Raw genomic sequence first — 54,670 nt, forward strand, 5'->3', positions numbered from 1 at the left:
GTGGCGACGTCCTATCTGCCGAACTATCTGGGCTGGTTCCGCGCCTTGGAGCGGAACGCCCAAACCGGCGCAGGAGCCGCATCATTGCTCAGGTTGGCCATGGCGTGACCGAATCAACCACAATCAACGCGAACAGCGCCATGCCGAAACCGGTGCTCGCGAGGTAGGGCCGTTTCGACAGCGCCATTTCCATCACCCCGAGGGCATCGCGCGATTTCTCGCGCAGGCGCGGGAGGTCGGCGCGGCGCGGATGGTCGGCGGGCAGGAACTTCGCGATGAAGCGGGCCACGGCGACATAGGGCTCGTGGCTGTACTGCTCGAAGAACAGCCATTGCAGCACCTCGGCCCGCTCGAAGCGGCCCTGCGGCAGCAGCGGCGAGCCTTCCGCGAGGTAGCAGAGGATGGCGTTCGACTCGGGCAGTACGCGGCCGTCGTCAAGCTCGAGCAGCGGCACCTTGCCGTTCGGGTTCTTAGCGAGGAAGTCCGCCGTGCGGGTCTCGCCCTTGAACAGGTCGGTCTCGACCCACTCGAGCTCGATGCCCAGCATCGAGGCCGCCAGCAGCGGCTTGTAGCAGTTGCCGCTGGCGCGCATGCCATACAGCTTCATGCGCCCTCCCCGGCCTGCGCGCGCTTCGCCGCCATCCATTCGGCGCGGGTCTGCCCCCAGATCTCGATCGGCACCTCTTCGAAGGGCGGCGGCAGTTTCCCCGGGCCGAGCTTCCGCGAGCCGAGCCGCTGGGCGACCTTCTGCGACGGCACGTTGCCGGGATCGATGCAGTGGATGGCGTCGTCCCAGCCGAGCGTCTCGAAGGCCCAGTCGCGGGCGGCGAGGCCGGCTTCCACGGCGAAACCCTGCCCCCAGGCATCGGGATGGAAGGCGTATCCGATCTCGTTGCCGGGCCAGCCGTCGGGGCGCCACGGCCCCATCTGGCCCAGCCAGCGGCCGCTGGACTTCTCGACCACGCTGAACATCGCGAAGCCTTGCAGCAGCCACGCACCGGGCATCTGCAGGAATTTCCGCCACGCCGGCGCGCGCAACAGCGTGCCGCCGATGTAGCGCGCGGCGTCCTCGCTGGCCAGCATCTCGGCGTAGCGGTCGAAATCCGCCAGCACCGGCACGCGCAGCAGCAGCCGCTCGGTTTCCAGCGTCGGGCCCAGAACGGCCATCGTCATTCCCCAGATTGCGATCGGGCCCGTTGCCGGGCCCGAGGGATCAGAACGCGTTGATGCCGGTCAGCTCGCGTCCAACCACCAACTGGTGCACCGTCTCGGTGCCCTCGTAGGTGATGACCGACTCGAGGTTCAGCGCGTGGCGGATCGGGCAGTACTCGGTGGTGATGCCCGAGCCGCCGAGCAGATCGCGCGCCTCGCGAGCGATGTCGATCGCCATGCGGACGTTGTTCCACTTGGCCAGCGACACCTGCGTGGGCTGCATGGTGCCGGCGTCCTTCAGGCGGCCGAGCTGCAGCGAGAGCAACTGCGCCAGCGTGATGCGGCGGGCCATGTCGGCCATCTTGACCTGCGCGCTCTGGTTGGCCGACACCGGACGGCCGAACAGGATGCGCTCCTTGGTGTAGTTCACGACTTCCGTCAGGCAGGCCTGCGCGGCGCCGATCGGCCCCCAGGTGATGCCGTAGCGGGCCTGCGTGAGGCAGCCGAGCGGGCCCTTCAGGCCCTTCACGTTCGGCAGGCGCTGGCTGTCCGGGATGCGCACGTTGTCGAAGAACAGCGCGCTGGTGACCGAGGCGCGCAGGCTCATCTTCCGGTGGATCTCCTGGGCGGTGAAACCCTTCGTATCGGTCGGCACGATGAAGCCCTGGATGCCGTCGTCGGTCTGCGCCCAGACGATGGCGATGTGCGCCAGGTTGCCGTTGGTGATCCACATCTTCGCGCCGTTGATCACCCAATCACCGCCGTCCTTCTTGGCGGTGGTCTTCATGTTGGCCGGGTCGGAGCCGCCGTGCGGTTCGGTCAGGCCGAAGCAGCCGATGATCTCGGCCTTCGCCATGCCCGGCAGGTAGCGCTGGCGCTGCTCTTCGCTGCCGTAGGCGTAGATCGGGTACATGCACAGGGAGCTCTGCACCGAGACGAAGCTGCGGATGCCGGAATCGCCGCGCTCGAGCTCCTGGCAGATCAGGCCGTAGCTGACGGCGTTGAGGCCGGCGCAGCCGTACTGCTCCGGCAACGACGAGCCGAGCAGGCCCATCGACGCGATCTCGGGCACCAGCTCCTTCGGGAAGCGGCCCTGGTCGAAGGCGTCGCCGATGATCGGGATCACCTTCTCGTCGGTGAAGCGGGCGACGGCGTCCTGGACGGCGCGCTCTTCCTCGGTGAGCAGCGAACGGATGTCGAACAGATCGGTCGGATTCAGGGGCATGGCGGGGGCTCGCTCGGAATGGGAAGAGGCCGGAAAACCGGCCTCTTCGGGACCCGCGGATTGTAGCCCAGCCAGCCGGGGACCTGCCGCCCCCGGAGTGACGGCGGCGTGCGCTCAGCCCTGGGAATCGGCCATCGGGGCCGGGTTGGCGACGATGATCACGCCGTCCTTGATCGGCAGGCGCTCGCCCGGCTTGTCGATGGTGCGGACGGTGCCGCCCTGGCCCTCATAGGTCCAGCGCACGTCGTAGCCGATGACCTTGTCACGCTCGCCGAGCTGGATCGTGTCACCGGGCTTCTCGTCGAGGCGGAGGCTCTTCACCTCACCCTCCAGCGCGTACTGCACCTCGTAGCCCACGACCTCTTCACGCGGCTCGCTGACCGTGCGGCAGTCCTGCACGGTCTCGTTGTAGCGGCGGCCGCCAGTGTGGTTGCGGTCGATCTCACGCCCGGCATAGCCGCCCGCCACGGCGCCGGCCACCGTCGCGACGTCGCGCCCCCGGCCACCGCCCACCTGGTTGCCGAGCAGGCCGCCCACCAAGGCGCCCACGACCATGCCGTCCTTGTCTCCGAAGCGCTCCTGCGCCCGACGTTCGACGACGCGGTCCTCGCAGACCCGGCGCGTGCCGGTGACCATTTCCTTGATCGGGGTCGCGGCCAGCACGTTGGCGAGGATCGGTTCCTTCACGGTGATGGGCTCGGCCGAGACCACGTCGGCGTAGGTCGGGCCGAAGACGTTGTAGGCGCCGACAGCCGCGCCGGCCGCGAAAACGACGCCAATGGCGATGAGAGTCTTGGTGTTCATGGCATTCCCCGTCGTGGACAGCGCGATCGCGCGCTGGGCCAGACCTTGCCGCGCCGAAACTGAACATGCGCCGAAACTGTCAATCCATGTGTCCAGCCCCGGTGTATCGTCCGGCCATCGCCCAAGGAGGTCCCCCATGCGCGCCTTGCTCGTCCCCGCCATCACGAAGTTCCTCGGCGACCTGCGCTTCCGCAACCTGTTCCTGATCACGGCCACGCTGTTCGCAGTCAACCTCGTCGTTCCGGACTTCATTCCCTTCGCCGACGAGCTGCTGCTGGGCCTCGCGACGCTGGTGCTCGCCCGCTGGAAGGATCGCAAGGCGCCGCAGGCCGAAGCGGCCCCCACGGCGCAGACGGCGCCGCGCGACGTCATCGACCTGCCGCGCGACCAGGTGCGCCGCGAGGGCTGAGTGCAGCTCTACGACAGCCACAGCCACCTCGACGCTCCCGAGTTCGAGGCCGACCGCGAGGCCGTGATCGGCCGCGCCGAGGCGGCTGGCGTCATGCAGCAACTGGTGCCCGCCGTCGCCTTCCAGGCGTGGCCGGCGCTGAAAGCGACCTGCGCCCTGCGACCGGGCCTGAAGGCCGCCTACGGCCTGCATCCGATGTACCTGGATGAGCATCGGCCGGCGCATCTCGACGCCCTGCCCGACTGGATCGAACGCGAGCAGCCCGCCGCCGTTGGGGAATGCGGGCTGGATTTCTTCATCGAGGGGCTGGATCCGGAATCCCAGCGGCGCTACTTCGTCCGCCAACTGGAGATCGCCCGCGATTTCGGCCTGCCTGTGGTGCTGCATGCCCGGCGCGCGGTGGACGAGGTGATCGCCACGATCCGCCGCGTCGGCGGGCTGCGCGGCGTCGTGCACAGCTGGTCCGGCAGCGAGGAACAGGCCGCGCAGCTCTACCGACTCGGCTTCTCGCTGGGCATCGGCGGTCCGGTCACCTTCGAACGCGCGCAGCGTTTGCGGCGCACGGTGGCGATCATGCCGATCGAGCACCTGCTGCTCGAAACCGACAGCCCCGACCAGCCCGACGCCGGGAGGCGTGGCCAGCGCAATGAGCCCGCCTTCCTCGTCGACGTGCTTCGCGAGGTGGCCCGCCTGCGCGGCGAGGACGAATCGGTGGTCGCCGAGGCGACGCGTCGCAACGCGGAAGCGCTGTTCGGCACCTGAACCGGACGGCGCTTCGCGAGCGCCAAACGCGTGGCCCTTCAGTCCGCCTTCTTCAACAGCATCTCGATGGCCTTGCCGGCCGCGACGAAGGCGAAGGTGCCGGTGAGGTGCGTCGCCGCCCCGAGGCCGGTGCCGCAGTCCAGCTTCAGGGCCGCATCGGGATCGAGCGAGGGCCGCAAGCCGCACACCGAGCCGTCGGCTTGCGGGTAGCGGACGTTCTCGAGCGAGTAGACCGCCGGCACGCCGAAGTAGCGGTCCTTGTTCTTCGGGAAGTTGAATTCGCCGCGCAGCTTCTTGCGGACGAGCGCCAGCAGCGCGTCATGCTCGGTGCGCGAGAGGTCGCGAACGCGGACCAGGGTCGGGTCGATGCGGCCGCCAGCCGAGCCGACCACCACGATCGGCTGCTTGCGGCGCCGGCAGAAGGCGATGGTCTCGACCTTGGCCCGGAAGCTGTCGAAGGCATCGAGCACGAGGTCGAAGCCGCCATCCAGCCGCTCCGCGAGGTTGGCCGGGGTGACGAAATCCGCGACCGCGCGAACGTCCAGCGCGGGATTGATGCGACGGAAGCGCTCGGCCAGCACCTCGACCTTCGACCGGCCGTACTCGCCCTGCAGCGCATGCAACTGGCGGTTGGTGTTCGAGACGCAGAGGTCGTCGGCGTCGATCATCGTGAGCCGGCCGACGCCGCTGCGCACCAGCGCTTCGGCGGCCCAGGAGCCGACGCCGCCGAGGCCGACGACCGCCACGTGCTTGCCAGCGAGGCGGGCGACGGTGCCGGCGCCGTAGAGGCGGTCGATGCCGGCGAAACGGGGATCGGGCGGCGTGGTGCGCTCGGGCGCGACGGCCGGAAGGTCTGAGGGGCGGGACATCATCGCCACAGTGTAAGCCGCGTCATCATGCGACCCGAAGCGACGGCTTGCGTTCAGTTCGCACGGACTAGCGTTCGGGCACCACGGCCCCCGGGAGATCCGCCATGACGACGCCCCGCTCCATCCCGCGCCCCGCGCTCGCCCTCGGGCTCATCGCCACGGCCGTCCTCTCGGCCTGCAGCACCCAGCCGACCACACGGCGCTATGCCCAGCACGAGCCGGCGCCCTACCAGGAGCCGCAGCGCTGCTATGACTGCGGCACGGTCGAAACCATCGTCCGCGTCTACGGCGCGCGGGAGAACACCCGCACCGGTGCCGTGATCGGCGGCGTGCTCGGGGCCATCGTAGGCCGCGAGCTGGCCGATGACAGCAGCCGCGGGCGCCGCAACACCGCCACCGTCGCGGGCGCCGCGGCTGGCGCGTTGGCCGGCAACGCCATCGAGAACCGCGCCAACGAAGAAAGCTTCGACGTCACCGTCCGCATGGACGATGGCCGCCGGCTCACCGTCAACGTGACCGCGCTGCCCAACGGCGTTCGCAACGGCGCCTACGTGCGTTACGACGGCCGCCGCCTGCAGGCGCTGCGCTGACGGCCTGCTATCGTTCCGACGCCGGCAGGCCGCCGGTGTCGGAATGGAGCGAAACGCAATGCGTAGCGTGGTGACCCTGATCATCGGACTGTTCGTGGGCGCCATGCTCACCGTCATCGCCCTCAACAGTCTGAAGAAAGGCACGGCCTATCCGAACGGCGTCATGGCGGTGATGTCGGCCCAGATGGGCCAGCTCGACGGCCGCATCAAGGCCAAGGCCTGTGCCGGCCCCGATCTCGAAGCCAATCTCGGCACGCTCGTCGCCTTGGGCAACGACCTCGAACCCGCGTTCCTGCCGACGCCCGACGACGAAGCCTTCAGCCAGTACGCCTCGGATTACCGCGCGGCCGTCGATGCCGCCTTGGCCACGGCGCCCGCCGACTGCGACGCCGCAGCAAAGTCCCTCAACACCATCAGCGCGACCTGCAAGGCCTGCCACCAGCAGTTCAAGAGCTGAGGCCGCCTCGCCCGCCGGGCCACCACCCGGCGATCGCATCGGCCACGGCCCGCGGTTCACGCATCCACGCGAAGTGATCGGCCGCCACGCCGAGGTGCTCGGCGTGGAGCACGCCTTCGCTCGCCGAACGGGTGCTCGTCGCTGCGACGAGCGCCCGGAGTGACGCCGCCGGCACCAGCCGGTCCTCCGCCAGCCGTAGACCGAGGAAGGGCAGTTCGAGGGCCGCGATCCGCTCGCCAAGCCGCTCGGGCAGCCCGGGCAGGCCGTCGTAGTGGCCGCGGCGGACCGTCTGCGCCCAATCCCGCATCAGCTGTCCCGCCTCGCGACCGGCAAATCCGAGTCGATGGCCGGGGTAGCTGCCGACCGCACGCGTCAGCGGAGGCAGCACGTGTCCGAACGCACCCACCAACCAGCGCAACGGCCCCGGGAACAAGCGCCAATGCGGCACGCCGCTGCCGACGGCGACGAGGCCCTCCGCGCCGCCGTGCAGGGCCGCCGCCAACACCGCGAACTGCGCGCCGATACTGTGGCCGCCATAGAGCAGCGGCACTCCCGGGTGCGCCGCCGACAAGGCCGAACAGGTCGCGGGAATGTCTTCCAACAGCAACTCGCGGTAGCCCCAGTCGTCGCGCCGCGAGGGACGCGCCGGGTGCGCCCCGGTGCCGCGCCACTCGTGCACGCCGAGGGCAATGCCCCGGGCCGCGAGCGCCGCCCCGAGACGTTCGTACTTGCGCGCGGGGACGCCCAGCGCGGGGAGCCATAGCAGGGCCGCGCGGGCCGGGATCGGAGCATCGGACATGGGCCGAGCATGGCCGAAGGCACATGCCGGCGTCACGTGACGGACGACATCCTTGCGTCCATGACTGCTTCCCATCGCTCGACGGGCGCCGCCCCGCGCCGCCTGCCCGTGCCCCTCGCCCTCGCCGTGGCCCTCGCCACGACGTGCGCCACCGCCCGCGCCGCAGAAGCGCCGCCCCTCGCCATCGACGGCCGGCTCGACGAGGCCGCTTGGGCCGGCGCGCGCGTCTTCGATCAATTCGTCATCGTCGAACCGTGGACGGAAGCCGCACCGGACCCGGCCCTCGCCACCGAAGTGCGCCTGCTCTCGACGCCGTCCGGCATCGCCCTCGGATTCCGCATGAAGCAGCCGGCCGACGTGCCCCTGCTCGCGCCGAAGGTGGCGCGCGACGAGATGACCACCGCGGATCGGGTCAACGTCTACCTCGATTTCGACGGCGACGGCCGCGCGGCCTACAACTTCGCGGTGCTGGCCTCGGGCTCGATCCAGGACAACACGATCACCAACGAGACCCAGTTCAGCCCCGACTTCGACGGCGACTGGAAGCACGCCGTGCACATCGAAGACGGCGGCTGGAGCGTCGAGATCCTGATCCCGTGGACGACAGCAGCCATGCGCGGCGCCGACGCGCCGGAGCGCACGATCGGCCTGCACCTCGATCGCGTGGTGGCCAGCCGCAACGAGCGGCAGGGTTGGCCGGCGACCTCGTTCTACCGCGGCCGCTTCGTCTCGGAGTTCGCGAAGGTCGAGATCCCGCAGTACCCGGCCTCGCTGCTGCACGTGTGGCCCTACGCGACAGTGATCCACGACCAGCTCGACGGCGACACGCGCTGGAAAACCGGTGCCGACCTGTTCTGGAAGCCCTCCGCGAGCTTCCAGCTCTCGGCCGCGCTGAACCCCGATTTCGGCCAGGTGGAAGCCGACGACCTCGTGGTGAATTTCGAGGCCGTCGAGGTGTTCTTCAGCGACAAGCGGCCGTTTTTCACCGAGAACCAGACCTTCTTCGACCTGCGCACGCCGGACAGCGGCCAGCTCGTCTACACGCGGCGCATCGGCGGCCCGGCCGACGACGGCCAAGGCGTCTCGGACATCGACCTCGCCCTGAAGGCCAACGGCAGTTGGGGGCGCTTGGGCTACGGCGTGTTGGGCGCCACCGAGGACGGCGACGCCGGCCGCGACTTCCGCGTGGGACGCCTGCTCTGGGACGCGAACGAACGGCTCGGCCTCGGCTGGCTCGGCACGCAGGTGGAGCGCCCCTTCCTCGACCGCAGGGCCGACGTGCAGGCCGCCGACCTGCGCTGGCAGGCCGGCGAGTCGCTGCTGGTGAACGCCCAGGTGATGGGCTCGCGGGTCGAGCAGGCCGGGCGCGAACGCAGCGGCCAGGGCGGCTGGGTCCGTGCGAACTGGAACCCGAACTCGGCCTGGCGCTACGAGCTGGAGGCCACCCATTTCGGGCAGGGCCTCGACTTCAACGACCTCGGCTTCATGCGGCGCGGCAGCCTCAACGAGCTCGAGCTGACCGGCGAGTACAACCACACCATCGATGACGGCACCAGCGCACTGGCCTCCACCCGCTGGTACGCCGAACTGCAGGCGCGCCGCAGCGACAGCGGCGTGCGACTGCCCACGTGGTTGATCCTCGAACACGGCACCACGTTCCGGAACGGCGACCAGTTCGAGGTCGGCCTGATTCCGCGCAGCGACGGCTTCGACGACCTGCTCTCGCGTGGCAACGGGCTGGTGTGGCGCTCCGCGCGCGCCGAGGCCTACGCCGGCTGGTACCCCAGTCGCGAAGGCAAAGTGGGCTGGGACTTCAATATCGGCGCGAGGCCTGAAGGCGTGTCCCGCGCGCTGGCCGTCGAGACCGATCTGCAGCTCTACTGGTTCCCGAATGAACGGGTGAACCTGATGCTCGAGATCGAGCCGATGTGGAGCCCGGACTGGCTGATCTGGAAGGGCGGCACCCGTTTCGCCCGCCACAGCCGCCGGCTCGATGCCGCCAACCTCGGCCTGAACTGGTTCCCGGCGCCGAAGCACGAGATCCGCGTGAAGGCCGAATGGCTGGCCATCCGCGCCCGCGAGGGCCGCCGCTACCAGCTCGGGCCGGACGCTCGACTGCGCCCGGTCGCCGGCGCCGAGCCGGATTTCGACATCAACAATTTCGGCGTGCAGGTGCGCTACCGCTGGGAGTTCGCGCCGCAGTCGGACGTGTACCTCGTCTGGTCGCGCGGCGGCTTCCTCCGCGAGGAGCGCAGCGGTGAGTCGACCCTCGACCTTCTGGACGAGGCCCTGGCCCTGCGGGACGCCGACCAGTTCCTCGCAAAAGTGCGTTACCGCTTCTGACCGGCGGCCGGCCTTGCGCTAATCTGGCGCTTGAAGTCCCACCCCCAAGCCTTTGCCCAGTCTGGATTTTCGGATCGCCGACGGAGGTCACCCGATGCGCTACCGGCCCATGCCCGACATCCAGATCATTGTCGGCGAGGCACTGCCCTTCACGGTCTTCGACCGCACGGGGCAGCCGCTGCTCGTCAAGGGGCACCCGGTGGAAAGCGACCTCATGCTGGCGCGCCTTTACGAGCATGGCTTGGTCGAGGACGGCGGACCGGGGGCCCGCACCGACACCCGCGACTCGGAAGTCGCGCAGCGCACGCGCTACGTGGCACGTCCTTCGGCGCGTCTGCGCGACGCCGAAGACGAGCTCACCCTGCTGCACCGCGACCTGCAGGCCGGCGTTTACCGCGACACGCGCAACCGCATCGTCGAGCTGGCCCGCGACCTGCAGGACGCCTGGGAGAACGATCCCGACCAGGCGATGGGCCTGCTGCAGCTCGAGGCCATCGACCACCGCCTCTCCCGGAGACTGATGCATGCCGCCTTGCTGACCCAGGTGCTGTCGGTGCCCCGCGGCCTCGACGAGTCCAGGCGACTGGCGCTGATGTGCGCGGCTCTCACCTATGACGTGGCCCTTGCCCGGATCAGCGAAGCGCTCGCGAACCAGGCGGTCCCGCTCAGCGAAGCACAGTGGCGGTCGATCCAGACGCACACGTCGGATGGGGTGGAGATGTTGCGGCGTGCCGGCGTCGACGACGAGGTCTGGCTCGATGCGGTGCTCGACCACCACGAACGGGTCGACGGCACCGGCTACCCGCGCGGGCTGCGTGGCGAGGATGTTTCGATCGAGGCGCGCATCCTCGGCATCGTCGATATCTATACCGCGATGATCCGCCCGCGGGCCTACCGGGACGCACAGCCCTCCCGCGTCGCCCTGCGCGACATCTTCCTCGAGCGCGGCCAGCGCATCGACGAACGACTGGCGACGCTGTTCATCAAGGAACTGGGCGTCTACCCGCCCGGGACCATGGTCAAACTCGCCAGCGGCGAAATCGCCGTGGCTGTGCGACGCACCGCCGAGGGCGCCCACCCGCAGCTTCGCTCCGTGATCGGCAAGGACGGCGCGCCCTTGGCCTACCCGCAGGTGCGGGACAGCCGCGTGCCGGAGACCGCGATCGTGGAAATCGTGCCGGTCTCGCAGTACCGCTCGGCCTTGGGTAGCCTCAACGTCCTCTGGGCACGCGGCGCGACCGCCGGATAAGGACGACGATGGACATGACGGTGTGGCTGTACGTGCTTGCGGGCGCGTTGATCGTGATCGGGCTGCTGGGCACCTTCCTGCCGGCACTGCCCGGCATGCCGCTGATCTTCGGCGGCATGCTGCTCGCCGCGTGGGTCGGTGACTTCCAGATCATCGGCGGCTGGGTGCTGCTGGTGCTGGGCCTGATGTCGCTGTTCGCGCTGGGCATCGACTTCCTTGCTTCGACGCTCGGCGTCAAAAAGGTCGGCGCTTCCAACAAGGCGGCGATCGGCGCGGCCCTCGGCACGATCGCCGGCCTACCCTTCGCGATCCCCGGCCTGCTGATCGGCCCCTTCGTCGGCGCGGTGGCCGGCGAACTGATCCACCGGCAGGCCTACGACCGCGCCAATGTGGGCGAAGCCGCGAAGATCGGTCTCGTGACGTGGCTGGCGATGGCCATCGGCGCCGCTCTGAAGCTCGCGGTCGCCTTCACCATGCTGGGCATCTTCGCGCTGGCAATCTGGCTCTAGGCCCCAAGGGCTGCGGCGCGGCGAGCGCCGCGCCGGTTCACAGTTCGCGCAGAGTCACCGAGGGCGGCGCATCGAGGATGCGCCGCGTGGCCCACAGGCCGGCCAGCAACGCCACAACGACGCCGACCAGCGCACCGGTGGCGGCAAGGCGCGGGTCCGGCGTCCACGGCAAATCCAGCACCTGCAGCGCAATGACCCCGGCAAGCACCGTTGAGGCGATGGCGGCGACGAGCCCGGAAATCAGGCCCAACGCGGCGAACTCGCCGGCTTGTGCCAGACGCAACTGGCGGCGACTGCCGCCCAGCACGCGCATCACCGCGCCCTCGCGCAGGCGCTCGTCCTGGCTGGCGCCAACGGCAGCGAGCAGCACCAGTGCACCGGCCAGCAAGGCGACGAGGAACACGGCTTCGACCACGGTCGACACCTGGTCGACGGTGCTGCGCACCTGCTTGAGGATGGCGTCGACGTCGATCACCGAGAGGTTCGCGAAGCGGTCGAGCAAGGCGCGGGTGAATCCGTCGCGGCCCGGCGGCAGGTGGATCGCCGTGATCGCGCTGCCCTGAAGGCCTTCCATCGCGCCGGGCGAGACCAGCACGAAGAAGTTCGGCCGCACGCTCTCCCATTTCACCTCGCGGATCGACGTGACCTCGCCTTCAAGGCGCGTGCCGGCGATGTCGAAGACGACGCGGTCACCCAGCGCCCAACCCAGCGACTGCGCGAGACCCTGCTCCACCGAGAATTCGGTGGGCGCATCGGCGGCCATCGACGCCTCCCAGAATCGGCCTTCGAGGATGGTGTTGCTGTCATCGAGCGTGTCAGCGGAGCTGAGGTTGAATTCACGCTCGGCGAGGCGGCGGGCTCGCCCGTTGCCCTCCGGGAGGGCCTGCACGTTCATCGGCGCGCCGTTCCTCTCGATCCAGCGGCCGCGGATCATCGGGAAGATCTCCGGGTTCGTGATGCCCTCGCTCTCGAGGAACTCGCGCAACGGTTCGACCTGCGCCGGCTGCACGTTGACGATGAAGCGGTTCGGCGCATCGGCCGGCAGGGCCTCGCGCCAGCGCTCAAGCAGATCGGTGCGCACGAACACCAGCAGCAACAGGGCCATCAGCCCGAGCCCGAGCGCGCTCACCTGCGCCACCGTCGTGGCCGCGCGGCGGCTGATGTTGGCCAGCCCGTAGCGCCAAGGGCCGCGCAGGCGCGGCCGCAGCAGGTCGACACCACGCACCAGCCCGTAGCCGAGTGCGGCGAGGATGGCGAAGGTGACGACGAGGCCACCGAGCATCGCGCCGGCCAGTTCCGGCGACTTCGCCTGCCACCAGAGCAGCGCGCCGAAGCCGCCAAGGGCCAGCGCCGTCAGCGCCAGAGCGCTCGGCGAGCGCACGTCGAGATCACGGCGCAGCACCCGCAGGGCCGGAACACCGCGCAGCGCCAACACCGGCGGCACAGCGAAGGCCAGCAGCACGACGAGACCCACGGCGTAACCGCTGAGCACCGGCACGAGACTGGCCGAGGGCACGGCGATGCCGAGCGCGCTACCCAGCCACTCGCCGATCGCGAACGACAGTGCCCAGGCCAAGGCCACGCCGAGGGTGCTGCCGAGCAGGCCCAGCAGCATCAGCGCGCCCACCTGGACGATCACGATGGTGCGCTGGCTGGCCCCGAGGCAGCGCATCACCGCGCAGGCGTCGAGGTGGCGCGCGCTGTGACGGCGCGCGGCCATGGCCACGGCGATCGCGGCGAGGATCACCGAGACGAGAGTCGCGAGACCGAGGAAGCGTCCAGCGCGATCAAGCGCACGACGCACTTCCGGCCGGCCTTCGGAGGCGGTCTCCAGTCGCTGTCCGCGGCCGAGCGCATCGCGCGCCTCGGCGCTGAAGGCCTCGACGGCGTCCGGCGTGCCGGCCACGACGAGCCGGTAGGCAATGCGGCTGCCGGGCTGCACGAGGCCGGTGGCCGGCAGGTCGTCGAGGTTCATGACGACCTTGGGCGCGACGTTGAAGTAGTCCAACGCGCCGTCCGGCTCCTGCTCGATCAGCGCCGCGAGCCGCAACGTCGACTCGCCGAGGGTGATGGGGTCGCCGAGCGTCGCACCGAGGGTGTTCGCCCCGGCGCGGGTCATCCAAACGACGCCAGCCGGCGGGCCTTCGGCCGGCTCGCGGCGGCCGGCCTCGTCGCTGATGACGAAGCTGCCGCGCAGCGGGAATTCGCGGCCCACCGCGCGCAGTTCGCCGAGTCGGAAACGATCGGCCACGCGCAACATGCTCGGGAACTCGACGGTGTCGACGGCCTTCAGGCCCGGACGATCGGCCAGCGCGCGCAGTTCGGGCGCCAGTGGCGCATCAGCACGCAGCACGGCATCGCCACCCAGCAGGCGATTGGCCTCGAGGGCCAACGCACGCTCGGCACGGTCGGTGAGGAAGCTGATGGTGGTGACGGAGGCGACCGCGAGCGCGAGGGCCGCGATCAACAGGCGCACCTCGCCGGCCGCGAGATCGCGAAGGGCCTGGCGCCACGCGAGGCGCCAGGGACTCCCTCCGCGTGCCGTGGCGGTGCTCACGCCTGCACCCGGCCGCCGGCGAGCCTGAGTTGGCGACCGCAACGCGCGGCGAGGCGCTCGTCGTGCGTCACCAGCACGAGGGTGGTGCCGGCTTCGGCATTCAGACGGAACAGCAGTTCGATGATCTGCTGCCCGGTGGTGGTGTCGAGGTTGCCCGTGGGTTCGTCAGCGAACAGCAGGGCCGGCCGGGTGACGAAGGCGCGGGCGATGGCCACGCGCTGCTGCTCGCCGCCGGAGAGCTGGCGCGGGTAGTGGGTCATGCGCTCGGCCAGGCCCACCTGCTCCAGCACCTTGCGGGCCGGGGCTTCGGCGTCGCGATCGCCGCGCAGTTCCAGCGGCAGCATCACGTTCTCCAGCGCCGTCAGTGCCGGTAGCAGCTGGAAGTTCTGGAAAACGAAACCGACTTTCTCGGCACGCAGCGCGGCGCGGCCGTCCTCGTCGAGCGCGCCAAGGTCGGCGCCACCGAGGCGAACCCGGCCGGTGCTGGCGACATCGAGGCCGGCCAGCAGCGACAGCAGGGTGCTCTTGCCTGAACCGGAGGCCCCAACGATGGCGAACGCTTCACCCGCCGCGATGCTAAAACCGACATCGGCGAGAATGGTGAGCGGGCCCGAAGGCAGGGCGACCTGCTTGCCCAAACCCTCCACGTGCAACAGCGGCGTCGTCGACGCGGTCAGGTCAGGATTGAGAAGGGCGGTCATCGGAATGCGTTCATCCAGCAAAGTTCAGGGCGCACTGTGCGTGCAACAGGCTCTACAGGGCGTCATGGTGCTGCGCGCAATGGTGCTTGGCATGGGCCTTTCGGCAGGGCTCGCCGCCTGCGGGCAGACCGACGACGGCGGAATGCCCCAGACGGCCCCGCCGGCCGCCGCCGCGTTGGCCGCAGCACCCGCGCCTGCGGCCGGCAGCACGCAAGGCCAGGTCGCCCCGACGGAGGCGCGCACCGTGCTGGTCATGGGCGATTCGCTCTCCGCCGCCTACAACCTCGCGGCGGAACAGGGCTGGGTAGCGCTGCTCGACACGCGGTTGCGCACCGAGGCGCCGGGCTTCCGCATGGTGAACGCCTCGATCAGCGGCGAGACGACCGCCGGGGGGGCGTCGCGCATCGACGCCGCCCTCGCCGAACATCGGCCCGCCCTCGTGGTGATCGAACTCGGCGCCAATGACGGGCTGCGCGGGCTGCCGCTCGAGGAATCACGCGCGAACCTGGAACGCATGGTCAAGGCCTCGAAGGCCGCCGGCGCCGAAGTGCTGGTGGTGGGCATGCGCCTGCCACCGAACTACGGCCCGGACTACACCGAAGGCTTCTTCGCGATGTTCGGCGAGATCGCGCAGGCGGAGGGCGTGGCCCACCTGCCCTTCCTGCTCGAGCCGATCGCCTTTGATGAAGCGGCGTTCCAGGGCGATCGCCTGCATCCGACCGCCGAGGCGCAGCCGGTTCTGGCCGATCACGTCTGGACCGCGCTGGGACCGATGCTCGCCGACTGACGCGACTCGCCCCACGCGGATCGGGGCGTGAATACGTATGCACCGCTGGGTTTTCCCGGCGTGGCGGGCTAGCGTTCCCGGACTTCGGTTCGGGGGAAACGAATGGGCGCCGGCGCCATCCAGTGGGGAATCTTCATCGGCCTGACGGCCGCGATCGCGCTGCTCACCTGGTGGCGCTGCCGTCAGGAAGTGCCGTCGGCCGACGCGTCGAAGGAGGTCTTCCTCGCCGGCGGCACGCTCACCTGGCCCTTCATCGCCGGCTCGCTGCTGCTCACCAACATCAGCGCCGAGCAGATCGTCGGCATGAACGGCACGCAGGTGATGCTGACGGCCTGGTGGGAGATCGGCGCGGCGGTGGGCCTGGTCATCCTCGCCCACGTGCTGGTGCCGATGTACTACCGGCACGGCTGCAGGACGACCACGGAGCTGCTCGAGAAGCGCCTCGGCGACGCCAGCATCCGCACGGCGGTGTCGATCCTGTTCCTGCTGGGCTATCTCTTCATCCTGCTGCCCGTCGTGCTGTACACCGGTGCAGTGTTCCTGAAATCGATGTTCGCGCTCGAGGCGTCGATCCTCGCCATCGCCATCGTCTACGCGCTGGCGGGTCTGGCCTACGCGGCCTTCGGCGGCCTGCGCGCCATCGCCATCTCCGACACCTACAACGGCGTGATGCTGGGCGTGATGGGCCTGCTGGTGACCTTCTTCGCCTTCAAGGCCATCGACTTCGACCTCTCGGGCATCCCCGCGGAGCGCCTCACCCTCATCGGCGGGCCGGAATCCGACATCCCGTGGACGACCCTCCTCACCGGCATGGTGTTCATCCACCTGTTCTACTGGGGCACGAACATGGTGATCGCGCAGCGCGCGCTGGCCGCGCCCACCATGCGCGAGGCGCAAAAAGGCATCTACGCCGCTGCGGCGATCAAGCTGCTGATGCCCCTGATCGTCGTCGTGCCGGGCGTCCTCGCCTACAAGCTGTATGGCGATGTCGGTGACGTGACCTACGGGCGCCTCGTCGCCGACGTGCTGCCGCCGTGGCTGGCCGGCGCCTTCGCCGCGATGATCTTCGGCGCCGTGCTGTCGAGCTTCAATTCCTGCCTGAACTCGGCCGCGGCGCTCTATGCGATGGACCTGCACGTGAAGTACGTGAACCCGCAGGCCGACCTGAAGCGCGTCGGCCAGCGCGTGGCCGCGGCGTTCGCGATTGGTGGCGTCGCCCTGGTGCCGCTTTACCAGAACGCCGAGAGCATCGTCGCGACGATGCAGAAGATGAACGGGCTGTACTCGATGCCCGTGCTGGCCGCTTTCCTCGTGGCCGTGGTGGGACGCCGGGTGCTGTCGATCGCGCTGCGCGCGGGCCTGCTGTTCGGCGTGGGGCTGTATGCGGTGTTCACCTTCGCTTGGCAGCCCTTCGGCCTGCACTACATCCACCTGATGGCGATCACCCTCGCCAGCACGATCGCAATGATCTACGCGCTCGACCGCGTGCTGCCGGGCTCGGCGCCGTCGGCGTCCAGCGACGGCCAGCCGGAGGCGTCCAGCGCCTCGCGGTAACCGTGCCAAGCCGCGTAGGCCAGCCACGGCATCACGATCCCCAGACCGACGAAAGCCGTGGCCAATCCCACGGCGGTGAGCATTGCGATCAGCGCCGCCCAGACCAGCGCGGCGCCCTTGTTCCGCAGGACGGCATTCACACTGGAGATGCCGGCCGTGACCATGTCCACGTCGCGGTCGGCGATCATCGGCAGCGAGAACGCCGCGATGGCGAACGTGGCCACCGCGAACACCGAGCCGAACAGCGAGCCGAGGGCGAGGAACTCCAACAGCGAGACAAGGCTGCCATCCTCGATCGGCACGAAGGCGTTCACCAGCATGCCGGCGCGCGACCACAGCAGCAGGATCACCATCTGCACCAAGGCGAACACGCCGGCCTGCCCGACCACTCGACGCATCAGCGCGAGGCAGTCCCTGAGTCGCGGCAGCTCGCCGCGCTCGAGGGCCCGGCTGACCGCGTAGAGCCCGACCCCGATGAGCGGCGCCACGAACACGAAGCCCGACAGCAGTGCCGCCAAGAGCGCGAAGCGTCCGAGCTGCCAGGCCATCGCCGCCACGGCCAGGCTGACCACGACGACGATGGCGCCGAAGACCGACGTGAGTACCGGGGCGCGAAGGAGATCGCGCCAGCCCGCGGCCAGCCAACGCAGCGGCGCGGACAGCGGCAGGTCGCGGCAAGGCACGACGAAGGGCGCGGCCTCGCTCATGCCCGCAGTCCGTTGAACTCGGGATGGCGGCGCATCCACGCGTCGACGTAGGGGCAAACCGGCTCGACGTGCAGACCTTCCGCCCCGGCCCACTCGAGGGCCGCCCGCGTGAGTACACCGGCCACGCCGCGCCCCTCGATGGCGCGATCGACGACCACCGAGGGAATCACCATCACCGACCGGCCCTCGACCTCGCGACGCACATAGCGGAGCTCGCCGCGATGCCCCTCGAGCCGGGCGTCGAAGCGACCTTCGGCATCCCGGTGGACGATGTCCGGCGACGCAACCATCGGCGCCTCAGTACTCGACCGAGACCGACATCAGCCGCAGCCGACCGGGAAACCCGCCCTGCTCGCCGCCGAGACGCTGCGCTTCGATGTACCACCACGCTCCGTCGCTCCAGCCGTTGCCCGGAAGGATCGTCACCGACGACGTCAACAGGGTGCTGGTGTTCTCCGGCGCCACTCGCGTGCCCGTGGCGCGGGCGCCGTGGGTCTCGAAGCTGTTGCCGCTGTTGAAGGTCATCGGCGTCACGTTGAAGCCCAGGGTGCCGCTCTCGTCTGACACGACCTGGTAGGCGTACGTCACGCGAACCCGCCCACCGGCGTAGTCCTTCGGCTTGCGCAGGGTGAACGTGACCGTGCCGTTGGCCCCCAGCCAGTCGAGCCCGCGCGCATGCATGGCGAATGCCGACTCCGGGCTGCGCGAAAGCGCATTCGCCGGGAGGCTGATCTGGTGGGTGTAGCGCGCGAGGCCCGGAGCGATCGCCGCGGCCGCGGGGCGGGCACCGGACACGGTCGCCATCGATGGAACGGAAACGATGGCCAGGACCATCGCCACGACAACGCGTGTGAAAGAGGGGATTGTCCTGATCATGTCGGCACTCCGGGGGAAGGCTGCGACACCGCAGCACGGCTATTGAACACCGATCCTCGCGCTTATGCTGCCGGCCTGCCCTGAACCCTGACGTCCATGCCGCCACGCCGCCGCGCCGCTCCGCTCGTCCTCGCCCTCGCCGCGCTCGGCATGGCGCTGTGCAGCCTGCCCCATGCCCTCGGGGCGTGGCCGCACTTCCGCGAGGGGTTGGTGGCGCTGGGAGCGGACCCGTACCTCATCGGCGCCATCGGCAGCGCCTGGGCGTTCGGCACGGTGATGATGCTGGCCAGTGGCGCCATCGTCGGCGCGCAGGCTTGGCGGGCTTGGCGCGACCAGCCGCTGCACGTCGCGACCCTGCTGCCCCTAGGTCTCGCGTGGGCGGCTTACGGCCTCGTGGCCTTCGCGCTCCGCGATTTCAACACCCACTACCTCGCCTTCGTCGCCTGCGGCGGGGCCCTACTCGTCGCGCTCGCCCTGCCGCGGATCCGCTGAGGGGCTCTGCGCCATCAGGTCGATCTGCAGCAGGCGCGCCGACACCTCGTGGTCGTCGAGCGAGCCCTGCCGCTGCAGCCAGAGCACGCGATGGCGCTGTTGCTCCGGGCTTTCGTCCGGGCTGAGGTAGTCGAAGCGGTCGCGCAGCTGGGCCGCGCGACGGCGGTCGATCTCGGCGAGGATGGCGGCCGCCGAGGTGTCGTCGATCACCAGCACGTTCGCGCGCGGCGACGCCACGACGACGAAGCGGCGAATGCGCATCGCGTACCAGACCAGGCAAGCCGCACCGATCGGCAGCCAGATCGACAGGCCGAAGACCTTCGTGTCCGTCCAGTCCAACGCGGTGAACACGAGGCCGAGAACGACCCAGATCGCCCCGACGTTGCGCCACCAGGTGTTGCGCTCGACGAAGCGCTCGCGCTCCACGGCGAGCTCGGCGTACTCGATGGTCCAGGTGCGCGAAGCGCTGCCGTCATCCAAGCCGTAGCGCAGCGACTCCTCGCCGAACTCGAAGAAGGTCTTCGCACCGGCGCGCTTCTGTTCCAGCCGCAGGGCTTCGGGCTTCGGGGTTTCGGGCTGGTGCACCAGGGGCGTGTTCACTGCGGTTCCTCGATTCGGCCCGCGGCCGGGGAACCTGGCGGCGGGCGCGCAGTTTAGCGCCCTTGAACCGCTGCCCGCACCGCGACCAGCGCCTCCCGCAATTCACGCTGCCCCGCCCGCGACAGTGCGGGCGCCCCGTCGGCCGCCGCCAGGGGGCCCACCCAAGCGAAGGCCACGCGGTTGCTCTGCCGCGCTTCCTCGACCACCGCCACGTTCGCGGCGCCGAACGCGACCTGCAGCCGGTGCCGGTGCTCGGCGTGCGCGGTGTCGTAAAGGTTGAACGCAGCCACGCCGCCGGGCCGGAGGGCGGCGCGGCAGTCGTTGTAGAAGCGCTGGGTCGACAGCGCGGCCGGGATGCCGCTGGTGTCGTAGCCGTCGACGAGCAGCAGGTCGATCGACGCCGGCTGGGTCTTCAGCCATTCGGCGGCGTCAGCTTCCACCACGCGGAAGCGGGCGTCATCGTCGGGGATGCGGAAACGGCGACGCAGGGCGATGACCGCCGGGTTGATCTCGATGGCCTCGAGCGTCGCGGCCGGAAGGTGGCGGTGCAGGAACTTCGCCTGCGAACCGCCCCCCAGACCGACCATGGCGATTCGCCCGGGCGCCGGCACCAAGGCCAGCGCGCCGAGCATGGTTCGCGTGTAGTCGACGACGAGGCGATCAGGGGCCCACCGCGACATCCGGCTCTGCGCGGTGCCCTCCGCGAATCGCAGTTCCCGCGTCCGCCAACCCTGCAGGATGAAAGGCGTGCCGGCCTTCTCAGCCACGCTGCAGGAGGACCACGCCCTTGCCGTCGACCTGGTTGAACAGCAGCCGGAACGTGAGGCTGGTGGCCTGCGGCTGTTCGCGACCGCCCTGGCAGCTCATGCCGGCAGCTTCCTTCGCGCTCTTGCTGCGGAAAGTGCAGACGACGGCCGGCTCGAAGCGCCAGGTCGACAGCGCCGCCACCGAGACGTCGACGAACTGCTTGCTCAGCTCCGTCACCGCCGGGCACTCCGGCTCGCGGACCAGCGGGCCGGTGTAGCTGACCGCGCCTTCCTCGTCAATGTCGACGCGCATGCAGATGGCGCGCGACGGCACCTGCTGTTGAGACAGGACCTCGGCCGGGTACTCCGGCAGGCGGTTGCCCGGCTCGTCGATCGGCAACAGGAAGGTCTGCTTGTCGGTGAGCTGCAGCGTTCCCTCGGCAGCCTCTTCGGCAAAGGCGGCGGCGGGCAGCGCCGCGAGCAGGGCAGCGGCAAGGGCAAGGCGGGTGATGCGCATCGAAGGCTCCTCCAAGGGACTCAGGCTGCGGAGCGTACCGCCTGCGGGTGACTTTCGTCGTGCGCGCTGTCGCTGTCGCGTCAAGCCGCGGGAGGGGCCGGCTTGCGGTAGGCCCACATCTGCCACAGGTTCAGGCCGTTCACCCCCAGCGTGAAGACGTTGGCGAGGATGATCGGCAGGCTGTCGATCATCAGGCCGTACACCAGCCACAGCAGCACGCCGAGCGTGAAGGTGCCGAAGGTCGAGAACGACAGGTCGTCGACGTGTTTGCGGCGGAAGTTCCGCACCACCTGGGGCACGAAGGCAACGCTGGTGAGAAAGGCGGCGCCGAGGCCGAGAGCGGTGGGCATGTCCATGGGTGAACGATGCCCGAAGCCCCCGCCCCGGCTCAATCACCGGCCACGCCTGCACGGCATTTGAACGCACGCAAGCGCAGGCTCGAACCTCCGTGCCAAGGCCGCGCCCGATGCTCCGACGCCCTGTTTTCCCGGTCGCGATCCTCGCCCTGGGCCTGTCCTTCGCCGCGCACGCCGAGGCTGCTGAGGACGCCCTGCCTGCCGCCCTGCCCGACGGCACGCCGAACACTCCGGTGCCGTCGCTAGACCTCGACCGCTACGCCGGCCGCTGGCACGAGGTGGCGCGGCTGCCGATGTTCTTCCAGCGGAAGTGCATTGGCGACACCACGGCCACATACACGTCGCGCGCTGACGGCAGCATCGAGGTCCGCAACGCCTGCCGCACCGAAGACGGAATGATCGAATCGACCGGTGCCGCGCGTCGGGCCGGCGACGGCGGGGCGCTGGAAGTGCGCTTCGCCCCCGGTTGGCTGGGCTGGGTGCCGATGGTCTGGGCCGACTACTGGGTGGTGGACCTCGACCCGGGCTACGGCTGGGCGGTCGTCGGCGGGCCGAAGCAGGGCGCGATGTGGATCCTCTCGCGCGAAACCACGCTCGACCCCGCCCTGTTCGAGCGCATCCGCCAACGGGCCGAAGCCCGCGGCTACCGGCTCGCCGAACTCGTCATCGACCCCACCCAACGCGACCGGATGGTGGCGGAGTAAGCCTTGCCCTCGAGGCCCGCGGCCTCGGCCTCGCGGGCGAGGCCGTCGATGCGGTGCGCCTCGCGGTAGCCGTCGCGCGGCAGGTCGGTGTCGATGAGGCCGAGATCGAATGCGAGGTCGTCGCTGTAGCCGGGCAACCGCGTCCGCCAGCTCATCGGAATCGTGCCGGGGGCCAGCGCATCGACGGCATCGACGATGGTCGTGGTGCAGTTCGCCGACAGCGTGTTGTAGAACGCCGGGCGCTCGGCGAGCGCATTGGCCTTCTCCAACAGCGCCACCAGCAGCGCCCGCGCCTGCGTCGGCGTCGCCCGCAGGCGGTAAAGGTGCACCGGGTCGCGTCGATGCGCCGCCCGCAAGCCGATCAGGTCGCGCTCGTCGCCCAGCACCAGCATCAGTTCGTACTGCCGGAACAGGCCGGCCAGTGGGGAATAGGTTTCGCCCACTTCCTTGCGCACTTCGGCGGAGATCGCGAGATGCCGGCCGTCGCGGAAGCCGAAGCTCACGAAGGTGTGCGCCGGCCCGCGCCAATCGGCGAAGGGTTCGACGATGAACCAGGCGCTCTCCACGTCATCCAGCCGGTAGTCGCGGGCCTCCCAACGGAGATCGAAGTCCGTCGTGCTGCGATAGCGCGCATTGCGGACGTCCGCGACCCGCACCGCCTCGCCGTCCACGATGGCCACCGGCATCCGCGCCTGCTCCGGCACCCAGTCGCGGTCACTCGACGGCCGCACGACGAGGGCGAACACGATCCATGCCAGCGCGACGGCCGCCAAAAGCGCGAGCCCCACGCGCAGCACGGGGAGGCTCGTTGGAATGGGCATGGCGCGCGTCATCGCCGGCAAGGGTACAGTGCGGCCTCCACGGGAGGACACCACGCCATGCGATCGACCCTGCTGTTCGCTGCCCTCGCCCTCGCGCTCGGCACCGCCGAAGCCGCCGAGACCCAGCGCTTCGTCGTGCTGGCGCCGGAGGCCACCATCGGCCACCTGCACGCCACCATCGACGGTGACACCGTCAGCGTCGACTACGACGTCAAGGACAACGGCCGCGGCCCGACGATGAAGGAGACGTTGCGCCTGTCGGACGCCGGCCTGCCGGTCGACTGGACGATCAGCGGCGCGACCACCTTCGGCAGCAAGGTCGACGAGCGCTTCAGCCTCGTCGATGGCAAGGCCACGTGGAAGGACGCCGTGGGCGCCGGCGAATCAAGCGCGGCGGCGGGCGCGCTGTACATCGGCCAGAGCGGCACGCCGTGGGCGCTGGGCGTTTACGCCCGCGCGCTGATGGCCGATGCCGACGGCCGCATCGCCACCCTCCCCGGCGGCGAACTGCGGCTGGAGAAGGGCGACACGCTGGAGGTCGGCAGCGGCGACGCGAAGCAGACCGTCCAGCGCGTCACGCTCTCCGGCCTCGACCTCGACCCGACGCACCTGATGGTCGAAGCCGACGGCGACCTGTTCGCCGTGCTGTCCGGCGGCCGCAGCCTGGTGATCCGCGAAGGCTTCGAGGCCGATGCCGAGCGCCTGCGCCAGTTGGCCATCGAACTCGGCGAACAGCGCTTCGTCGCGATGCAGGCCGAAGTCGCCCACCGCTACGAGCACCCCGTCCGCATCCGCAACGTGCGGGTGTTCGACCCGAAGACCGGCACGCGCTCCGAGCCGGTCAGCGTGGTGGTCTACCGCAACCGCATCAGCGGCATCCAGCCGCTCGACGCCACCGGCACGGGCCCCGAGGTCATCGTCGAGGGCGAAGGCGGCACGCTGGTGCCCGGCATGTACGAGATGCATGGTCACATCGGCCAGAACCGCACCGTGCTCAACCTCGCCGCCGGCATCACCTCGGTGCGCGACATGGGCAACGACAACGACGTGCTCGACCGGCTGATCCAGAGCATCGAGAGCGGCAAGCTCGCCGGCCCGCGCATCACCCGCGCCGGTTTCATCGAGGGCCGCAGCCCGTTCAATTCCAACAACGGTTACCTCGTCAGCAGCCAGGCGCAGGCGCTCGAAGCGGTGCGCTGGTACGCCGCGCGCGGCTTCCCGCAGATCAAGCTGTACAACAGCATGAACCCGGCGTGGTCGGCCGCCGCCGCCGCGGAGGCGCATCGCCTCGGCCTGCGCGTCTCGGGCCACATCCCGGCCTTCACCAATGCCGACGCGATGATCGAAGCCGGCTACGACGAGCTTACCCACATCAACCAGGTGATGCTGGGCTGGGTGCTCACGCCGGAGGAAGACACCCGCACCCTGCTCCGCCTCACCGCGCTGAAGCGTTTGGACGCGTTGGACATGCAATCACCGCGCGTGCGCAAGACCATGGACGCGATCGTCGCGAAGAAGGTGGCCGTCGAGCCCACGCTCGCCATCCACGAGAACCTGCTGCTCAACCAGGACGGCCAGGTGCCCAGCGGCCAGGCCGAATGGATCGCGAACCTGCCGATCGGCTCCCAGCGCAACGCCAAGCGGGCGTGGAGCGACATGAGCGCCCCCGGCGACCGCGAGGCCTATGCCGGCGCCTACCGGAAGATCCTCGAGGGCGTTCGCGAGATGCACCAGCGCGGCGTGTTCCTGATCCCGGGCACCGACCTCGGCGGCGGCCTCGCCTTCCATCGCGAGCTGCAGCTGTTCCAGCAGGTCGGCTTCACGCCGGCCGAGGCCCTGCGCCGCGCGACGATCGACATGGCCGAATACCTCGGCGAAGACCAGCAGCTCGGCAGCATCGAGCGCGGGAAGCTGGCCGACTTCTTACTCGTCCCCGGCGACCCGACCGCCTCGCTCAGCGAGCTGAAGAACGCCCGCATGGTGATGAAGGACGGCGTGGTGTATTTCCCGAGCGAGCTCTACCCGCGCTTCGGCATCCAGCCGTTCTCGACCGCTCCGACGGTGAAGGTGCCGCAGGCGACGACGCCGCCGGTCAGCGCCGCGCCTCCGAGGTGATCTCTGCCGACATCGTGCATCCGGGGCGACCAATGCATCGCCAAGTCCTACGGCGAGGGTGTGTACGACTTGTAGGCGATCTTCCATCGGCCGTCGATTCGAAGCAGCAGGAGCTGTTCATCAAGCGCTTGTGCGGGGCTGAATCGGAGGCGCAGGTGGACGGTCGCGGTGCTTCCATGCGTCATGACACGGGTGATCGTTCGCTCGACCTGATCTGCACCGGGTGCAGGAGTGCCGTTGAAGAACCGGATGTACTCGTCGAATGACCATGTGACCAGCTGCTCGCCACGCAAGCCCTCGATTCTCGCCGTCGGAAGAAAGGCTTCGCGGATCAGCCCGGGGCTTCCGGTGATGCCCGCTTCGAAGTACTTGCCAACGACTTCCCTGATCGCGGATTCATCGCGTGAATGGGCATCCGATGCGGCTTCGTCAGTCGGGATGCCTGCGGCGACGACGTTGACGAACGGCGCTCGCTCGAAGAACTCCCGACTCTCGACCACGCGGCCAAGATCGGCTTGCCTGGCACCATCGATCAGCACTTCACGGTGGGCGGCCTTGATCCCGGCCCATTCCTGCTCGATGCCGGCGAACCCCTGCGCGTCGCGGTACGTCACCATCACGACGGCATTCCACGGGCCCTCGTCCGAACCCGTGTCGAGCCACAGGTAGCTGACGAAGAGTCCCCGCTCGACGGCGATCTTGTCCATCGCGAACCAGTTGGCACGGACATAGCGCTCAAGCTGCCCCAGCTTCCCGGGAGCGGACTTCAGGTAGGTCATCGTCACGACTCGGGCGCTGGAGGCTTCGGTGGCTTCGGTCGTGGGCGCCAGGGTGCGGGACCCGGGTTCCGCGAGCGCCATCATCGGCCATGCGAGGAGCCACAACGACGCGGCAAGCACCCGCCTGCGCCACAATCCTGCGATCGACACCGATGCCCGTGCCGAGGCGGCTTTTGTCCCGATTTCTGGCCTCATGGTTCCACCTCTTGGAAAGTCCCGGAACCATAGAAGCCTGCAACCGCATTGGAAAGCGAGCTGAATTGAACACCGCCCCCAAATTCCCTGAACCATGAGCCCACGCCCCACCCTTTCGCTCGACGCGATCTACGTCGTCGACGCCATCGCGCGGCACGGATCGTTCGCAAAGGCAGCGGCCGAGCTCCACAAAGTGCCATCGGCCCTGAGTTACACGGTCGGGCAGCTTGAGCGCGAGCTGGGCATCAAGCTGTTCGAGCGGAGCAAGCAGCACACACGGTTGACGCCGGGAGGCAAGGACTTGCTGGAGGAAGGTCGACGGCTGCTGCAGCTGGCCGCCGCTGCGGAGCGTCGACTTGGTCGAATCGCCACCGGCTGGGAGACGGATCTGTGCATCGTCATCGACTCGTTGCTCGGAACGCAGCGTCTCTTCCCCGCATTGGAAGGCTTCTATGCGCTGGGGTCCGGCACGCGGGTGCGCATTGCCGAGGAGTCCTTGGAGGGCTGCTGGGAAGCGCTGGTCGAACATCGCGCTGACCTTGTCATCGCCGGACTGGGCGCCGGCGGCATTCCCTCCGGCGGCGGGTATGCCGTCGCCCCGCTGGGAGCCGTGGCGTTCGACTTCGCCGTCGCGCCCGGCCACCCCCTGGCGATCCACGCTGCGGCGCTTGGTGCACCGTTGCCCGAGTCGGCCGTTCTGCCCCATCGCGCAGTGCGAGTCGCCGACAGCTCGCGTGCCCGTCCAGCGAAAACCTATGGATTGCTGGCCGGCCAGGAGACGCTGACGGTTGGAAGCATGGCCGCGAAGCTCGACGCGCAGCGTGCCGGCCTGGGCGTCGGCTTCCTCCCTCGCTTCCTTGCAAAGCCTGAGTTCGAGCGGGGCACGCTGATTCGATTGGACGTGCAGCAGCCGCGTCCGGACGCGGTCTTCGCCTTGGCCTATCGCTCCAGTGAATTGGGTCGGGCAGGGCAGTGGTTCGCCGAGCGCGTGACGCGCGAGCCGCTGCTGGATGGATGGGGCGCGCGACCGGCCTCGGCGTCCTGAGGCCTGCGGCGCGACGACCGACTCAGTCCGCCTTCGCTGCCTCCGGCGGCACCATCCGCTCATGCAGCTCGGCGGTGGCCATCAGCGCCGCCGAGCCGTACCACGGGTGGTACTCGGCGACCATTTCCCCATTGACGATCACGGGGTCGGTTTCGGTGAGCGCTTTCGCTTCCTCGACGCTCTCGACCGCGAGGATGAACAGGCCACGCCAGCCGGAATCGCTCGGCATGAAGGGGCCGGCGACCGCAAGCTTTCCTTCCTTGGCGAGGCGCTGGATGTTGGCCATGTGCCCCGGCGAACATCGCGGTGCGCGCCTCGCCGTCCGGCATGCGGGTGGGGCCGGTCTTCAGCACCACCAGCACCTAGCGGCGCATGCCGAGTTCGTCCGCACCGTGGCGCTGGGCGAGATCGGCATCGAAGGCCGGGGCCGGGGCAGCCGCTGACGGCGGCGCCACCGGCGCCGCCGCGAACACCGACAGCGAACCGAGGGCGATGCCGAAAGCGATCACGGCGGGGACGAACGGGCGGATCGGGCGCATGACGGGTTCCCTCAGGCCTTGAGAGCGGCCGCGTGGTAGGCGACGTGTTCGCCAATGAAGCTGGCGACGAAGTAGTAGCTGTGGTCGTAGCCGGCACGGAGGCGCAGGTTGAGCGGGTACCCCGCCGTCTCGCAGGCGGCCTGCAGCAGCTCGGGACGCAGGCTGCGGCCGATGAACTCGTCGTCGGCGCCTTGGTCGACGCGCAGCGGCAGGCGCTCGGTGGCGCGGGCGATCAGTTCGCAGGCGTCGTAGGCCTTCCACGCCTCGCGGTCCTCGCCGAAGTAGGCGCCCAACGCCTCCTGCCCCCACGGCACCTGCGTCGGCGCCGAGATCGGCGCGAAGGCCGAGACGCTGCGGTAGCGCCCCGGATGGCGCAGGGCCGTCACCAGTGCGCCGTGGCCACCCATCGAGTGACCGCTGATGGCGCGGCGGTCGTTGGCCGGGAACGCCGATTCGACGAGCGCGGGGAGTTCCTGCGCCACATAGGTCTGCATGCGGAAGTGCGGCGCCCACGGCGCCTGCGTGGCATCGACGTAGAAGCCCGCCCCCTGCCCAAGGTCGTATCGGTCGGCGTCGGCCACGCCTTCGCCACGCGGGCTGGTATCGGGGGCGACGACGATCAGGCCGTGCTCGGCCGCGTAGCGCTGCACGCCCGCCTTGGTGATGAAGTTCTGTTCGGTGCACGTCAGGCCGGAGAGCCAGTACAGCACCGGACAGCGCCCGTGCGCGGCCTGCGGCGGCAGGTAGAGGCCAAAGCGCATCGACGTGCCGGTGGCCGTCGACTCATGCTGGTAGACGTCCTGCCAGCCGCCGAAGCAGGCGCGGTGTTCGAGGCGCTGCAGCCCGTCCGGCACGGGAAACTCGAAGGGCGCGGCGGCCGTCATGCCTTCGCCCCGTAGTGGATGACGCTGCGGATCGACTTGCCTTCGTGCATCAGCTCGAAGGCCTCGTTGATGCGCTCCAGCGGCATGGTGTGCGTGACGAACGGCGCCAGGTCGATGCGGCCGGCCATCGCGTCTTCCACCATGCCGGGCAGCTGCGTCCGCCCCTTCACGCCGCCAAAGGCCGTGCCCAGCCAGCGGCGACCGGTGACCAGTTGGAAGGGCCGCGTGCTGATCTCCTGCCCCGAACCGGCCACGCCGATGATCACGCTCTGGCCCCAGCCGCGGTGCGCGCACTCCAAGGCCGCGCGCATCACGTGAACGTTGCCGATGCATTCGAAGCTGTGGTCCACGCCCCAGCCGGTCATCTCGACGACCACCTGCTGGATGGGTTTGTCGAAGTCCTTCGGGTTCACGCAGTCGGTGGCGCCGAAGCGCTTCGCGAGCTCGAACTTCGAGGGGTTGGTGTCGATGGCGATGATGCGGCCGGCCTGGGCCTGTTTCGCGCCTTGGACGACGGCAAGACCGATGCCGCCGAGACCGAACACCGCGACGCTGTCGCCGGGCTGCACCTTGGCGGTGTTCTTCACCGCACCCAGGCCCGTGGTCACGCCGCAACCCAGCAGGCAGACCTGCTCGGGGTTCGCTTCGGGGTTGACCTTGGCGAGCGAGACCTCGACCACCACCGTGTATTCGCTGAAGGTGCTGCAGCCCATGTAGTGAAAGATCGGCTGGCCCTCGTAGCTGAAGCGCGAGGTGCCGTCCGGCATCACGCCCTTGCCCTGGGTGGCGCGCACGGCCACGCACAGATTCGTCTTGCCGCTGGTGCAGAACAGGCACTCGCGGCATTCCGCGGTGTAGAGCGGGATGACGTGGTCGCCGGGCTTCAGGCTGGTCACGCCCTCGCCCACTTCGACCACGACGCCGGCGCCTTCGTGGCCCAGCACTGCGGGGAACAGGCCCTCCGGGTCATCACCCGACAGCGTGTAGGCGTCGGTGTGGCACACGCCCGTGTGGGTGATGCGCACCAGCACCTCGCCCTTGCGCGGCGGGGCGACGTCGATCTCGACGACCTGAAGGGGTTCGCCTGCGGCGAAGGCGACGGCGGCGCGACTTTTCATGGGGGGCTCCTTGGACAAGGCCGGCAGGATAACCCCAGCGCAACGGGGCGCCCGGGCGCCCGGGCGCCGCGGCAGCCGATGTGGGAGAATGCGCCCCCTTTCCCGCCACCAGGCCACCGCCATGAAGAAGTCCGTCAGCAAGAAGTCCCGTTCGCGTCGTCGCGCCGCCCGCCTGCGCAGCGCGCGCTGAGCCGCACCGATCCGCGTCGTCCCGGGGCCGCATTGCGGCCCCGTTTCGTTTTGGGGGACTAACCTAGGGCTCCCCGCGCCGACCGGAGCCCGCCATGTCCGCCCTGCCGCCCTGCCCGAGCTGCGGCTCGACCTATGCCTATGAAGACCGTGGCCAGTTCATCTGTCCCGAGTGCGGCCACGAGTGGACGGTCGATCCGTCCGTGGCCGATCTCCCCGAGGAGCGCGTCTGGAAGGACGCCAACGGCAACGTGCTGCAGGACGGTGACACGGTCACCCTGATCAAGGACCTGAAGGTCAAGGGGTCCTCGTCGGTGATCAAGGTCGGCACCAAGGTCCGCGGGATCCGGCTGATCGATGGCGACCACGACATCGACTGCAAGATCGAGGGCTTCGGGGCGATGCAACTGAAGTCCGAATTCGTCCGGAAAGCCTGAGGGTCCGCGGCGCGTAGAATGCGCGCCGTTCCGTCCCTTCCAACTGTCCGGATTCCACCATGACCGACACCGCCCCCGACCGCCTCTCGAACGACCCGCGCTCGAAGTTCCATGACGCCGCCGCCCTCGAACGTGGCATCGGCATCCGCTTCAACGGCAACGAGCGCACCGACGTCGAGGAATACTGCGTCAGCGAGGGTTGGGTGCTGGTGCCGGCCGGCAAGGCGCTCGACCGCCGCGGCCGCCCGATGACGATCAAGCTCAAGGGCACGGTCGAAGCGCGCTTCCTGACCTGAACCACCGGCCTCGCCCCGCGCCAGCGGACGCCCGCCCCGGATGAGCCGCCTGCTCTCGCCCCTGCTCACGCGCGACGCCATCGTCTCGCTGCAGGCCGCCCACGCCCGCGGTGACGCGGCATGGCGCGGTTCGCTCGATGCCGGCCGCACCGAGGGCGACGTCGCGCTTGGCGCCGACGGCTTCGAATGGGGCGGCGCGCGCTGGCCGTGGCCGGCACCCGATGACGCATTCAAGGACCGCAACTTCTACGCGGCGCTGCCCACCGGCAGCGGCAGCGCCGACTGGCATCCCGTACAGCGTTTCGGTCGCGCGCTGATCAAGCTCATCCCGACCGAATGGGGCCCGCCCACGTTCGAGATCGACGGCATCAAGATGCTGCCGACGGCGCAGGTGTCGCCGTGGGAGGACGCGGCCACCAAGGTCGCGCTCGTGCAGCCGCGCGGCAAGCGCCTGCTCGATTGCTGCGGCGGCCTCGGCTACTACGCGGCGCACGCGCTGGCGAACGGCGCGGCCCACGTGCAGAGCTTCGAGAAGAATCCCGACGTGGTCTGGCTGCGGCGATTGAACCCGTGGTCGCCTGACGTCGACGACGCCGCGAACGCCGGCCGTTTCACGCTCACCGAGGGTGACGTGTCGCTGGCGATCACCACCCTGCCCGACGCGCACTTCGACGCGGCGCTGCACGACCCGCCGCGCTTCGGCATCGCCGGTGAGCTGTACTCGCAGGCCTTCTACGACCAACTGGCACGCGTGCTGAAACCCGGTGCGCCGCTCTTCCACTACACCGGCACGCCGAACGCCAAGACCAGCGGCCGTGACGTGCCGGGCGAGGTCATCAAGCGGCTGGAGAAAGCCGGCTTCCGCGCGGAGCGGAAGCTCGACGGCGTGTTCGCGACGAAAGGCCGGGGCGCAACCCCGGCCCGCTCCGGCCACCGCCCGCGACGCTGATCACGCGGCGGGCGGCTCGGTCTCGGGGCGCTTACTTCCCCGGCATCGCGAACGGCCGGCCACGTGCGCCGGCACGCGGATGCGGCCGCTCGTCGTTCTGGAGGCGCCCACCCTCATCGTCACCGCGAAGCTTGAAGGGCGGCGTCCAGCGCGGCGTTGGGGCCTTGGGCGCCTCGATCTCAACCGTGCGGCGGTGGGTCGCGTCGCCGTAGGCCACTTCCAGCGTGTAGCGGCCCGGCACCGGGTAGAGGCGATGTCCGAGCCGGACGGATTCGGCATACGGCACGTTCTGGCGCAGCCCACGCTGGTCGGCGGCGAGGGCCTCGACGGCCTGTTTCTCCGCGTCGAGGGTCAGCGCCTGATCCAGCTGCAGGTCCCAGGCGAAGCTGTTCAGGCCGTCGATCGCCGGGCGCTCGAACTGCGCCAGCGGACGGTCCTTGGCATCGAGCAGGCGGAAGCGCACCGTGCCGCCCTGCTTCGCCCAGAAGGTGCCGCGCAGCTCGGGCAGGTGTTCCGGCCGGTCGAACCACGGATCGGCGCGGCGACGCCAGTCGCGCGAGGCCTGCAGGCCGTCGAGGTGGAACAGATGCACCGCCGAGGCCCGCACCGTGGCGTCGAGCTGCTGCACCGGCAGTACGTCGACCACCCAAGCGCTGCGGCCGTGGGTACCGGCGATGAGCTCGCGGTCGCGCGGATGCACGAACAGGTCGTGCACCGGCACGTTCGGCAAGCCGCCGTCGAGGGCCTGCCAGGCTTGCCCGCGATCGAGGCTCACGTAGACGCCGCGGTCGGTGCCGACGTAGAGCACGTCCGGGTTGACCGTGTCCTCGCGGATCACGTTCACTGGCTCCGACGGCAAGCCTGCCGCGATCGACGTCCAGCTCTTGCCGAAGTCGTCGCTGCGGTACAGGTACACGCGGTCGTCGTCCTGCCGGTAGCCATTGAGGGCGAGATACAGCCGGTCTTCGGCATGGCGCGACAGTTCGACGCGGCTCACCCAGCGGTCCGCGGGAAGCCGGGCATCGACCTGCTGCCAGCGCGCGCCGCCGTCGCGGGTGACGTGCACGTGCCCGTCGTCGGTGCCAACGCCGATGCGGCCGAAGTGCAGCGGTGATTCGGAAACGCTGGTGATCGTCGCGAACGGCACGTTGCCGCGCTGCGTGGAGCGGGTGAGATCAGGACTGATCGCGGTCCAGCTGCGGCCGCGATCGAACGAGCGGTAGAGGCGGTTCGCCGCCATGTAGACCGTGTGCGCGTCGTGCGGCGAGAGGATGACCGGCGTGCTCCAGTTGTAGCGCAGCACCGGGTCGGCCAGCGGCGCGCGCGGACGCACGTCGTGGCGACGGCCCTCGCGATCGATGCGCGTGTAGTAGCCGAACTGGTAGCCGGTGTAGGTGTCGCCGGATTCGTCGTCCACCGCCACCCACATGCCGTCGCCGCCATTGAGGAAGGACCAGTCCTCGCCGAGTTCCCAGCGCGTGCGGCTGCTGCCCTTCCACGTGCCGTTGTCCTGCAGGCCGCCGTAGACGTTGTAGGGCTCGGCCATGTCGGCATAGATCGTGTAGAACTGGCCGACCGGCTGCGCGTCGAGCTTGCGCCAGGTCACGCCGCGGTCGTGGCTCACGTCCAGGCCGCCGTCGTTGCCGAGCAGCAGGCGCTGGGGATGGTTCGGGTCGATCCAAAGCGAGTGGTGGTCGACATGCACGCTGGGGTGGTTGGTGTAGCCCTCCCAGGTCTTGCCGCCATCTGCAGAGACGATCAGTGGCACGCCCATCGTGTAGACGCGCTCGGCGTCACTCGGATCGACGGCCACTTCGGCGAAGTAGTAGCCGTAGGAATAGGTGACCTCGCGGATCGGCGTGTCGTGCGTGCGACGCCACGTCGCGCCGCCGTCGTCGGTTCGCCACACGGTGTGGCCCCAGGTCGGGTTGTCGAACAGCGCGGCGTTGCCGTCCTCGAGACGGCTGATGAGCATCGGCAGCGTGATCGATCCGTCGCGCACGCCGTCGAGGAGGGTCTTGGCATCGAGCTCCACCGGCAGGTCAGCGCCGCGGATGAAGCCCTCGATCTCCGCGGGGTCCTGGGCGAGGAAGTCCTCGCGGCTCATCGTCTTCAGGCGCTGCGGCGAGAGCGGCCGATCACCGAGGTCCTGCAGCGCCTCGGGCAGGGGCGCCCAATGGTCGATCGTCGCGTACACCGTGTCGGGCTGGCTGCGCGCCACCGCGAGGCCGATGCGCCCCACCGTCTCGCCCTGCGGCAGGCCACCGTCGAGCCGGCGCCAGGTGCGGCCGCCGTCGGTCGATTTGTGGATGCCCGAACCGTCGCCTGCTTCGGTGAACTGCCATGGCGCGCGCTGGCGGTCCCAGAGCGCCGCGTACAGCACGTCGGGGCGGCTCGGATCGATCACGAGGTCGCTGGCCCCCGTCCAGTCATTCGACGGCACGAGCACGTGGGTCCACGTCTCGCCGCCGTCTTCGGTGAGGAACACGCCGCGCTGGCCACCGGGCGAATACAGCTTGCCCGCAGCCGCGACGAGCACACGACGCCCATCGCGGGGGTCGACGACGATCGACGCGATGCGATCGGTGCCGGCCAGCCCCTTGGGCGCGAAGGTCTTGCCGCCGTCGCGGCTGACGAACATGCCGTGACCGCCATAATTCGAGCGCGCCGCGCTCGGTTCGCCGCTGCCGACCCACAGCGTCTCGGGTGCGGACGGATCGACGGCAATCGCGCCGACGACGGTGTTCGGCAGGTGGTCGGTGAGCGGCTCGAACGAACCGCCGTCATTGGTGGTCTTCCACACACCGCCCGTCGCATAGGCGACGTAGTAGGTGTAGGGCTGGCCCGGAACGGAAGCGAAGTCCATCACGCGGCCGCCCTGCTCGGTGGGGCCGATGCTGCGCCAACCGAGGCCGCGGAACGGCGACGCCGCTTCCATGCGCTGGTGCTGCTGCCACGCCGCATCGCGTTGCTCCGGTGTGCTCGGCGCACCCGGCGTCGGCCGGGCCGCCACGGTCGAAGCGAGGCCGAGCGCCAACAGGGCGCCGATCCATGTCGCGTTTCTCATGCAAGGTCTCCGAAGTGTGGCGGTCGAGGCGCCGAGGGATGCGCCGCCAGTGTGTGCCATGCACCGCGCGCCGGGTAGGTGCCGGCACCCGGCTCGGCTATCCTCGCCGCGCCCCGAAGGCCGACGACGTCGGCCATGGAGACCGGTACGTGGTCCACGCTGTACAACGCCGTGCGCTGGTCGCTGCGATGCTCGCCGCCCTGCTCGCCGCCCCGCAGGCCCAAGCCCAGGCCGAATCCGAAGACGAGGACGCCTCGCTTCCCCCGCCGCCCGTCGAATCGCCAGCGACACGGCTCGGCCCGGTCGAGGTGACGGCACGAGGGACCGCGGCCGATTGGCCGAGCGCGCTGGCCACCGACACCCTCGACTACCGCGAGGCCGTCGCCGCGCCCGTCGACGTGCAGGACTGGGTGCTCCGCACGCCCGGCGTGGCCGCCACCGGACAGAACGGTTTGTTCGAAACGTTTTCGATCCGCGGCAACGGCGGCAACGCCATCCTGACCTTGGTGGCCGGCATGCCGATCACCGCGCAGCGCCGCGCCGGCGTGCCGCTGTCCTTCGTCGACCCGCTGCTGCTTGGCGACGTCTCGGTGACGCGCGGCCCGGCGGTCACGCATTACGGGCCCGGCGCGCTGGGCGGGGCCGTCTCCGTCGAACCGCGCTGGTTCGATGGCCCGACGCTGGCCGCTCGCCTCGCCAGCCGCGACGAGCACTTGCTGATGGCCGCCACCGGCAGCGACGCCTTCTCGCTGGCCGTGGCGCGCCACGAGGCCGCGAATTCCGAAGCCCCCGACGGCACGCCATTGAACACGGCCTACCGGCGCGATTCGGCCGTGCTGCAGGCGCGCACGCGCGTCGGCGACATCGATGTGGATGCCTTGCTGATGCCCTCGCGCACCACCGACATCGGCAAGTCGAACAGCCGTTTCCCCGCGCGCAGCACCACCTACCCGATCGACCGCCACAGCATCGGCCGGCTGCGTCTGCGCCACGCCAACGGCCTCGAACTCGGCCTGCGCGGGCACACCCAGCGCCTCGACACGCTCAACCAGCGCCCGGGCTCGCCCGACACCTTCGCTTCGATCGAAAGCACCGACCTTGGCGCGACGCTACAGCGCCGCTTCCAGGCCGGCGCACTGGATTACAACCTCGGGCTCGAGTACCTCGGCCGCCGCGACGTCGATGGCTTCGACGCCCGCGGCACGCTCGCCAACCGCACGTACAGCCTGAAGGACGCGCGCGAAGCCAACCTCTCGGTGTTCGCGATCGCCGACTGGGCGCTGGCCGCGACGCTCGACCTCGAACTGGGCGCGCGTGGCACACGCGTCACGCAGCGCCAGCGCGGCGCCGAGGCCGACGATGCCGATGCCGCGTTCACCGCCGGCGCGGTCTGGCGGCCGACCGCGGGCACGCGCTGGACGCTCAACCTGTCCTCCGGCTACCGCTTCCCCACGCTGGAGGAGCGCTACTTCAGCGGCGTGACCGCGCAGGGCGACATCGCCGGCAATCCGGACCTCAGCTCGGAGCACTCGCTGGGCATCGACCTTGGATTCGGCTGGAACACGGGCCCGTGGTCCGGCTCGACGCACGCGTGGCGGATGGGCGTCGACGATCTCATCCAGCTCGCCCGCCTGCAGGGCGACCTCAACGGCTACGTGAACATCGGCGAGGCGCGGCTCTACGGCGCGGAGACCGAGGTCGACCTCCGCCTCGACGAACGATGGTCGCTGCGCGCCAGCGGGGCGTGGACGCGGGGCGAGGATCGGCGCACCGGGCAGCCGCTGTACGGCATCGGCCCGCCGGACCTCGCGTTCGAGGCCCGCCATGAGGGCCAGCGCCATACCTTCGCCGTGCGCTACGCGCACCGTTCGCGGATGCAGCGGCCCGGCTTCGAGGAAGTGGCGCGCGGCGCCGTCGACACCCTGGACCTCGATGCGGGTTTCCGGCTGCGCGACGACCTCGAGCTGCGCGTGTTCGTGCGCAATGCGCTCGACCAGCGCTACTTCGCCACCGCCGACGTGCTTTCCGCCCTGGCGCCGGAACGTTCGATCGGCCTGCAGCTGCTCTGGCAAGGGCGCTAGGGCCCCAGCGAGGCCTCACAGCAGGCCGCTGACGAGCCCCAGCCCGACGACGAACAGCAGCGCACAGACGAGACGCTGCACGCCGACCAGCGTGACCTTGTGCATCAAGCGGGTGCCGACGAAGGCCCCGACGAAGGCCGCCACCGAAGCACTCGCGGCCAGCCCCCAGTTGATCGCGGCGGCCTGTTCGGCCATGGCTGTGGCGTAAACGCCGAGGCGGCTCAGGTCGACGGCCAGAGCCACCATCACACCGGTGCCGAGGTAAGCCTCCTTGCTCAAGCCCGCCTTGACGAGGAACAGGCTGCGCAGCGCGCCCTGATGGCCGGAGAGGCCGCCGAAGAAGCCGCTCAGCAAGCCGCCCAGCGGCAGGAAGCGCTTGGGCACGCTCGCCTTTGCGAAGCGCGGCGACATCTCCAGCAACGCGAACACGAGGATCAGGCTGCCGATGGCCAGCTTCACCGGATGCACGGCCTGTTCGGCATCGAACAACCGGTAGCTGAAGAGCGGCGGCAAGTCGGCGAGCGCCGTGAGTACCCAAGCCCCCACCAAAGCGGCGAGCAGCGACGGCAGGCCAAAGGCCAGCAGCACCGTGCGGTCCGCGTGCCTTCCGAGCATCGCCGCCTTGAACACGTTGTTGGCGAGGTGCACGACGGCCGTGAGGGCGATCGCCACCTCCAGCGGGAAGAACAGCGCCACCACGGGCATCAGCAGGGTGCCGAGCCCGAATCCCGAGAACAGCGTGAGCATCGAAGCCAGCAGTGCGCAGGCCGAGACGATGATCCATTCCACGGCCTTCCCCTCTCGCTGTTCCGCCGTCCCGGTGCCCCGCGGCGCGACGTGACTTCCGGCCTATGGGCCCACCCCCAACGGCGCCTAGACTGCCATAGGTGAAGAGCAAGTCAATTGCGGCCACCGCGCCGCGTCCTGGGGAGGACACATGGTGAAGATCCTGAATGCGCTGGCCGCAGGCCTGTGCCTGGCGGCGGCATCCACCGCTTCGGCCATGAGCGCCGAAGAGCTCATCGCGAAGAACATCGAGGCCCGCGGCGGACTCGAGAAGATCCAGGCGATCGACGCCGTCCGCGCCAGCGGCCGGATGGTCTTCGCGGACGGCGATTTCTCCATCGAGCTGTCCTACCTCAACCTCGTGCGCGCCGGGGCCGGCTGCCGCACCGAGATCTCGCTGCAGGGCCTGACCGCCATCACGGCCTACGGCGGCGGCACGGGCTGGAACGTCTCGCCCTTCCAGGGCCGCCGCGATCCAGAACGCATGTCCGCCGACGACGCCAAGTCGCTCGAGTACTGCGCCGACCTCGACGGCCCGCTGGTGGACTGGCAGGCCAAGGGCCACAAAGTCGAGTACCAGGGCACCGAGGACGTGGACGGCACCGAGGCGCACAAGCTCAAGGTGACGCTGAAGAACGGCGACGTGCAGACGATGTACTTCGACCCGGACTACTTCCTCGAAATCCGCTCGCTCATGCAGACGACGGTCCGCGGTGTGAAGCAGGAGCAGGAGACCGACGTCGGCAACTACGAGCGGATCAATGGCGTGTACCTGCCGTTCTCGATCGAGTCCGGCCCCAAGGGCGGTCCGAAATCGCAGAAGGTCGAGATCGAGAAGATCGAAGCCGGCGTCGAGATCGACCCCGCCCAGTTCGCCTTCCCCACCCGCTGACCGAGGACACGATCATGAAGACCCATTCCCTGGTCGCGGCCATCGTCCTCGCCGCCAGCGGCACCGCCCTGGCCGCCGACGCCCCCGCCGTGCGCTTCGACAGCGCCACCATTTCCGGCCTCGGCGCCCGCAACATCGGCTCAGCCACCATGAGCGGCCGTATCTCCGCCATCGCGGCACATACCGACGCCGGCAAGGTGACCATCTACGCCGGCGCCGCCTCGGGCGGCATCTGGAAATCCGAAGACAGCGGCACGACCTACGAGCCTATCTTCGACAAGCAGCCCGTGCAGTCGATCGGCGCGCTTGCGCTCGATCCGAATGATCCGGAGACCCTGTGGGTGGGCACCGGCGAAAGCTGGACGCGCAACTCGGTGTCGATTGGCAACGGCGTCTACCGCACGCGTGACGGCGGCAGCACCTGGGAGTACCTGGGCCTGCCGAACAGCGAGCGCATCACCAAGATCCTCGTGCATCCCAAGGACGGCAACACCGTCTACGTCTGTGCGCCCGGCAAGCTCTGGAGCGATTCCGCGGACCGCGGCCTCTACCGCACGCGCGACGGCGGCGCGACCTGGCAGCAGGTGCTGAAGGGCCCGAACCTTTCCACGGGCTGCTCCGGCGTCACGATGGACCCGAGCAACCCCGACGTGATGTTCGCAGGCACCTGGGATTTCCGTCGCCAGGGCTGGACCTTCCGCTCCGGCGGCGAGGGCCCGACGGCCAACTCGGGCAGCGGCCTTTACCGCTCCACCGACGGCGGCAGCACGTGGCGCGAACTGGCCGCGGGCAGCAACGGCCTGCCGGCCAAGCCCTACGGCCGCATCGAGGTCGAGATCGCGCCTTCCGATCCGAAGCGCGTCTATGCCTTCATCGAGGGCGTGGATTCGGCGCTGTACGCCTCGGAGGACGGCGGCGTCACGTGGGAGCAGCGCGACAAGAGCCAGATGATGGTCTGGCGCCCGTTCTACTTCGCCAACCTCATCGTCGATCCCACCAATGCCGACCGCGTCTTCAAGACCAACCTGCGGCTGATCGTCAGCACCGACGGCGGCAAGAGCTTCGCCGACACCGCCGGTGCCACCCACGCCGACTCGCACGACGTCTGGGTGAACCCGACCAACCCGCAGCACATCGTCATGGGTGACGACGGCGGCATGTGGTACAGCTACGACGGCGGCTCGCGCTGGTGGAAGGCGGACAACCTGCCGATCTCGCAGTTCTACCGCGTCGCGGTCGACCAGCAGGACCCCTACCAGGTGTATGGCGGCCTTCAGGACAACAGCTCGTGGATCGGTGATTCGAGCTACCCGGGCGGCGTCACCAACGACCGCTGGAACAACATCTACGGCGGCGACGGTTTCTGGGTGCTGCCCGACAACGCCGACCCGCGCTACGTCTACGCCGAGTACCAGGGCGGCAACATCACCGTCTTCGACCGCGAGACGCGCCTGGCCCGCGACATCCAGCCGAAAGCCAACGCCGGCGAGAAGCTGCGCTTCAACTGGAACTCGCCGATGCACCTCTCGGCGACCAACAAGGGCACGCTCTACCTCGGCGCGCAGTTCCTGTTCCGCACCCGCGACCGCGGCCAGAGCTGGCAGCGCATTTCGCCGGACCTGACCACCAACGACCCGAAGAAGCAGCAGCAGGAGCTGTCGGGCGGCATCACCGTCGACAACTCGTCGGCCGAGATGCACACCACGATCTTCTCGATCAGCGAATCGCCGCGCGACGCGAACACCATCTGGGTGGGCACCGACGACGGCAACGTCCAGGTCACCCGCGACGACGGCAAGACCTGGACCAACGTCACGCGCAACCTGCGAGGCCTGCCGGATGGGAACTGGATCTCGTGGGTCGAAGCCAGCCGCCACGACGCCGCCACGGCCTACGTCACCGTCGACCGCCACATGTGGGGCGACATGGACGCGCATGTGTTCGTCACCCGCGACCACGGCCGCACCTGGGCACGCATCGGCGGCGCCGACGACGGCATCCGCGGCTACGCCCACGTGATCAAGGAAGACCCGGTCGACCCGGACCTGCTGTTCCTCGGCACCGAAAAGGGCCTGTGGATCAGCAACGACGGCGGCCAGCGCTGGGCCGAGTTCAAGGGCGGCGATTTCCCGAGCGTGGCGGTGCGCGACATCGCCGTGCAGGACCGCGAGAACGACATCGTGCTGGGCACGCACGGCCGCGGCCTGTGGATCATCGACGACGTCTCTCCGCTGCGCTCGCTGGACGCGACCACACTGGCCAGCCGCGGCGCCTTCCTCGCCTCACGCCCGGTGCAGCAGCGCATGGCCGGCGTGGGCGGTTGGTCCTCGGGCGATGCCGTGTTCACCGGGCCGAGCGCGCCCTCGGGCGCGGTCATCACCTACTACCAGCCGACGCGCCACCTGTTCGGGCCGATCAAGATCGAGATCCTCGACGCGGCGGGCACCGTGGTGGACACCATCCCCGCCAGCAAGCGCCGCGGCATCAACCGCGTGACCTGGTCGATGCGCGTGCCGCCGCCGCGCGTGCCCAAGGGCGCGCAGGCCGCGTTCAACGCCTCGCAGGGCCCGCGCGTGCTGCCGGGCACCTACACGGTGCGCCTCACCAAGGGCGAAGACGTGTACGAAGCGCCCCTGCAGATCGGCCTTGATCGTCGTGCCAGCTATACGGCGGAGGATCGTCGCGTGCAGTTCGACGCGGCCATGCGCGTGCACGGCCTGTTCGGCGACATGAGCGGCCTGATGGACCGCATCGCCGGCACCGCCGGCATGGCGGGCCAGATCGGCGGCTCGCTGCCGGAAGGTGATGCCCTTCGTACCGACCTCGAGGCCTACGTTGCCGCGGCGGAGGTGATCCGCAAGCGCATCGTCGCCACCACCGAGGGCGGCGCCATCACCGGCGAGATCCGCCTGCGCGAGCACACCGACGAGCTCTACGGCGCCCTGATGGGCTACGAAGGTCGGCCGGGCGACAACCAGCTCGCGCGCATCGACGTGCTGCGCGCCGACTACACCGCGATCGACGCCGACTTCGCCAAGCTGATGGCGGAGCGCCTGCCGGCCCTCAACGAGGCCCTCAAGGCCAAGGGCCTGCCGGCCATCGTCGCGCCGCCCGCCGGGCCGCGAACGGCCGGCGTTCGCAGTGCCGACCTCGGCCAGAACCGCGTGGCGCGCACCGCCCGCAACCTGATCCAGGGCGCGCACCGCTCGCTCGCGCAGTAAGCCACCAGCGCCCGGCAGTCCGCTGCCGGGCGCGATCCCACGCCACCGACCATGTGCGGTCGCTTCACCCAGCTGGCGCCGTGGTCGGAGGTCTGGGCCTTCAGCCAGCCGCTCGTTCTTGCCGTGCCCGACGCGGCCTTGGAGCCGCGCTGGAACATCGCACCGTCCACCGCCGCATGGGTGATCGCCAGCGACGGCCACGGCGGCGCCAAGGCCGGTGCCATGCGCTGGGGGCTGGTGCCGCACTGGGCGCCGGACGCGAAGGGTGGCTTCTCGACGATCAACGCCCGCATCGAAACCGCCGCGGAGAAGCCCGCCTTCCGCGGTCCGTGGCAACGCCGCCGCTGCCTCGTGCCCGCCAACGGCTACTACGAGTGGGTGACGGACGCGCAGGGCCACAAGCAGCCGTTCTACCTGCAGCCCAGCGACGCCCCGCTGCTGATGTTCGCCGGGCTCTGGGACCGCTGGAACGCGGCGGACGGCACGCCGCTGTTGAGCTTCAGCATCGTCACCGAAGCCGCCGAGGGCGAACTCGCCGCCCTGCACCACCGTCGCCCGCTGATGCTGCAAGCCCCGCAGTTCGCTGATTGGCTCACCGCACCATCGCCGGCGCTGGGGCCCCTGCTCGCTTCGGCGCCGCGACCGAGCCTTCGTTGGCACGCGGTGGGGCCGGCGGTGGGGAATCCGCGGAATGACGGACCGTCGCTGGTGGAGCCCGTGGCGTCCAACTGACGCCGCCTTTGTCGGGACTTACTGCGACAGCATGATGCTGCAGGCGACCCCGATGCAGGCCCCCGACGGCACATCGAGGACCAGAGAGTGGCCGAGATCGCCGCGGGGAAAGGGCCTGCCGGAATCGAGCACGAAGATCACCGCATCGGCGCCGGTGAGTCGCCCCGGAACGATGAAGTCCTTTTCGATCACGAACACGTCCATCGCGCCGCCCCAAAGGCGCCCGGGGTCGATGGATTGCCCCGAGGCTCGCGCCGCTGCGACCCAACGTTCGACATCGGCCTGCGATCCCGGCCGCAATTCGCCGCGGCGCAGCGCCTCGATGAGCCCCGCACGGCCTTCGGGAACAACGACCTCGGGCACCACGACGACGGGAGCAGGAACGACGGACGCCGCGGCGGACGGCTCCGCGGCAACGGCCTCCACGACAGGCTCGACAACGGGTGGCGGAGCAGCCTCCACGACCGCCGGTGGCTTGTCGTCGCGCGCGGGGGGGGCTTCGGACGTCCCGGTGAATCGCAGCGATGCGGCAGCGCCCAAGGCCAAAGTCACGATAAGGACCGCGGCGGGGAGCAGCATCGACGACCGCGCGTTCCGTCCCGACTCGACGGTCTTGCCTCTTCGTTCCATCCGCTTCTCCTCAATCCTTGGCGTGCAACGCGTAATCGACCGCGGCCACCACCGCCGCGACCTGCGCCTCCACGCACTGTTCCGGCGTGGCGCGCGGGCTGTCCGGATAGACCTCGGTGGTCGTCGTGTATGACGCATCCGTGAGGCCCGGGCAAAGCCCGAGGGTCCGGAACGGATAGAGGATCACGCCGGGCGAGACCACGTCCGAGCCGATGATCTGGCCCTTGGCATCCGCTGGCGCGATGTGCGTGACCTTCGCGACCGCGTCGATCACGCGGCGCTGGAAATCCAGCTGCGGATTCGGCGTGTCACCGACGAGGTAGAACCCGTCCGGGATCTCGCCGGGGGAGAACGGCTTGCCGTCCCGCGCGGCCAGCGCCGGGCGGAACTCGTTCTCGTCGCTGTCGGTGGTTTCGTGCAGGTCGATGTGCAGGCGGATGCGTCCCTGCAGCGGTGCCACCAGCGCCACCATCGCCGCCGACTCGGCGCAGGGGCTACCACTGCGGAAACTCCGATTGGGGTCGATCGCTTCGGCATTCCAGCGCTGCACGCGCTCGTAGGCCCAGGGGCTGATGCAGGGCGCCACCAGCAGGTTCACGCGACCCGCGTAATCGAGGCCATGACGTTCGAGGAAGGCCAGCGCGCCGTGCACGCCGCTGGTCTCGTAACCGTGCACGCCACCCGTGACCAGCACGGTCGGCAGCGCATCACTCCAATCGCGGCTGCGCACGGCGAACAGTGGGAAGGTCTCGCCTTCGGACACCACCCTCCCGTACTCGGCCACGTCGAACGTGGCACGCAGGGCCTCGATGCGCGGCAGCACGTCGTCGGCATAGCGGCGCTGCACGCGCTGGCGCGAACGCCATGCTGCGCGTTCGGCGTCGCCCCAAGGCTGGCCGGGGGTTCCAATCGGATAAGGCGAGGTGGCGGTCATGGCGGCGTCTTGGCGGAACGGAGGCCAAGGATGATACCGGTGCCTTCCCCGGATCAGTCCTCGGCTTCGGCGGCTTCGCGGCCCTGCTGGCGGATGATCGCTTCCTCGCGGGCGTCGTTGATAGCTTGGCGCACGCTGTCGAGGTCGACTTCGGACTCGTCCGGGGTCCACTCGCCGGTAAGCGGGCTGTCGGGCAACAGCTCGCCCGCCTCGAACAGCGCCCACATCTCCTCGCCGAACCAGGTGTCGAGCAGCTCCGGCGCGAAGCGGCCGAGCGTGGCGGTGAGGTTGTTGACGTCGCGCAGCAGCATGGTGCGCGCGTTGTTGTTGCCAGCGGCGCTGACCACCTGCGGGAAGTCGATCACCACCGGGCCTTCCGGCCCGACCAGCACGTTGTAGGCCGAGAGGTCGCCGTGGATCAGGCCGCAGCACAGCATCCGCACCACCTCGCGCACGAGGGCGGTGTGGTAGGCGCGGGCGGTGTCGGCATCGAGTTCCACCTCGCCGAGGCGCGGCGCGCTGAAGCCTTCCGCATCCGTCACCAGCTCCATGACGAGCACGCCGTGGAAGAAACCGTATGGCTCGGGCACGCGTACGCCGGCATCGCGCAGCTGGTACAGCGCGTCGACCTCGGCGTTCTTCCAGGCCTCCTCCTGCTGCTTGCGGCCGAAGTTGGTGGCCTTGCCCATGGCACGCGCTTCGCGGCTGCCGCGGCTCTTGCGGCCTTCCTGGTACTGCACGCGCTTCTGGAAACTGCGCTGTGCCATGTCCTTGTAGACCTTCGCGCAGCGCACGTCGTCACCACTGCGCACCACATACACGGCTGCTTCCTTGCCGCTCTTCAGCGGTCGCAGCACCTCGTCGATGACGCCGTCATCGATGAGCACCTGCAGGGCTTCGGGGGTTCTCACTCGGCAACAGGCCTCCAACGCGCGGCAGGCCGCGCAAGGCCCCTATTGTCGCCGCTTTGGGCCGGCGCGGGGCGGGGGCCGCTACACTGCCCGCATGAGCGAACCGATCCGTCTGGCACGCCGCGTGGCCGAACTCACCGGCTGCACCCGTGCCGAAGCCGAGGCCTACATCCGTAATGGCTGGGTGAGCGTGGATGGCGCGATGGTGGAAACGCCGCAGTTGCGCATCACCGACGAGGTCGTGGTTCTCGACAGCGAGGCCCGCAAGAAGCCGGTCGAGCCGGCCACCCTGATCTTCCACAAACCGGCTGGCTTCGATGCGTTCAATGGCATCGGCAGCGCGGCCATGGGCATCGCGCCCGACACCCGCTGGGCCGACGATCCGCACGAGCAGCGAGTGTTGCAGCGGCATTTCGAGCGCCTCACGCCGATGGTGCCCCTCGAAACGGAGGCCAGCGGGCTGATCGTGCTCACCCAGGATGGCCGCGTATGGCGCCGCCTCACCGAAGACCTCGCGACGATCGAGCAGGAGCTGCTGGTTGGCGTGGAAGGCCGCCTCGCGCCCTACGGCCTGCACAAGCTGGCGCAGGGGCTCTCGTTCGAAGGCCGCGAGCTGCCGCCCTGCAAGGTGAGCTGGCAGAACGAAACCACGCTGCGCTTCGCCATCAAGGGCGTCGTGCCCGGGCAGCTGCGCGCGATGTGCGCGCAGGTGGGCCTGGACGTCACCGCGATCCGCCGCCAGCGCATCGGCCGCATCGCCATCGGCAAGGGGCCGGAGGGCGCGATGCCGCCCGGCCATTGGCGCTACCTGCCGGTGGGTGAGCGGTTCTGATCCCGGGGTCCTGACGCCCTAACCCCGCCAGTTCGCGTGGCGTTCCCAGAACGCCACGCTCCTCGCATACGCCTCGCGGTCGATGGGCACCCCGCTGCCGCCTTCGTCCACGCCCAGCGCGTTGCGCATCATCGTGATCGGCGCCATCGGGATCTCGGCCGGCTCGCTGGTGTACATACAGCCGACGATGCCCCAGTCGGCGTCGATCGGCGTGCCCTCCTTCGCCATCTGCGCGCGGTCGTAAAGGATCACCACCAGGTAGTCGGCTACCGGCGGCTCCACGCCCTCGAACCAGCGGTTCAGCACCGGCAACTCGGCCTTGGTGCGCGCCTCGTAGGCCGAGCGCAGCAGGTGCCGATTGTCGTCGGAAATCGGCACCACGAGGCAGCGCGTGCTCGTCCAGTTGCGGTGCACGTGCAGCTTGCAGAACGGCGCATAGCCGTCGAGCACGGCCACCGGCGGCACCGTGTTCAGGTGTTCGACGAACTGCTCCGGCGTGATGTCCTGGATGGTGTTGCGGCGCGGCTCGCGCGGGAACAGGCGGGGTTTGGCGAAATCGGTCAAGGCGATGCTCATGCCCGAAAGCATACCGAGCCATGGGCGGCCGACCCGCACTTGCCGGCTTCACGGGGGTTCGGGCGAAGATGCGGGCTGACTCCCTCGGACTTCGCCGATGCGCCGACCGTTCGCCGCCCGTGTCCTCGCGGCTGCCACCCTGTTCGCCGCCGCCCTGCCCGCCTTCGCCGCGCCGGGCTACTACCGCTTCCCGGCCGTGCACGCGGAGACGATGGTGTTCACCGCCGAAGGCGACCTGTGGTCGGCCCCGCTGGCGGGCGGTGAATCGCAACGCCTCACCACGCACGTGGGGCAGGAAACGCATTCCGCGCTTTCGCCGGACGGCCGCCGCATCGCCTTCGTCGGCCAGTACGAGGGCCCGGGCGACGTCTACACGATGCCGATCGACGGCGGCCTGCCTAAGCGCCTGAGCTTCGATGGCGGCCGCGTCGAAGTGCACGGGTGGTCGCCGCAGGGCGAGGTGGTCTACAGCAGCGAAGACCTCGTCGGCCCGACGCTGCGCCGCGTGCTGCGCCTCGTCGACCCGGCCACGCTGGCCACCCGCGAGCTGCCCCTGCATGACGCGCAGCAGGCCGCCTTCGACGACCGCGGCCGCGTGCTCTTCACCCGCTTCGGCGCGCACGTCAACGGCGACAACGCGCGTGGCTACCGCGGCGGCGCGATGGGCCAGTTGTGGCTCTACGACCCGGCCACCGACGCCGAAGCCCGCCGCCTCGGCAGTGACGCCGACGGCGCCATGCACAGCCCGATGTGGCTGGGCGGCCGCTGGTACTTCATCGGCAACGCCGACGGCCACGACAACCTCTGGTCGATGGCGGCCGACGGCAGCGACCGTCGCCAGCACACGCTCCATGCGCCCTTCGATGTGCGCGCCGCGCGCACCGACGGCACGCGCATCGTTTACCAGCGCGGTGCGGACCTTCACGCCTACACGCCCGGCAACAACGACGACCGCGTCGTGCCCGTGGCGCTCGTGTCCGACTTCGAACGCCGCCGCGAGCGCTGGCTGGAGCGCCCGCTGCGCTTCCTCGAATCGGCCTCGCTGGCCCCGCAGGGCGACCGCTTCGCGGTGACCGTTCGCGGCCGCGTCGCGCTGGCCGGCCCGGGCCCGCGACGTCGCGTGGAGATTGCGATTCCCCCGGAGCACCGTGCGCGACAGGCCGTGCTTTCGCCCGACGGCCGCCACGTGTACGCCATCGCCGACACCGACGGCCGCCCCGAGATCTGGCGCTTCGCCGCCGACGGTTCGAGCGACGCGAAAGCACTCACGCGCGACGGCACGCACCACCGCTGGACGCTGTCGGTGTCGCCGGACGGCAAGCAGCTCGCGCACACCGACAAGTCCGGCGCCCTGCACCTGCTCGACCTCGACAGCGGCCGCAACACCACCATCGACCGCGGCCGCTGGGGCGGCGACGACCCGCATGGCCGCATCGCATGGTCGCCCGACAGCCGCGCCCTGGTGTTCTCGCGCGCCGACACGCGCGCCGGCCGCGACCAGATCGTGCTGTACCGCCTCGGCGATGCCGCGCCCACGGTGCTCACCAGCGACCGCTATGTCTCCTACGCGCCGAGCTTCTCGGCGGACGGCCGCTGGCTCTACTTCCTCTCCGACCGCGCCTTCGTCGCTTCGCCCAGCGGCCCGTGGGGCGATCGCAACACCGGCCCCGGCTTCGACCGCCGCAGCAAGGTCTACGCGCTGGCCCTGCAGCCCGGCCTGCGCTTCCCCTTCGCCCTGCCGGATGAACTCGCCCCGGCGACCGAACCCGCGCCAGCGAAGGGCAACGGCGACAGCGAGGCCGCCACCGCGGCACCGATCGTCATCGAGGGCCTGGCGCAGCGCCTGTTCGAAGCGCCGGTGCCGCCCGGCAACTACAGCGAACTGCTGGTGGGCACCGACCGGCTCTACCTGCTCGACCGCGAAGGCGATCGCGGCGTGCTGAAGTCCTTCGGCATCGCCGCGCAGGGCAGCAGCCTCGAAGTGCTGGCCGGCGAAGTGCGAAGCGCCCAGATCAGCACCGACCGCAAGCGGATTGGCTTCGTGCAGCGCCGCGGCGAAACCGATCCGATCCTCGTCGTCGTCGACGCCGGCCCGAAACTGCCCCCCGACCTCGCGCCGAACATCGTGCGCGTGGCCGACTGGCGCCTGCCCATCGACCCGCCGCGCGAATGGGCGCAGATGTTCAACGACGCCTGGCGCATGCACCGCGATTTCAGCTTCGACGACCGCATGCGCGGGCTCGACTGGGCCGCCGTGCGTGCGCAGTACGAACCGCTGCTGGCGCGGGTCACCGACCGCGCCGAACTGGACGACCTGCTGGCGCAGATGATCGCGCCGCTGGGCATCCTGCATTCGCAGGTGCGCGGCAGCGAGCTGCCGGTCGATGCCGAGGCCGCCGCGCCGGCGATGCTCGGCGCCGCGTTCGAACAGACCGCCGAGGGCCTGCGTATCGCCCGCATCTACCGCACCGATGCCGAACTGCCGTCGGAGCGTTCGCCGCTGGCGCAGCCCGGCGTCGATGCACGCGATGGCGATCGCCTCGTTGCCGTCAACGGCCGCGCCGTGCGCCACGCCGGTGAACTCGCCGCCGCCCTGCACCACCAGGCCGGCCAGCAGGTGCTGCTCACGCTCGAACGCGACAGCCGCGAGATCCGCAGCGTCGTGGTGCCGGTCGATGCGCCGCGCAACGCCACCCTGCGCTACAGCGACTGGGTGCAGGGGCGGATGGCCGAGGTGGAAAGCGCCGGCGAAGGCCGCATCGGCTACCTGCACCTGCGGGCGATGGGCCCGAACGACATCGCCAGCTTCGTGCGCGACTTCTACGCCAACGTGGATCGCGAAGGCCTCGTCATCGACGTGCGTCGCAACCGCGGCGGCAACATCGATTCGTGGATCATCGCGGCGCTGCTGCGCCGCACCTGGGCCTTCTGGCAACCGCCGGGCCAGGCGCCGTACTGGAACATGCAGCAGAGCTTCCGTGGCCACCTCGTCGTGCTGACCGACGCGCTCACCTATTCCGACGGCGAAACCTTCGCGGCCGGCGTCAAGGCGCTGGGCCTCGGGCCCGTGGTGGGAACGCGCACCAGCGGTGCGGGCATCTGGCTCGCCGACCGCAACCGCTTGAGCGACGGCGGCTTCGCGCGCATCGCCGAGTTCGGCCAGTTCGGTGCGGACGGGCGCTGGCTGATCGAAGGCCGCGGCGTTAGTCCGGATGTCGAGGTCGACAATCTGCCGCGCGAGTCCTACGCCGGCCGAGACCGCCAGCTCGAGACGGCGCTCGCGATGCTGAAGGAGAAGCTTTCGGCCTCGCCGGTGGTGCAACCGCCGGCCCAGCGCATCCCGCCGCCGGACCAGCCGGGGCAGGACGTCGCGCCCGCGGCACGCTGAGGCGATAGCCGCGGCGTCGAAGCGCCGCGGCGGAGAACGTTTACTTCGCGGCGTCTTCCGGCTTCGCCGCTACCGGCTCGGCTTGGATGCGCTTCAGCACCGTCGTGGTGGCCAGCACTTCCACCTTCCCGCCGGCGGCCTCGAAGGCCGCGAGGTGCGCGTCGATGTGCGCGCTGGTGAGCGTGCGCGCGGACTCAGCCTTGCGCTGGTAGGGCGGTGCCGACGAACTGGCGTTCGGCATGAAGGAGCGGGTCGTCATGGAGCGTCTCCGATCAGTTGCACGGGAATGCCGCGGCCATCGCCGCGACCGTAGTAGTCCTCACGGATGGCCTCGCAATACGGGCCACCCATGTGGAAGCGACGACACACCTCGGGGCGCGCGTCGTAGATCGAGCAATTCATGCGCGCGCCGTCGATGGCGACGCACCAGCCATCCTCGTCGCGGGCCATGACGGTGAGGCCTTCGTCGGTGAGCTCGGTGAGGTGCTCGGCGATGCCGTCCTCCGGATCGACGATGACGGTGAGCCGGCAGCACACGGCGTCGCAGTGGCGGCAGTCGGCCGCTTCGCCCGCGCGTTTCGCGTTCATGCGGCGCACCGCTGGCGCTGGTAGCGCAGCGTGGCCACGGGCCCGAGCCGCGAGGCATCGCCCGCGGTCGCCGCCATCGGCAGGAAACCGTGCCCCGACAGGGCCTTGCCCAGCTTGGCGGCATAGCCGCGCCCGGCATCCGTGACGATCACATCCGCATCGTCGGCGGCGTAATCGGCGATCACCTGGGCCACCACTTCGGCTTGGCCGCGCTCGTACAGCACGTCACCGGCGATGATCAGGTCGAAGCGGCCCAGGGTCGGGCGCGCGCCGGCCCAGCCCAGCCGGCGGTAATGCAGCGCCGGCAGGCCGTTGAGGGCGGCGTTGTAGGCGAGGAAGGTCTCGGCCAGCGGGTGCAGGTCGGTGGCTAGAACGTCAGCGCCGCGCCGTTGCAGCACGAGGCTGGCCAAGCCGATGCCACAGCCCAGCTCGAGCACGCGCTTACCGGCCACGTCGAACTCGTGCATCGCCTCGGCCAGCCGCTGGCCGGCCGGCCACAGCTGCCCGAACAGGGGCCATTGCGCACTGGAGATGCCCGCCCGCTCGGCGTCGCCGTCCGGGTCGGCGAACTGCTGGTGGTCGGTGAGGACGCGAAGGCGGTAGGCATCGCCCAACACGTCGACGTCGATGATTCGAGCGGTGTAACCGGAGATGCCGGTGCTCCCGGAGAGGCCACCACGGCGGGCCGTGGCGCGGAGGAAGGGAGCGGAACGGGCGGCCTGAGGGGCCGAGCGCGACGCAATAAGGAGACGTGAAACCGACCCCATCCTACGCCCTTCCGGGGGGACGCCCCTGAATGCCCCCCCTCCCCCTCCCCGACACGCCCTCAGGAGGCCGCCGGCAGCCCCTCGAGCGCGGCGCTCGCACGGAACTCGCGCGGCGACACACCCACCACCTTCTTGAAGGCCTTCGAGAACACGAAGGGATCGCCGTAACCCACGGCATTCGCCACCGCGACGATCGAGGCACCCGGCCGCACCAGCAGGCCCATCGCCCGCTGCACGCGCAACTGGCGCAGGTAGCCCAGCGGGCTCTCGCCCACCAGCGTCTTGAACTTCGCCGCGAAGGCCGAGCGCGACAGGCCGGCCACGTCGGCGAGCCCTTCCAGCGACCAATCGTGTTCCGGCGATGCGTGCAAGCGCTCCAGCGCTTGGCGGATGCCCGGCGCGCGCAGCGCCGCCGCCAGCGACAGCGGCCGCACGCCCTCGCCTTCGACGATGCGCCGCAGCACCTGCACGAACGCGGCTTCGATCAGCGCATGCAAAGCGGCCTCGCTGCCCAGCGCTGCCTCGCGGCGCTCTTCGCGCAGCAGGTCGGCGAGCCGCCGCAGGCGATCACCGCTCGATGCACTCGGCGCCGGTACCACGCACCAGTTCGGCAGTTCGCGGAACAACGGGTGCACCGGCGCGTGCGGCAGCAGGTAGGCCGCACTCATCACCGTCGCCACGCCCTCCGCGTGCAGCGCGTGGTGGCAGCCGCGGGTCATGAAGGCGACGTCCCCCGGGCCCAAGCGGATCGGCTCGCCAGCCGCTTCCGGCCGCACCGTGATCGCGCCTTCCAGCACCAGGTGGAAGCCGAAGCTGCGCCCGCAGGGAAAGCGCCGCACCTCGCCGTCGGCGAAATCGCCGAGGTCGAGCACGCGCTGCTGCAGGCCGGATTGGCGGAGGAGATCGGTGAGCAGGTCCATGGGGTGGCCGGGCTGGAATCAGGACGAAACGACAGGAATCGTGGATTTAGTGCCATTCCAGTCTTGCACGCCGAAGCGGAGCATGCACGCCATTCCCACCACCCCGGAGTCCTCCCCATGCCCACCACCCTCGTCATCGGCGCCACCGGCACCGTCGGTTCCGCCCTCGTCCCGGACCTCCTCGCCCGCGGCCACACCGTGCGCCGCGCCACCCGCCGAGCCCGTGAGCCGGGCGATGTCGCCCTCGACCTGCTGAGCGGCGCAGGCCTCGACGCCGCCCTCGCCGGCGTCGACCGCGTGTTCCTGATGGCGCCTCCCGGCCACACCGGGCAGGACCGCTTCCTCGTGCCGGTGATCGACGCCGCCGCGCGCCACGGCGTCGGCAAGCTCGTGCTGATGACCGCGATGGGCGTCGACGCCGACCCCACCGCGCCGCTGAGCCTCAGCGAAGCGCATCTGCGCCGCAGCGGCGTGCCGGCCGCCATCGTCCGGCCGAACTGGTTCATGCAGAACTTCCACACCTTCTGGATGGGCAGCATCGCCGCCACCGGCGACGTGCAGTTGCCGGTGGGCAATGCGAAAGCCAGCTTCATCGATGCGCGTGATATCGCCGCCGTCGCCGCCGTGCTGCTCGACCGCCCGCAGGACGAACCCAAGGCCTTCGACCTCACCGGCCCCGAGGCGCTCGACCACGCCACCGCTGCGAACCTCATCAGCGCCGCCACCGGCAAGACGATCGGCTTCCGCGACATCACGCCCGAAGCGATGCGCGCTCCGCTGCTGCAGGCCGGCCTGCCCGCCGACTACGCCGAGTTCCTGCTCGTCATCCTCGGCTTCTTGAAGGCCGGCTACGCCGAGCGCACCACGCCGCACGTGGCCGCCCTGCTCGGCCGCCCGGCTCGGGATTTCGCGAGCTATGCCCGCGATTACGCGGAGGCGTGGCGCGGCTGAGGCCGCATTCCGGTCAACGTGCGCCGACGCACCGACGTCGCGGCGCCACGGGCCCAGCATCGTTCTCGACGCCCCAGGCATCCTGCCTCGGGCGTCGCCCCCCCCGGAACGATGGAGATCACTGATGAACCTCATGATCTGGCTTGTCGTCGGCAGCGTCATCGGTTGGCTCGCCGGCGTGGTGATGAATGCCGGCGATCCCCAAGACACCGCCCTCAATGTCATCGCTGGCATCGCCGGCGCGATCCTCGGCGGGTGGTTCCTCACCCCCATGGTCGGCAGCGGCACCCTCCACTGGGGTGACTTCAGCTCGACCGCACTGCCGGTATCGCTGATCGGAGCGGCGATCCTGATCGCCATCCTCACCATGTTCCGCACCGTCGCCGATCACTGAGCCTCTCGCGCCACGCCCTCCCCCGCCCCCCGACCGCAAGGATTCCCCCCATGAACACCCCCCAAGAACCGCGCATCGCCGCCAATAGCGCCACCCATCCCGATCCGATCACCGGCGCTCCCGGCGCCCATCCCCTCGGCACCGGCGTGGGGGCCACCCTCGGGGCCGTCGCCGCTGGCGCCGCAGTTGGCACGGTGGCCGGCCCAGTCGGCACCTTGGTCGGCGCGGCCACTGGCGCCGTCGTCGGCGGGCTCGCCGGCAAGGGCGTGGCGGAAGCTATCGACCCCACCAAGGAAGACGCCTATTGGCGCGAGAACTTCCGCAGCCGCCACTACGTCAACCAAGGCGCCACGTACGACGACTACGGCCCCGCGTATGGCTTCGGCGTCGAATCCGCCAGCCGCCATCCGGGCCGCAGCTTCGACGACGCCGAGCTGGAACTCTCCCGACAGTGGACCACGCGCACCGGCACCTCGACGCTCGGCTGGAACCAGGCCAAGGACGCGGCCCGTGATGCCTGGGACAGGCTCAACCATCCCCACTGACGCCGCACCTCTTCGGGGACGGGCTGACGACCCTCTCCGAAGCGAATGGTCCGACGAGATCCACCCCACCGACCCCGGCTACGAGCGCATCGCGCGGGAGTACTGGCAGCCGATGCTGCGGCGGGTGTTCGAGGGGTTGTGAGGCCTCAGGCGGCCAAACGCTCGATCTTTCGGAGGTCTTTGCCGATCGCGCGGCGCGCTTCTTCGAGATCGTAGTCGGCCTGCAAGCCGAGCCAGAAGCGTTCGCTGGTGCCCAACACGGCCGCGAGCCGGACCGCGGTATCGGCGCTGATGCTGCGCTTGCCGAGGACGATCTCGTTGATGCGGCGAGGCGGCACGCCGGCCGCGCGGGCCAAGGCGTTCTGGCTGATGCCGAGCGGCACGAGGAACTCTTCGAGCAGCACCTCGCCGGGATGGATGTTCGGCAGCGTCTTCATGGTCGGCCCACCTTGCTCGCGTTGTGCAGCATGCGCAGCTTCCTCCGGGCGACGTTCTGGACCTCTATCGACAGCCGCCGGCTGGGGAGGCCAGCCCAGACCTTCGCCGTCGCCTTGTCGGCGAAGCTCCGGATCACGCGGAAACCCCATCGCCGCCACCACTATAACGCAAGACGTTATAGCCGACCTGCCGTCGGGGCCACTGGCTTCCGTCCATGGTTCAACACTCGACGCGCCACGCCACGGTGGCATCGCCATGAGCATCGAACGTCGGGCACACCGCCAAGAGAGGAAAACTGCGCACCCGGGCATCAGGATTCGCGTGCGAGCAGGCCACTCGCCCCGAAAGAGATGGCGAGCCCCCCACTAAAGCCCTGAGACGCCTGCGGGAACTGGCAGTCGGCCGTGCATTGGGCCGACACCGAGGACGAGGCCACCGCGCTGGCTCGCCAAGGCAAGTGCGTGGCGCTGGGCTTCTTCGAGCCGCCCACCCTCGGGCATATGGAACTGCGGATGCCGTTGTTCGACGGCCTACCGCCGGAAGATGCGCCATCACCCACGAGCAGCGACGCCTTTCACCGACGCCACTCGCATCGCCCCCCCCAATCGAACCACTGAAACGAATGGACGTTCTCCTACAGCATCGTAGGAAATCTCCTACCCCCGACCACGCCAGATTCAGGCAAACAATGCGGGCGCCCCCGCACCCCCACCGTCGAAGACATCCGACCCAGCGCGCCCAGCGCTGCCCGAAGGAACCGATACCATGGCAGGGATCATCTACGTCCACGGGATCTTCCAGACCCAGAGCGCCGAGGACCTGAAGCGCCTCTGGGACCTCGCCCTCGCCGGCAAAGACCTCGGAAGCCGCACCGCCATGGCCTAC

General features: G+C 69.8%; 57 protein-coding genes and 1 pseudogene (1 of these 58 cut by a window edge). 26 read left to right on the forward strand and 32 right to left on the reverse strand.

Annotation, left to right across the window (positions count from 1 at the left end):
- Positions 1–187 precede the first annotated feature (187 nt).
- The 4 genes and pseudogenes from O9255_RS08435 to O9255_RS08450 form a co-directional block, all read right to left on the reverse strand.
- Positions 188–607: pseudogene (locus O9255_RS08435) on the reverse strand (glutathione S-transferase); the annotation flags it as partial.
- Positions 604–1,167 (reverse strand): GNAT family N-acetyltransferase, encoded by a 564-nt coding sequence (locus O9255_RS08440; RefSeq protein WP_297866413.1) that lies wholly within the window; start codon positions 1,165–1,167, stop codon positions 604–606. The gene O9255_RS08440 and the pseudogene O9255_RS08435, both read right to left, overlap by 4 nt.
- Before the next feature lie 46 nt (positions 1,168–1,213).
- On the reverse strand, positions 1,214–2,377 hold the full coding sequence (locus O9255_RS08445) for an acyl-CoA dehydrogenase family protein (RefSeq protein WP_297866414.1): 1,164 nt from the start codon (positions 2,375–2,377) through the stop codon (positions 1,214–1,216).
- A 114-nt stretch (positions 2,378–2,491) separates the two neighbouring features.
- Positions 2,492–3,181 carry a glycine zipper 2TM domain-containing protein gene (locus O9255_RS08450; protein WP_297866415.1) on the reverse strand — a complete coding sequence of 230 codons (690 nt, stop codon included), beginning with the start codon at positions 3,179–3,181 and terminating at the stop codon, positions 2,492–2,494.
- A gap of 136 nt (positions 3,182–3,317) precedes the next feature.
- Between O9255_RS08450 and O9255_RS08455 the strand changes: the two genes are divergently transcribed.
- Together O9255_RS08455 and O9255_RS08460 are read left to right on the forward strand one after the other, a co-directional pair.
- Positions 3,318–3,590: a DUF6116 family protein gene (locus O9255_RS08455; RefSeq protein WP_297866416.1), complete on the forward strand. Its 273-nt coding sequence runs from the start codon at positions 3,318–3,320 to the stop codon at positions 3,588–3,590.
- Entirely contained in the window at positions 3,591–4,352 is a 762-nt protein-coding gene (locus tag O9255_RS08460; RefSeq protein WP_297866417.1) for a TatD family hydrolase, read from the forward strand.
- A 38-nt stretch (positions 4,353–4,390) separates the two neighbouring features.
- Here the strand turns inward: O9255_RS08460 and O9255_RS08465 are convergent, their stop codons facing one another.
- Positions 4,391–5,221, reverse strand: coding sequence for a tRNA threonylcarbamoyladenosine dehydratase (locus tag O9255_RS08465; RefSeq protein ID WP_297866473.1), 831 nt, complete (start codon positions 5,219–5,221; stop codon positions 4,391–4,393).
- A gap of 104 nt (positions 5,222–5,325) precedes the next feature.
- Between O9255_RS08465 and O9255_RS08470 the strand changes: the two genes are divergently transcribed.
- Entirely contained in the window at positions 5,326–5,811 is a 486-nt protein-coding gene (locus tag O9255_RS08470; protein WP_297866418.1) for a glycine zipper 2TM domain-containing protein, read from the forward strand.
- A gap of 70 nt (positions 5,812–5,881) precedes the next feature.
- Entirely contained in the window at positions 5,882–6,268 is a 387-nt protein-coding gene (locus O9255_RS08475; RefSeq protein WP_297866419.1) for a hypothetical protein, read from the forward strand.
- Here O9255_RS08475 and O9255_RS08480 read toward each other — a convergent pair.
- Positions 6,258–7,067: an alpha/beta hydrolase gene (locus O9255_RS08480; RefSeq protein ID WP_297866420.1), complete on the reverse strand. Its 810-nt coding sequence runs from the start codon at positions 7,065–7,067 to the stop codon at positions 6,258–6,260. The two genes, O9255_RS08475 and O9255_RS08480, sit on opposite strands and share 11 nt — an antisense overlap.
- A 60-nt stretch (positions 7,068–7,127) precedes the next feature.
- Here O9255_RS08480 and O9255_RS08485 point away from each other — a divergent pair, with 60 nt between their 5' ends.
- From O9255_RS08485 to O9255_RS08495, 3 genes are all read left to right on the forward strand, one after another.
- Positions 7,128–9,410: a DUF5916 domain-containing protein gene (locus O9255_RS08485; protein ID WP_297866421.1), complete on the forward strand. Its 2,283-nt coding sequence runs from the start codon at positions 7,128–7,130 to the stop codon at positions 9,408–9,410.
- A gap of 94 nt (positions 9,411–9,504) precedes the next feature.
- On the forward strand, positions 9,505–10,659 hold the full coding sequence (locus tag O9255_RS08490; RefSeq protein WP_297866422.1) for an HD domain-containing phosphohydrolase: 1,155 nt from the start codon (positions 9,505–9,507) through the stop codon (positions 10,657–10,659).
- Positions 10,660–10,667: 8 nt separating this feature from the next.
- Positions 10,668–11,168: a DUF456 domain-containing protein gene (locus O9255_RS08495; protein ID WP_297866423.1), complete on the forward strand. Its 501-nt coding sequence runs from the start codon at positions 10,668–10,670 to the stop codon at positions 11,166–11,168.
- Positions 11,169–11,205: 37 nt separating this feature from the next.
- Here the strand turns inward: O9255_RS08495 and O9255_RS08500 are convergent, their stop codons facing one another.
- On the reverse strand, positions 11,206–13,725 hold the full coding sequence (locus tag O9255_RS08500; protein ID WP_297866424.1) for an FtsX-like permease family protein: 2,520 nt from the start codon (positions 13,723–13,725) through the stop codon (positions 11,206–11,208).
- Positions 13,722–14,426: an ABC transporter ATP-binding protein gene (locus tag O9255_RS08505; protein WP_297866425.1), complete on the reverse strand. Its 705-nt coding sequence runs from the start codon at positions 14,424–14,426 to the stop codon at positions 13,722–13,724. The genes O9255_RS08500 and O9255_RS08505 overlap by 4 nt, the downstream gene beginning before the upstream one ends.
- A 91-nt stretch (positions 14,427–14,517) precedes the next feature.
- On the opposite strand from O9255_RS08505, the gene O9255_RS08510 reads away from it, so the two are divergent.
- Both O9255_RS08510 and O9255_RS08515 read left to right on the forward strand, forming a co-directional pair.
- A complete protein-coding gene (locus tag O9255_RS08510) occupies positions 14,518–15,213 on the forward strand; it encodes an arylesterase (RefSeq protein ID WP_297866426.1) in 696 nt (231 codons plus the stop codon).
- Between the two features lie 102 nt (positions 15,214–15,315).
- Positions 15,316–16,767, forward strand: coding sequence for a solute:sodium symporter family transporter (locus O9255_RS08515; RefSeq protein ID WP_297866427.1), 1,452 nt, complete (start codon positions 15,316–15,318; stop codon positions 16,765–16,767).
- Here the strand turns inward: O9255_RS08515 and O9255_RS08520 are convergent.
- From O9255_RS08520 to O9255_RS08530, 3 genes are read right to left on the reverse strand one after another with little or no spacing between them, the layout of a single operon-like run.
- Complete coding sequence (locus O9255_RS08520) at positions 16,683–17,474, reverse strand: DUF2189 domain-containing protein (protein ID WP_297866428.1); 792 nt, start codon at positions 17,472–17,474, stop codon at positions 16,683–16,685. The genes O9255_RS08515 and O9255_RS08520 overlap by 85 nt on opposite strands.
- The gene (locus tag O9255_RS08525; protein WP_297866429.1) at positions 17,471–17,764 is read right to left on the reverse strand and encodes a GNAT family N-acetyltransferase; all 294 of its coding nucleotides are present in this window, start codon (positions 17,762–17,764) and stop codon (positions 17,471–17,473) included. The genes O9255_RS08520 and O9255_RS08525 overlap by 4 nt, the downstream gene beginning before the upstream one ends.
- 7 nt (positions 17,765–17,771) lie before the next feature.
- Positions 17,772–18,278 carry a hypothetical protein gene (locus O9255_RS08530; RefSeq protein ID WP_297866430.1) on the reverse strand — a complete coding sequence of 169 codons (507 nt, stop codon included), beginning with the start codon at positions 18,276–18,278 and terminating at the stop codon, positions 17,772–17,774.
- A gap of 168 nt (positions 18,279–18,446) precedes the next feature.
- Between O9255_RS08530 and O9255_RS08535 the strand changes: the two genes are divergently transcribed.
- Positions 18,447–18,842 (forward strand): hypothetical protein, encoded by a 396-nt coding sequence (locus tag O9255_RS08535; RefSeq protein WP_297866431.1) that lies wholly within the window; start codon positions 18,447–18,449, stop codon positions 18,840–18,842.
- Here the strand turns inward: O9255_RS08535 and O9255_RS08540 are convergent.
- From O9255_RS08540 to O9255_RS08555, 4 genes are all read right to left on the reverse strand, one after another.
- The gene (locus tag O9255_RS08540; RefSeq protein ID WP_297866432.1) at positions 18,807–19,442 is read right to left on the reverse strand and encodes a hypothetical protein; all 636 of its coding nucleotides are present in this window, start codon (positions 19,440–19,442) and stop codon (positions 18,807–18,809) included. The two genes, O9255_RS08535 and O9255_RS08540, sit on opposite strands and share 36 nt — an antisense overlap.
- 53 nt (positions 19,443–19,495) lie before the next feature.
- Positions 19,496–20,209 (reverse strand): fused MFS/spermidine synthase, encoded by a 714-nt coding sequence (locus tag O9255_RS08545; protein ID WP_297866433.1) that lies wholly within the window; start codon positions 20,207–20,209, stop codon positions 19,496–19,498.
- Positions 20,202–20,705 (reverse strand): hypothetical protein, encoded by a 504-nt coding sequence (locus O9255_RS08550; RefSeq protein ID WP_297866434.1) that lies wholly within the window; start codon positions 20,703–20,705, stop codon positions 20,202–20,204. Before O9255_RS08550 ends, O9255_RS08545 begins: the two co-directional genes overlap by 8 nt.
- Before the next feature lie 80 nt (positions 20,706–20,785).
- Positions 20,786–21,061 carry a SemiSWEET transporter gene (locus O9255_RS08555; protein ID WP_297866435.1) on the reverse strand — a complete coding sequence of 92 codons (276 nt, stop codon included), beginning with the start codon at positions 21,059–21,061 and terminating at the stop codon, positions 20,786–20,788.
- 110 nt (positions 21,062–21,171) lie between these two features.
- On the opposite strand from O9255_RS08555, the gene O9255_RS08560 reads away from it, so the two are divergent.
- Complete coding sequence (locus O9255_RS08560; RefSeq protein ID WP_297866436.1) at positions 21,172–21,765, forward strand: lipocalin family protein; 594 nt, start codon at positions 21,172–21,174, stop codon at positions 21,763–21,765.
- Here the strand turns inward: O9255_RS08560 and O9255_RS08565 are convergent.
- A complete protein-coding gene (locus O9255_RS08565) occupies positions 21,705–22,586 on the reverse strand; it encodes a DUF4105 domain-containing protein (protein WP_297866437.1) in 882 nt (293 codons plus the stop codon). The two genes, O9255_RS08560 and O9255_RS08565, sit on opposite strands and share 61 nt — an antisense overlap.
- 57 nt (positions 22,587–22,643) lie before the next feature.
- Here O9255_RS08565 and O9255_RS08570 point away from each other — a divergent pair, with 57 nt between their 5' ends.
- Positions 22,644–24,701: an amidohydrolase family protein gene (locus O9255_RS08570; protein WP_297866438.1), complete on the forward strand. Its 2,058-nt coding sequence runs from the start codon at positions 22,644–22,646 to the stop codon at positions 24,699–24,701.
- Positions 24,702–24,748: 47 nt separating this feature from the next.
- Here the strand turns inward: O9255_RS08570 and O9255_RS08575 are convergent, their stop codons facing one another.
- The gene (locus O9255_RS08575; RefSeq protein WP_297866439.1) at positions 24,749–25,675 is read right to left on the reverse strand and encodes a nuclear transport factor 2 family protein; all 927 of its coding nucleotides are present in this window, start codon (positions 25,673–25,675) and stop codon (positions 24,749–24,751) included.
- Positions 25,676–25,769: 94 nt separating this feature from the next.
- Here O9255_RS08575 and O9255_RS08580 point away from each other — a divergent pair, with 94 nt between their 5' ends.
- The gene (locus O9255_RS08580) at positions 25,770–26,720 is read left to right on the forward strand and encodes a LysR family transcriptional regulator (RefSeq protein WP_297866440.1); all 951 of its coding nucleotides are present in this window, start codon (positions 25,770–25,772) and stop codon (positions 26,718–26,720) included.
- 22 nt (positions 26,721–26,742) lie between these two features.
- Here the strand turns inward: O9255_RS08580 and O9255_RS08585 are convergent, their stop codons facing one another.
- From O9255_RS08585 to O9255_RS08600, 4 genes are all read right to left on the reverse strand, one after another.
- On the reverse strand, positions 26,743–27,006 hold the full coding sequence (locus O9255_RS08585; protein ID WP_297866441.1) for a YciI family protein: 264 nt from the start codon (positions 27,004–27,006) through the stop codon (positions 26,743–26,745).
- Between the two features lie 76 nt (positions 27,007–27,082).
- Complete coding sequence (locus O9255_RS08590; RefSeq protein ID WP_297866442.1) at positions 27,083–27,259, reverse strand: hypothetical protein; 177 nt, start codon at positions 27,257–27,259, stop codon at positions 27,083–27,085.
- A gap of 11 nt (positions 27,260–27,270) precedes the next feature.
- Positions 27,271–28,101: an S-formylglutathione hydrolase gene (gene fghA, locus O9255_RS08595; RefSeq protein ID WP_297866474.1), complete on the reverse strand. Its 831-nt coding sequence runs from the start codon at positions 28,099–28,101 to the stop codon at positions 27,271–27,273.
- Between the two features lie 38 nt (positions 28,102–28,139).
- Positions 28,140–29,261 (reverse strand): S-(hydroxymethyl)glutathione dehydrogenase/class III alcohol dehydrogenase, encoded by a 1,122-nt coding sequence (locus O9255_RS08600; protein ID WP_297866443.1) that lies wholly within the window; start codon positions 29,259–29,261, stop codon positions 28,140–28,142.
- 284 nt (positions 29,262–29,545) lie between these two features.
- Between O9255_RS08600 and O9255_RS08605 the strand changes: the two genes are divergently transcribed.
- Genes O9255_RS08605 through O9255_RS08615 form a run of 3 tightly spaced genes read left to right on the forward strand, consistent with a single transcriptional unit; the run spans position 29,546 to position 31,132 of the window.
- The gene (locus O9255_RS08605) at positions 29,546–29,887 is read left to right on the forward strand and encodes a zinc ribbon domain-containing protein YjdM (RefSeq protein WP_297866444.1); all 342 of its coding nucleotides are present in this window, start codon (positions 29,546–29,548) and stop codon (positions 29,885–29,887) included.
- Positions 29,888–29,946: 59 nt separating this feature from the next.
- A complete protein-coding gene (locus O9255_RS08610) occupies positions 29,947–30,183 on the forward strand; it encodes a DUF3297 family protein (protein WP_297866445.1) in 237 nt (78 codons plus the stop codon).
- Positions 30,184–30,223: 40 nt separating this feature from the next.
- Positions 30,224–31,132, forward strand: a complete 909-nt coding sequence (locus O9255_RS08615) for an SAM-dependent methyltransferase (RefSeq protein WP_297866446.1) — start codon at positions 30,224–30,226, stop codon at positions 31,130–31,132.
- A 31-nt stretch (positions 31,133–31,163) separates the two neighbouring features.
- On the opposite strand, the gene O9255_RS08620 is transcribed toward O9255_RS08615, so the two are convergent.
- Positions 31,164–34,199 carry a hypothetical protein gene (locus O9255_RS08620; RefSeq protein ID WP_297866447.1) on the reverse strand — a complete coding sequence of 1,012 codons (3,036 nt, stop codon included), beginning with the start codon at positions 34,197–34,199 and terminating at the stop codon, positions 31,164–31,166.
- Positions 34,200–34,348: 149 nt separating this feature from the next.
- Here O9255_RS08620 and O9255_RS08625 point away from each other — a divergent pair, with 149 nt between their 5' ends.
- On the forward strand, positions 34,349–36,280 hold the full coding sequence (locus tag O9255_RS08625) for a TonB-dependent receptor (RefSeq protein WP_297866448.1): 1,932 nt from the start codon (positions 34,349–34,351) through the stop codon (positions 36,278–36,280).
- Positions 36,281–36,295: 15 nt separating this feature from the next.
- On the opposite strand, the gene O9255_RS08630 is transcribed toward O9255_RS08625, so the two are convergent.
- Positions 36,296–37,069 (reverse strand): sulfite exporter TauE/SafE family protein, encoded by a 774-nt coding sequence (locus tag O9255_RS08630; protein WP_297866449.1) that lies wholly within the window; start codon positions 37,067–37,069, stop codon positions 36,296–36,298.
- A gap of 148 nt (positions 37,070–37,217) precedes the next feature.
- On the opposite strand from O9255_RS08630, the gene O9255_RS08635 reads away from it, so the two are divergent.
- The 3 genes from O9255_RS08635 to O9255_RS08645 are packed head-to-tail and all read left to right on the forward strand — an operon-like array spanning position 37,218 to position 41,911.
- A complete protein-coding gene (locus O9255_RS08635; RefSeq protein ID WP_297866450.1) occupies positions 37,218–37,958 on the forward strand; it encodes a hypothetical protein in 741 nt (246 codons plus the stop codon).
- A 14-nt stretch (positions 37,959–37,972) separates the two neighbouring features.
- Positions 37,973–41,179 (forward strand): hypothetical protein, encoded by a 3,207-nt coding sequence (locus tag O9255_RS08640; RefSeq protein WP_297866451.1) that lies wholly within the window; start codon positions 37,973–37,975, stop codon positions 41,177–41,179.
- 51 nt (positions 41,180–41,230) lie between these two features.
- Entirely contained in the window at positions 41,231–41,911 is a 681-nt protein-coding gene (locus O9255_RS08645; protein ID WP_297866452.1) for an SOS response-associated peptidase, read from the forward strand.
- Positions 41,912–41,929: 18 nt separating this feature from the next.
- Here the strand turns inward: O9255_RS08645 and O9255_RS08650 are convergent, their stop codons facing one another.
- From O9255_RS08650 to O9255_RS08660, 3 genes are all read right to left on the reverse strand, one after another.
- Positions 41,930–42,490 (reverse strand): hypothetical protein, encoded by a 561-nt coding sequence (locus tag O9255_RS08650; RefSeq protein WP_297866453.1) that lies wholly within the window; start codon positions 42,488–42,490, stop codon positions 41,930–41,932.
- 61 nt (positions 42,491–42,551) lie between these two features.
- Entirely contained in the window at positions 42,552–43,475 is a 924-nt protein-coding gene (locus tag O9255_RS08655) for a M14 family metallocarboxypeptidase (RefSeq protein WP_297866454.1), read from the reverse strand.
- Between the two features lie 53 nt (positions 43,476–43,528).
- On the reverse strand, positions 43,529–44,386 hold the full coding sequence (locus tag O9255_RS08660; protein WP_297866455.1) for a PA4780 family RIO1-like protein kinase: 858 nt from the start codon (positions 44,384–44,386) through the stop codon (positions 43,529–43,531).
- A gap of 94 nt (positions 44,387–44,480) precedes the next feature.
- Between O9255_RS08660 and O9255_RS08665 the strand changes: the two genes are divergently transcribed.
- On the forward strand, positions 44,481–45,218 hold the full coding sequence (locus O9255_RS08665; protein WP_297866456.1) for an rRNA pseudouridine synthase: 738 nt from the start codon (positions 44,481–44,483) through the stop codon (positions 45,216–45,218).
- Positions 45,219–45,236: 18 nt separating this feature from the next.
- Here O9255_RS08665 and O9255_RS08670 read toward each other — a convergent pair whose 3' ends face one another.
- Positions 45,237–45,794, reverse strand: a complete 558-nt coding sequence (locus tag O9255_RS08670; protein ID WP_297866457.1) for a DUF3228 family protein — start codon at positions 45,792–45,794, stop codon at positions 45,237–45,239.
- 97 nt (positions 45,795–45,891) lie between these two features.
- Here O9255_RS08670 and O9255_RS08675 point away from each other — a divergent pair, with 97 nt between their 5' ends.
- Positions 45,892–49,182 carry a S41 family peptidase gene (locus O9255_RS08675; RefSeq protein WP_297866458.1) on the forward strand — a complete coding sequence of 1,097 codons (3,291 nt, stop codon included), beginning with the start codon at positions 45,892–45,894 and terminating at the stop codon, positions 49,180–49,182.
- A gap of 40 nt (positions 49,183–49,222) precedes the next feature.
- On the opposite strand, the gene O9255_RS08680 is transcribed toward O9255_RS08675, so the two are convergent.
- From O9255_RS08680 to O9255_RS08695, 4 genes are read right to left on the reverse strand one after another with little or no spacing between them, the layout of a single operon-like run.
- Entirely contained in the window at positions 49,223–49,441 is a 219-nt protein-coding gene (locus O9255_RS08680) for a hypothetical protein (RefSeq protein WP_297866459.1), read from the reverse strand.
- Positions 49,438–49,770: a YkgJ family cysteine cluster protein gene (locus tag O9255_RS08685; protein WP_297866460.1), complete on the reverse strand. Its 333-nt coding sequence runs from the start codon at positions 49,768–49,770 to the stop codon at positions 49,438–49,440. Before O9255_RS08685 ends, O9255_RS08680 begins: the two co-directional genes overlap by 4 nt.
- The gene (locus O9255_RS08690; RefSeq protein ID WP_297866461.1) at positions 49,767–50,537 is read right to left on the reverse strand and encodes a methyltransferase domain-containing protein; all 771 of its coding nucleotides are present in this window, start codon (positions 50,535–50,537) and stop codon (positions 49,767–49,769) included. The genes O9255_RS08685 and O9255_RS08690 overlap by 4 nt, the downstream gene beginning before the upstream one ends.
- 59 nt (positions 50,538–50,596) lie before the next feature.
- Positions 50,597–51,457 (reverse strand): AraC family transcriptional regulator, encoded by an 861-nt coding sequence (locus tag O9255_RS08695; RefSeq protein ID WP_297866462.1) that lies wholly within the window; start codon positions 51,455–51,457, stop codon positions 50,597–50,599.
- 117 nt (positions 51,458–51,574) lie between these two features.
- On the opposite strand from O9255_RS08695, the gene O9255_RS08700 reads away from it, so the two are divergent.
- The 3 genes from O9255_RS08700 (at position 51,575) to O9255_RS08710 (ending at position 53,347) form a co-directional block, all read left to right on the forward strand.
- Positions 51,575–52,408 (forward strand): NAD(P)H-binding protein, encoded by an 834-nt coding sequence (locus O9255_RS08700; RefSeq protein WP_297866463.1) that lies wholly within the window; start codon positions 51,575–51,577, stop codon positions 52,406–52,408.
- A 124-nt stretch (positions 52,409–52,532) separates the two neighbouring features.
- A complete protein-coding gene (locus tag O9255_RS08705; RefSeq protein ID WP_297866464.1) occupies positions 52,533–52,802 on the forward strand; it encodes a GlsB/YeaQ/YmgE family stress response membrane protein in 270 nt (89 codons plus the stop codon).
- Positions 52,803–52,852: 50 nt separating this feature from the next.
- Complete coding sequence (locus O9255_RS08710; RefSeq protein ID WP_297866465.1) at positions 52,853–53,347, forward strand: hypothetical protein; 495 nt, start codon at positions 52,853–52,855, stop codon at positions 53,345–53,347.
- 146 nt (positions 53,348–53,493) lie between these two features.
- On the opposite strand, the gene O9255_RS08715 is transcribed toward O9255_RS08710, so the two are convergent.
- Positions 53,494–53,784 carry a HigA family addiction module antitoxin gene (locus tag O9255_RS08715; protein WP_297866466.1) on the reverse strand — a complete coding sequence of 97 codons (291 nt, stop codon included), beginning with the start codon at positions 53,782–53,784 and terminating at the stop codon, positions 53,494–53,496.
- Between the two features lie 766 nt (positions 53,785–54,550).
- Here O9255_RS08715 and O9255_RS08720 point away from each other — a divergent pair.
- Positions 54,551–54,670: the 5' portion of a S8 family peptidase gene (locus tag O9255_RS08720; RefSeq protein ID WP_297866467.1), read on the forward strand. 2,127 nt of this gene lie beyond the right edge of the window; only the first 120 of its 2,247 coding nucleotides appear in the window; its start codon is at positions 54,551–54,553; its stop codon lies beyond the right edge, outside the window.

The organism is Silanimonas sp. (genome assembly GCF_027530345.1).
Taxonomy (GTDB): domain Bacteria; phylum Pseudomonadota; class Gammaproteobacteria; order Xanthomonadales; family Xanthomonadaceae; genus Silanimonas.

Bases quoted from the DNA above. Each gene is read 5' to 3' on its own strand.
- O9255_RS08655 (WP_297866454.1), bottom strand. From the start codon at position 43,475: ATGACCGCCACCTCGCCTTATCCGATTGGAACCCCCGGCCAGCCTTGG.
- O9255_RS08635 (WP_297866450.1), top strand. From the start codon at position 37,218: ATGGTGAAGATCCTGAATGCGCTGGCCGCAGGCCTGTGCCTGGCGGCG.
- O9255_RS08570 (WP_297866438.1), top strand. From the start codon at position 22,644: ATGCGATCGACCCTGCTGTTCGCTGCCCTCGCCCTCGCGCTCGGCACC.
- O9255_RS08445 (WP_297866414.1), bottom strand. From the start codon at position 2,377: ATGCCCCTGAATCCGACCGATCTGTTCGACATCCGTTCGCTGCTCACC.
- O9255_RS08600 (WP_297866443.1), bottom strand. From the start codon at position 29,261: ATGAAAAGTCGCGCCGCCGTCGCCTTCGCCGCAGGCGAACCCCTTCAG.
- O9255_RS08465 (WP_297866473.1), bottom strand. From the start codon at position 5,221: ATGTCCCGCCCCTCAGACCTTCCGGCCGTCGCGCCCGAGCGCACCACG.
- O9255_RS08675 (WP_297866458.1), top strand. From the start codon at position 45,892: ATGCGCCGACCGTTCGCCGCCCGTGTCCTCGCGGCTGCCACCCTGTTC.
- O9255_RS08590 (WP_297866442.1), bottom strand. From the start codon at position 27,259: ATGCGCCCGATCCGCCCGTTCGTCCCCGCCGTGATCGCTTTCGGCATC.
- O9255_RS08605 (WP_297866444.1), top strand. From the start codon at position 29,546: ATGTCCGCCCTGCCGCCCTGCCCGAGCTGCGGCTCGACCTATGCCTAT.
- O9255_RS08480 (WP_297866420.1), bottom strand. From the start codon at position 7,067: ATGTCCGATGCTCCGATCCCGGCCCGCGCGGCCCTGCTATGGCTCCCC.
- O9255_RS08665 (WP_297866456.1), top strand. From the start codon at position 44,481: ATGAGCGAACCGATCCGTCTGGCACGCCGCGTGGCCGAACTCACCGGC.
- O9255_RS08700 (WP_297866463.1), top strand. From the start codon at position 51,575: ATGCCCACCACCCTCGTCATCGGCGCCACCGGCACCGTCGGTTCCGCC.
- O9255_RS08505 (WP_297866425.1), bottom strand. From the start codon at position 14,426: ATGACCGCCCTTCTCAATCCTGACCTGACCGCGTCGACGACGCCGCTG.
- O9255_RS08440 (WP_297866413.1), bottom strand. From the start codon at position 1,167: ATGGCCGTTCTGGGCCCGACGCTGGAAACCGAGCGGCTGCTGCTGCGC.
- O9255_RS08495 (WP_297866423.1), top strand. From the start codon at position 10,668: ATGGACATGACGGTGTGGCTGTACGTGCTTGCGGGCGCGTTGATCGTG.
- O9255_RS08670 (WP_297866457.1), bottom strand. From the start codon at position 45,794: ATGAGCATCGCCTTGACCGATTTCGCCAAACCCCGCCTGTTCCCGCGC.
- O9255_RS08680 (WP_297866459.1), bottom strand. From the start codon at position 49,441: ATGACGACCCGCTCCTTCATGCCGAACGCCAGTTCGTCGGCACCGCCC.
- O9255_RS08645 (WP_297866452.1), top strand. From the start codon at position 41,231: ATGTGCGGTCGCTTCACCCAGCTGGCGCCGTGGTCGGAGGTCTGGGCC.
- O9255_RS08640 (WP_297866451.1), top strand. From the start codon at position 37,973: ATGAAGACCCATTCCCTGGTCGCGGCCATCGTCCTCGCCGCCAGCGGC.
- O9255_RS08575 (WP_297866439.1), bottom strand. From the start codon at position 25,675: ATGAGGCCAGAAATCGGGACAAAAGCCGCCTCGGCACGGGCATCGGTG.
- O9255_RS08470 (WP_297866418.1), top strand. From the start codon at position 5,326: ATGACGACGCCCCGCTCCATCCCGCGCCCCGCGCTCGCCCTCGGGCTC.
- O9255_RS08450 (WP_297866415.1), bottom strand. From the start codon at position 3,181: ATGAACACCAAGACTCTCATCGCCATTGGCGTCGTTTTCGCGGCCGGC.
- O9255_RS08490 (WP_297866422.1), top strand. From the start codon at position 9,505: ATGCGCTACCGGCCCATGCCCGACATCCAGATCATTGTCGGCGAGGCA.
- O9255_RS08695 (WP_297866462.1), bottom strand. From the start codon at position 51,457: ATGGACCTGCTCACCGATCTCCTCCGCCAATCCGGCCTGCAGCAGCGC.
- O9255_RS08565 (WP_297866437.1), bottom strand. From the start codon at position 22,586: ATGCCCATTCCAACGAGCCTCCCCGTGCTGCGCGTGGGGCTCGCGCTT.
- O9255_RS08555 (WP_297866435.1), bottom strand. From the start codon at position 21,061: ATGGACATGCCCACCGCTCTCGGCCTCGGCGCCGCCTTTCTCACCAGC.
- O9255_RS08535 (WP_297866431.1), top strand. From the start codon at position 18,447: ATGCCGCCACGCCGCCGCGCCGCTCCGCTCGTCCTCGCCCTCGCCGCG.
- O9255_RS08520 (WP_297866428.1), bottom strand. From the start codon at position 17,474: ATGAGCGAGGCCGCGCCCTTCGTCGTGCCTTGCCGCGACCTGCCGCTG.
- O9255_RS08690 (WP_297866461.1), bottom strand. From the start codon at position 50,537: ATGGGGTCGGTTTCACGTCTCCTTATTGCGTCGCGCTCGGCCCCTCAG.
- O9255_RS08610 (WP_297866445.1), top strand. From the start codon at position 29,947: ATGACCGACACCGCCCCCGACCGCCTCTCGAACGACCCGCGCTCGAAG.
- O9255_RS08525 (WP_297866429.1), bottom strand. From the start codon at position 17,764: ATGGTTGCGTCGCCGGACATCGTCCACCGGGATGCCGAAGGTCGCTTC.
- O9255_RS08515 (WP_297866427.1), top strand. From the start codon at position 15,316: ATGGGCGCCGGCGCCATCCAGTGGGGAATCTTCATCGGCCTGACGGCC.
- O9255_RS08530 (WP_297866430.1), bottom strand. From the start codon at position 18,278: ATGGCGACCGTGTCCGGTGCCCGCCCCGCGGCCGCGGCGATCGCTCCG.
- O9255_RS08715 (WP_297866466.1), bottom strand. From the start codon at position 53,784: ATGAAGACGCTGCCGAACATCCATCCCGGCGAGGTGCTGCTCGAAGAG.
- O9255_RS08710 (WP_297866465.1), top strand. From the start codon at position 52,853: ATGAACACCCCCCAAGAACCGCGCATCGCCGCCAATAGCGCCACCCAT.
- O9255_RS08615 (WP_297866446.1), top strand. From the start codon at position 30,224: ATGAGCCGCCTGCTCTCGCCCCTGCTCACGCGCGACGCCATCGTCTCG.
- O9255_RS08705 (WP_297866464.1), top strand. From the start codon at position 52,533: ATGAACCTCATGATCTGGCTTGTCGTCGGCAGCGTCATCGGTTGGCTC.
- O9255_RS08685 (WP_297866460.1), bottom strand. From the start codon at position 49,770: ATGAACGCGAAACGCGCGGGCGAAGCGGCCGACTGCCGCCACTGCGAC.
- O9255_RS08455 (WP_297866416.1), top strand. From the start codon at position 3,318: ATGCGCGCCTTGCTCGTCCCCGCCATCACGAAGTTCCTCGGCGACCTG.
- O9255_RS08650 (WP_297866453.1), bottom strand. From the start codon at position 42,490: ATGCTGCTCCCCGCCGCGGTCCTTATCGTGACTTTGGCCTTGGGCGCT.
- O9255_RS08585 (WP_297866441.1), bottom strand. From the start codon at position 27,006: ATGGCCAACATCCAGCGCCTCGCCAAGGAAGGAAAGCTTGCGGTCGCC.
- O9255_RS08560 (WP_297866436.1), top strand. From the start codon at position 21,172: ATGCTCCGACGCCCTGTTTTCCCGGTCGCGATCCTCGCCCTGGGCCTG.
- O9255_RS08580 (WP_297866440.1), top strand. From the start codon at position 25,770: ATGAGCCCACGCCCCACCCTTTCGCTCGACGCGATCTACGTCGTCGAC.
- O9255_RS08550 (WP_297866434.1), bottom strand. From the start codon at position 20,705: ATGCGCATCACCCGCCTTGCCCTTGCCGCTGCCCTGCTCGCGGCGCTG.
- O9255_RS08485 (WP_297866421.1), top strand. From the start codon at position 7,128: ATGACTGCTTCCCATCGCTCGACGGGCGCCGCCCCGCGCCGCCTGCCC.
- O9255_RS08620 (WP_297866447.1), bottom strand. From the start codon at position 34,199: ATGAGAAACGCGACATGGATCGGCGCCCTGTTGGCGCTCGGCCTCGCT.
- O9255_RS08510 (WP_297866426.1), top strand. From the start codon at position 14,518: ATGGGCCTTTCGGCAGGGCTCGCCGCCTGCGGGCAGACCGACGACGGC.